The following is a 57,671-nucleotide window of genomic DNA, read 5'->3' on the forward strand; positions in this document are numbered from 1 at the left end:
CGCTCCAGCGTGGCGGGGTTCACGCCGCCCACGGCCTTGTTGACGGAGGCGTCGATGCTCAGCGTGGGATAGCGCTGCGCCCGCGCGATGTCCAGCTGCGCCGACGCGGCGCGCCGCTCGGCCTCGGCCACCAGCACCTCGGGCAGCAGGCTGCTGTCGGGCAGCGCATCGACGCGCAGCGTGTTCGCCAGCCCGTCGGGCAGCTGCGCCATCAGCGGCGGCACCGAGCGGCCCAGCAGCGTGCCCAGGCGCTCGCGCCATTGCGCGAGCTGCGACTTCACCTGCAGCAGGTTGGCGCGCGCGCTGTCCACGCGCGACTCGGCCTGGATCGGGTCGGCCCTGGTGCTGATGCCCGCGTTGGCGCGCAGCCGCGCGGTCTCCAGCACCGCCTCCACCGCCTGCACCTGGTCCTGCGCGATGGCGTAGAGCGACTGGTAGCGGTGCGCCATGACCACCGCCTCGGCCGCCTGCTGCGCCACCGCGTCGATCTGCTTCAGGATGCCCGCCTGCTGGCGCCGCACCAATGCCTCCGACTGCGCCACCGCGCCGTCGACCTTGCCGAAGTCGTACAGCATCTGCGACACGGAGGCCGAGGCCACGGTGCCGGTGCGCCCGCCCTGCGAGGCCGGCGCGCTGCTGGTGCCGCCGCCCACGCCCACGCGCACCTGCGGGTAGTAGCCGGCGCGCGCCACGTCCACGCCGCCGGCCTGCTGCGCGAGCGTGGCGATGGCATCGGAGATCGACGGATGGCGCGCCACCGCCTGGCGCACCGCCTCGTTCAGCACCAGCGGCTGCGTGCTGGCCGGCGCCTCGGGCAGCGGCGCGCCGGGGCGCACCTGGAGTTCCTGCGCGAGCGAGCTCGGCGCGAGGCGGCGCGCGACCTTGAGGCCGCCGTCGTCCGCCCGCGCGGCGCCCGTCAGGCCCGGCAGGCCCGAAAGGGCCAGCGACGCGCACACGGCAAGGGCGATGCGGTGCTTCACCACCCTGCTCAGACCACCACCAGCTGGTGGTTGGCGAGCAGCGTCGCCAGGTCGGTGTTCACGCCGTTGAGCGCCAGCAGCGGCGTCATGGCCTGCGCGCTGCCCGCGCCGTCGCGGTCGATGCTCAGCACGGTGTTGCCGTCCGTGTGCGTCACCTGCAGGTAGTTGGCGAGCGGGTCGCCGGTGTGGGCCGCGTAGCCGGTCAGCAGCGACGAGAGGTCGATGCGGTCGGCGCCGGGCGTGCTCTCGAAAGCGCCGACCTGGAAGTGGTTCAGTTCGCTGAAGGCGTTGCCGCCGGTGTCGCTGGCCGCGACCAGCAGCTTGAACATCAGCGTCTCGTGGCCGTTGCCGGCCGCGGGCTCGGCCGTGGTCGCCGCCGGTTCGCTCGAGGCTGCGGGGTCCGCCACCGTGGTGTCGACCGCGGCCAGCGACGCCTTCTGCGCCACGGCGTCGTCCGCCGCGGGCGCCTCGATGCTCGCGAGCGACTGGATGCCGGTGCTGCTCGTGCCACCCACCAGCAATTGCCCGTTCGCCAGCAGCGTCTCCAGCGACACCGTCACGCCGGTCAGCGTGATCATCGGCGCGCCGAAGCTGCCGGTGCCGCCCGTGTCGATGGCAATGAAGGTGTTGCCGCCCGCGTTGGTCACGTGGATGTAGTTCAGCAGCGCGGCCGACGAGGCGTCCAGCACGTAGCTGCCGCTGGCCGCGTCGCGGTACACGTGCGCGGTGCCGGTGTAGCCCGCGAGCACGCCGCCCAGGTCGATCAGGTCGGCGTCGGTGCTGGCCGCGTTGGCGAAGCTGCCCAGCGTGAAGCCGTTGACCACGTCGCTGCCGTTGCCGCCGGTGGCCTTGTCGGCCGCGTTCACCAGGTTGTAGACCAGCCGGTCGTTGCCGCCGCCCACGCCCAGGAAGTAGGTGTCGTTGCCGCCGCGGCCCTCGAACAGGTTGTCGCCCAGGCTGCCGACGAAGGTGTCGCCCAGCGCGCTGCCGCGCACGCCCTCGACGTTGTTCACCGTGCCCAGGATGCCCCAGCCCGTCACCAGGTTGGTGGTGAGGTCCACGCCCACGCCGCTGCTGGCGTTGCGGAAGTCCACGATGTCCATGCCGCCGGTGGCCGACCAAGTCCGGGTCTCGCCCGGCAGCAGCGGCACGCTCCAGCCGCCGCCGCCGTTGTAGACCACGCTGCCGCCCACCACGCTGGTGACCACGTAGGTGTCGTCGTAGCCGGTGCCGGTCATCACGTTGGGCAGCGCGGTGGTCAGGTCGGAGGTGGTCAGCAGCTGCGCGCTGGTGGCGTCGCCCGGCGTCACGCTCCACTGGTAGGTGGTGGGCGTGCCGTTGTTGTTGGCCAGCAGCTTCACGGTGTAGGTCTGCGTGGGGTCCAGGCCGAACACGTTGACGATGCCCGAGCTGTCGTTGCCCCAGTTGCCCGACTGCGGGTTGAGGATCTGCGTCGACACCAGCGTGCCGGCCGCGTTGTACACCTGCACCGTGTTGCCGTAGTAGACATTGAAGCCCTCGGCGTTGAGGATGCGCAGGTGCAACGAGGTGCCGTCCTTCACCTGGTTGGTGTTGGCGATGATTTGCGTGGCGGTGTTGCCGTTCATGCCCACCAGCAGGTCGACGTCGCCGTCCCAGTCGTAGTCGGCCGCGGCGATGCTGTTGGCCGCGTTGTCGGCCAGGTCGGCGAGCTGGCGCGTGGCCCAGCCGCCGGCGGCCACGTTGCCGCTGTTGGTGTAGAGGTTGGCCACGCCGGTGGCATGGTCGAGCTCGATCGCGTCCATGCGGCCGTCGCCGTTCCAGTCGAGCGCCACCGAGGCGTCGCCGGCCAGCGTGTCGCCGGCCACCGCCACGCCGGTGGTCGACAGCGTGCCCGCGTTGTTCACGTAGACCTTGCTGGCCGCGCCCGCGCGGCTGCTGTTGACGAACAGGTCGAGGTAGCCGTCGCCGTTGAAGTCGGCCCAGGTGAGCGAGACCGCGTCGGTGCTGTTGCCGGTGGCGGCGTTGGTGGCGAACACGTCGTTGATGGCCTGCGCCTCGGTCCAGTTCGCGCCGTTGAGGCTGCTCTTGCCGTTGTTGGTCAGCAAGGTCAGCGTGAAGTCGTTGTTGTTGCCCAGCGTGGTGGTGGTGGTGCTGTGCAGCGCGATGTCCACGCGCCCGTCGTTGTTCAGGTCCACGCCCGAGACCTCGCGCCCGGTCTGCAGGTTCGCGATGCCCGCCGCCGTGAGGCCGATGCCGGTGCTGTTGCCGTAGGGCGTGAACACGCCCAGGCCGTCGTTCTTCAGGAACGAGGCGGAGTCGCCCGCGCCGTCGCCGACGATCGCGTCCAGGAAGCCGTCGCCGTCCATGTCGAGCACCGCCACGCCGCCGTTGGACACGCCGGTCAGCCCGGTGGCCGCCGCGCCGGGCACGTAGCCGAGCGCCGAGCCCGCCCACAGCGGCGTGCTGTTGACGCCGCCGGCGTTGTTGTCGGTGCCGATCACGTCGAGCAGGCCGTCCAGGTTGTAGTCGAAGAACGAATACGCGGTCGACGTGCCGCCCGAGAGCAGCTGCAGCGCGAGGTCGGTGGTGGTGTAGGCGCTTTGCGAGGTGCCGTTGTAGACCGCCTGGTCGCCCACGAAGCTCCAGTTGCCCAGCAGGTTGATCGCCATGGCGCCGCCGATGCCGGTGGTGTTGCTGGTGCCGTGCGCGCCGTTGGCGGCGGCGAGATGGTCGAGCGTGGCCACCACGTCGACCTCGCTGGTGGCGCTCAGGCCGGTGCGGTTGCCCGCGGCGTCCCACACCACGTAGCCCAGGTGGTACGGGCTGGCCGACGCGGCCAGCGCGGCCGATATCGTCCATGCGCCGCCCGCCCCGGCCACGGCCGTGCCCAGCACCACGTCCACGCCCTCGGTGTAGATGCCGTCGTGGTTCACGTCGTTGATCAGCGCCACCGTGGCGCCCGCCTCGACCGTGCCGTCCACCGTGCTGCCGAACACGGCCGTGCCCGCGGCGATGGTCTTGTCGCCGTCGGAGTCGATGGCCGCGGCGTTCACGAAGTCGGGCGCGCTGAGCGACGGCACCGGCGCGGAAAGGTCGACCGTGAAGCTGGTCGTGACCGCGTTGCCGTGCGTGCCGTTGGCGGCGTTCTCGATGCGCACCTGCGCGGCGATGGTGGCGCCGGCGGCGAAGGCCGGCGGCGCGTAGCTCCAGGCGGTGGTGCCGTCGGTGTCCTGCACCGTGATCCAGGTCAGGCCGCCGTCCAGGCTGACGGTGACCACCTCGTCGGCCTGCAGCGGCCGGCCGATGGTGCCGCTCAGCAGCGGCGTGGCGTCGCGCGTGACCAGGTCGGTGTTGAGCGTGTCGCTGCTGTTCGAGAAACCGCCCGCGACCGAGAAGCCGGTGTCGGTGGCCAGCGCGGTGAGCGTGGCCAGCGCGTCCACCGTGAGCGTGAACGGCGTGCCCGCCGTGCTCTCGTTGCCGGCCGCGTCCACGAGGGTGGTGGTGTAGCTGTGCAGGCCGAAGCCCAGCACCGGCGGTGCGTAGGTCCAGCTGGTCTGGCCGGCGGCGAGCACGATGGAACGCACCAGCACGCCGTCCTGGTAGATGCGCAGCGTGTCGCCCGCGGCCACGCCGGCGCTGAGGGTGCCGTTGAGCACCGGCGTGGTGTCGTCGGTGATGGCGCCGCTCAGGAAGTTGCCGACCGCCGCACCCAGGTTGTCGGTGAAGCTGGCAATGGCCGCCACCTGCGTGGGCGCCGTGACGTCGACCACCACCACCTGCGAGTCGACCGGCCCGAGGTTGCCGGCCGCGTCGATCACCCGCACGCGGTAGGTGTAGCTGCCGCCCGCGAGCACGCGCGCATCCGTGAACGACCAGGCCCCGCCGACCACGGCAAGGTCGACCCAGGTGGTGCCGTCGATGCTGATCTGCGCCCGCTCGCCCGCGCCCAGCGTGCCCACCGTGCCGTTGACGGTGAGCGAGGTGTCGCGCGTGAGGAAGTCGGTGAGGCTGCTGCCGGTGTCGTCGCTGATCGAGGCGATGTCGATGGCGGCTGTCGGCGCGGTGACGTCCACCGTGAGCGTGAACGACGCCGAGGCCGCGCTCTCGTTGCCGGCCGCGTCGGCCACCACGGCGGTGTACACGTGGGTGCTGCCGCCGGCCAGCGCGACGGGCGCGAAGCTCCATGCGGTGCCCGCGACGGTGGCGGTGCCGATGAGCGTGGCGCCGTCGTAGATGCGCACCACCTCGCCCGCGCCGAGCGCCGCGCTCAGCGTGCCGTTGAGCACCGGCGTGGTGTCGTCGGTGGGAACGCCGCTGCCGAAGGGGCCGAGGTTGAGGCCCACGTCGTCGGTGTAGCTGACGATGAGCGCGGTCTGCGCCGGCGGCGTGGTGTCCACCGCGAGCGTGAACGGCGCGGAAGGCGCCGATTCGTTGCCCGCCGGGTCGGCCACCACCGCGGTGTAGCTGTGGCTGCTGCCGTTGGCGAGCGCCGGCGGCGCGAAGGTCCACGCGGTGCCGGCGACGGTGGCGGTGCCCACCAGCGTGGCGCCGTCGTAGATGCGCACCACGTCGCCCGCGGACAGGGCCGCGCTCAGCGTGCCGTTGAGCACGGGCGTGGTGTCGTCGGTGCTGGTGCCGCTGCCGAAGGGGCCCTGGTTGGTGCCGGCGTTGTCGGTGTAGGTGGCGATGGCGGCCGTCTGGGCGGGCGCCGTGGTGTCGATGGTGAGCGTGAAGCCGCCCGAGGCCGCGCCCTGGTTGCCGGCCGCGTCGGCCACCACGGCGGTGTAGGTGTGCGTGCTGCCATTGGCCAGCGCGGTGGGCGCGAAGGTCCACGTGCTGCCGGTGACGGTGGCCGTGCCCAGCAGCGTAGCGCCTACGTAGATGCGCACCACGTCGCCCGCGCCCAGCGTTGCGCTCAAGGTGCCGCTGAGCACCGGCGTGGTGTCGTCGGTGACCGTGCCGCTGCCGAACGGGCCCTGGTTGCTGCCCGCGTTGTCGGCGTAGTTGACGATGGCCGGGGTCTGCGCGGGCGGCGTGGTGTCCACCGTGAGCGTGAAGCCGGCCGAGGCCGTGCCTTCGTTGCCGGCCGCGTCGGCCACCACGGCCGTGTAGGTGTGGCTGCTGCCGTTGGCCAGCGTGGGCGTGGCGAAGGTCCACGCGGTGCCCGCGACGGTGGCGGTGCCGACCAGCGTGGCGCCGTCGTAGATGCGCACCACCTCGCCCGCGCCCAGCGCGGCGCCCAGCGTGCCGTTGAGCACCGGCGTGGTGTCGTCGGTGGCGCTGCCGCTGCCGAAGGGGCCCTGGTTGGTGCCCGCGTTGTCGGTGTAGCTGGCGATGGCCGCCGCCTGCACGGGCGGCGTGGTGTCGACCGCGAGCGTGAAGCCCGCCGAGGGCGTGCCTTGGTTGCCCGCGGCGTCGGCCACCACGGCCGTGTAGGTGTGGGTGCTGCCGTCGGCCAGCGTGGGCAACGCGAAGCTCCAGCTGGTGCCGGTGACGGTGGCCGTGCCCAGCAGCGTCGCGCCTTCGTAGATGCGCACCACGTCGGACGCGCCGATGGGCGCGCCGAGCGTGCCGTTGAGCACGGGCGTGGTGTCGTCGGTGCTGGTGCCGCTGCCGAAGGGGCCCTGGTTGGTGCCGGTGTTGTCGGTGTAGCTGGCGATGGCCGCGGCCTGCGCCGGCGGCGTGGTGTCGACGATCAGCGTGAAGCCCGACGATGCCGTGCCCTGGTTGCCCGCGGCATCGGCCACCACCGCCGTGTAGGTGTGGATGCTGCCGTTGGCCAGCGCGGGCGCGGCGAAGCTCCAGGTGGAGCCGGTCACCGTGGCGGTGCCCAGGAAGGTCGCGCCGTCGTAGATGCGCACCACGTCCGTCGCGCCGAGCGCGGCGCTCAGCGTGCCGTTGAGCACCGGCGTGGTGTCGTCGGTGGTGCTGCCGCTGCCGTAGTCGGCCTGGTTGGTGCCGGCGTTGTCGGTGTAGCTCGCGATGGCCGCGGTCTGCATGGGCGGCGTGGTGTCGACCGTGAGCGTGAAGCCCGCCGACGGCGCGCCCTCGTTGCCCGCCGCGTCGGCCACCACCGCGGTGTAGGTGTGCGTGCTGCCGTCGGCGAGCACGGGCGCGGCGAAGGTCCACGTGGTGCCGGCAACGGTCGCGGTGCCCACCAGCGTGGCGCCCTCGTAGATGCGAACCACATCGCCCGCGCCCAGCGCCACGCTCAGCGTGCCGTTGAGCACCGGCGTGGTGTCGTCGGTGGGGGTGCCGCTGCCGTAGTCGGCCTGGTTGGTGCCGGCGTTGTCGGTGTAGCTGGCGATGCCGGCCGTCTGCGCCGGTGCCGTGGCGTCGATGGTGAGCGTGAGGCCCGCCGACGGCGTGCCCTCGTTGCCCGCGGCGTCGGCCACCACGGCCGTGTAGGTGTGGGTGCTGCCGTCGGCCAGCGTAGGCGTCGCGAAGCTCCACGCGGTGCCGTTCACCGTGGCCGTGCCGACCAGCGTGGCGCCTTCGTAGATGCGCACCACGTCGCCCGCGCCCAGCGCCGCGCTCAGCGTGCCGTTGAGCACCGGCGTGGTGTCGTCGGTCGGCGTGCCCGATGGGAACGGTCCCTGCTGCGTGCCGGTGTCGTCGGTGTAGCCCGTGAGCGCGGCGGCCTGCGTGGGTGCGGTGGTGTCCACGCTCAGCGTGAAAGGCGGCGACGCGGTGCCCTGGTTGCCCGCGGCATCGGCCACCACGGCCGTGTAGCTGTGCGTGCTGCCGTTGGCGAGCGCGGAAGGCGCGAAGGTCCACGCGGTGCCGTTGACCGTGGCGGTGCCCACCAGCGTCGCGCCGTCGTAGATGCGCAGCACCTCGCCGGCACCGAGCGCGGCGCTCAGCGTGCCGTTGAGCACCGGCGTGGTGTCGTCGGTCGGCGTGCCCGAAGGGAAGGGGCCCGCGTTGGTGCCGGCGTCGTCGGTGTAGCTGGTGAAGCTCGCGGTCTGCACCGGCGCGGCGGTGTCGATGGTGAGCGTGAACGGCGCGGAGGCCGTGCCTTCGTTGCCTGCCGCATCGGCCACCACGGCGGTGTAGCTGTGCGTGCTGCCGTCGGCGAGCACGGGCGGCGTGAAGGTCCACGCGGTGCCGGCAACGGTGGCGGTGCCTACGAGCGTGGCGCCGTCGTAGATGCGCACCACGTCGCCCGCGCCCAGCGCCGCGCTCAGCGTGCCGTTGAGCACCGGCGTGGTGTCGTCGGTGGGGGTGCCGCTGCCGTAGTCGGCCTGGTCGGTGCCGGCGTTGTCGGTGTAGCTGGCGATGCCGGCCGTCTGCGCCGGGGCCGTGGTGTCGATGGTGAGCGTGAGCCCCGCCGACGGCGTGCCCTCGTTGCCCGCCGCATCGGCCACCACCGCCGTGTAGGTGTGGCTGCTGCCGCCGGCCAGCGGCGGGGTCGCGAAGCTCCAGCTGGTGCCGCTCACGGTGGCGGTGCCCAGCAGCGTGGCGCCTTCGTAGATGCGCACCACGTCGCCCGCGGCGAGCGGCCCGCTCAGCGTGCCGTTGAGCACCGGCGTGGTGTCGTCGGTCGGCGTGCCCGCGGGGAAGGGGCCCACGTTGGTGCCGGCGTCGTCGGTGTAGCCGGTGAGGCTCGCGGTGAGCGCCGGCGCGCTGGTGTCGGCGGTGAGCGTGAAGGCCGGCGACGGTGTGCCCTCGTTGCCGGCCGCGTCGGTCAGCACGGCCGTGTAGCTGTGGCTGCTGCCGTCGGCCAGCGCGGGCAGCGCGAAGCTCCAGCCGGTGCCGCTGACCGTGGCGGTGCCGAGCAGCACGGCGCCGTCGTAGATGCGCAGCACGTCGCCCGCGCCGGGCGGCGCGCTCAGCGTGCCGTTGAGCACGGGCGCGGTGTCGTCGGTGCTGGTGCCGCTGCCGAACGGGCCCTGGTTGGTGCCGGTGTCGTCGGTGTAGCTCTGGATGGTCGCGGTCTGCACCGGCGCGGTGGTGCTCACCGACAGCGTGAAGTCCGCCGAGGCCGGGCCCTCGTTGCCCGCGGCGTCGGCCACCACGGCTGTGTAGGTGTGCGTGCTGCCGTTGACGAGCCCCGGCGCGGCAAAGCTCCACGCGGTGCCCGAGACGGTGGCGGTGCCCAGCAGCGTGCCGTTCTCGTAGATGCGCACCACGTCGCCCGCGGCCAGCGCCGCGCTCAGCGTGCCGTTGAGCACCGGCGAGGTGTCGTCGGTGGTGGTGCCGCTGGCGAAATCGCCGCGGTCGGTGCCGGCGTTGTCGGTGTAGGTGGCGATGGCCGCCGTCTGCGCGGGCGGCGTGGTGTCGATGGTGAGCACAAGGGCGGCCGAAGGCGCGCTCTGGTTGCCGGCCGCGTCGGCCACCACGGCCGTGTAGCTGTGCGTGCTGCCGTTGGCCAGCGCGGTGGGCGCGAAGGTCCAGGTGCTGCCGGTGACCGTGGCCGTGCCCAGCAGCGTGGCGCCGTCGTAGATGCGCACCACGTCCGTCGCGCCGAGCGGCGCGCTCAGCGTGCCGCCGAGCACCGGCGTGGTGTCGTCTGTGCTGCCGCTGCCGAAGGGGCCCTGGTTGCTGCCCACGTCGTCGGTGTAGGTCGAGATGGCGGCGGTCTGCGTGGGCGGCGTGGTGTCGACCGTGAGCGTGAAGCCCGCGGAGCGCGTGCCCTCGTTGCCCGCGGCGTCGGCCACCACGGCCGTGTAGGTGTGGGTGCTGCCGTCGGCCAGCGCGGGTGGCGCGAAGCTCCAGGCGGTGCCGTTGACCGTGGCCGTGCCCACCAGCGTCGTGCCTTCATAGATGCGCACCACGTCGCCCGTGCCGAGCGTTGCGCTCAGCGTGCCGTTGAGCACGGGCGTGGTGTCGTCGGTCGGCGTGCCCGCGGGGAAGGGACCCACGTCGGTGCCGGCGTCGTCGGTGTAGCCCGTGAGCGCGGCGGTCTGCGCCGGTGCGCTGGTGTCGACCGTGAGCGTGAAGACCGCGGAGGGCGCGCCCTCGTTGCCGGCCGCATCGGCGACGACCGCCGTATAGGTGTGGGTGGTGCCGTCGGCGAGCGCGGGTGGCGCGAAGGTCCAGGCCGTGCCGTTGACCGTGGCGGTGCCGACCAGCGTGGCGCCGTCGTAGATGCGCACCACGTCGCCCGCGCCCAGCGCCGCGCTCAGCGTGCCGTTGAGCACCGGCGTGGTGTCGTCCGTCGGCGTGCCCGCGGGGAAAGGGCCCTGCTGCGTGCCGATATCGTCGGTGTAGCCCGTGAGCGTGGCGGTCTGCGTGGGCGCGGTGGTGTCCACGGCGAGCGTGAACGGCGGCGACGCCGTGCCTTCGTTGCCCGCGGCATCGGCCACCACGGCCGTGTAGCTGTGCGTGCTGCCGTCGGCCAGCGCGGGCGGCGTGAAGGTCCAGGCGGTGCCCGTGACCGTGGCGGTGCCCACCAGCGTGGCGCCGTCGTAGATGCGCACCACCTCGCCCGTGCCGAGCGTTGCGCTCAGCGCGCCGTTGAGCGCGGGCGTGGTGTCGTCGGTCGGCGTGCCCGCGGGGAAGGGGCCCACGTTGGTGCCGGCGTCGTCGGTGTAGCCGGTGAACGCCGCGGTCTGCACCGGCGCGGTGGTGTCCACCGTGAGCGTGCAGCCCGCCGACGGCGTGCCCTCGTTGCCCGCCGCATCGGCCACCACCGCCGTGTAGGTGTGGCTGCTGCCGCCGGCCAGCGCGGGCGGCGCGAAGGTCCAGGCGGTGCCGGTCACCGTGGCGGTGCCCACCAGCGTGGCGCCGTCGTAGATGCGCACCACCTCGCCGGCGCCGAGCGCCGCGCTCAGGCTGCCGTTGAGCACCGGCGTGGTGTCGTCGGTCGGCGTGCCCGCGGGGAAGTTGCCGTTCTGCTGCGTGCCCACGTCGTCGGCGAAGCCCAGCAGCGCCGCCGTCTGCGTGGGCGCGGCGTTGTCGAGCGTCACGGTGCGGGTGTCGACCGCGGTGTTGAGCGCCGTGTCCTGCACCTCCACGCGGACGGTGACGGGGCCGTTGACCAGGCCGCTGATGTCGGCCGCGGTGGCCGTCCAGGCGTTGCCCGCCACCACCGCGGTGGCGGTGACGCTGTGGGTGCCGTCGCTGAAGGTGACGGTGACGACCTGCCCGTTCTCGATGTTCGCCGTGGTGCCGCCGACCACCAGCGCGCCGTCTTCCGCCGCGTTGACCAGGCCGTCGCCCGCGATGGGCGAGCCGATGGTGACCACCGGCGTGGCCACGCTCACGCCGTAGGCCTGGCTGGCCGTGCCGCTGGCGGTGTTGCCGGCCGCGTCGGTGGCGGCCACGCTGGCGGCCACGGCGTGGTCCGCGTCGGCCACCAGGTCGCTGCCGGCCACGTCGATGTGCCAGTTGCCACCGGCGTCGACCGTGGCGCTGTAGCTCACGCCGTTGACCACCAGCGTGACCACGTTGCCGGCCTGCGTGCCGGTGCTGCCGCCCGTGACGGCCACGGTGCCGCCGGCCTCGGCCGCATTGACGATGTTGTCGGAGGTGATGCTGGCGACCGTGAGGCCCGGCGTGGCCAGCACGGTGTCGACCACCGCGCTGGCGCCGACGGGCGGCGCCGAGACGTTGCCGGCCGCGTCGCGGCTGGTCGCGCTCACGGTGAGCGTGGCGCCTTCGGGCGGGTTGGCGAAGCTGAAGTCGACGAAGCCGTTGGCCAGGTCGGCCGCGCCGAGCGTCACGCTCGAGGTGGTGGTGCCGTCGGTGGCCTCGACCGTGTCGCCCACCGCCGCGCCGGACACCAGCGAGACCCGCACGGTCACGCCGGCGCTCAGCTCCGCGGCGTTGATGAAGCCGTCGCCGTTGGCGTCGCTGACGATGCTCACGCCGATGGCCGGCGCCGCGCTGTCGACAGTGGCGGTGGCCTCGGGGCTGGTGTTGCCGGCCGCGTCGGTGGCCGTGACGTGCAGCACCGTGCCGTTGGCCGGCGTGCTCGCGGGCGTGAGGCTGTAGGTGCCGTTGCCCAGCGCCGTGACGCTGCCGATGACCGTGCCAGCGCCGTCGGTGATGGTGACCAGCGAACCCGCTTCGGCGCTGCCGGTGATCGGGCTGCCGTCGGTCGGCGCGATGGTGGGCGCGGCGGGCGGCGCGCTGTCGACCGCGCCGGTGACCTCGGCGCTGGTGTTGCCGGCCGCGTCGGCGGCGGTGGCGTGCAGCACGGTGCCGTTGGGCGGCGTGGTGGCGGGCGTGATGCTGTAGGTGCCGTCGCCCAGCGCGGTGGCGCTGCCGATGACCGTGCCCGCGCCGTCCTTCACGATGACCACCGAACCCGGCTCGGCCATGCCGGTGATCGGGCTGCCGTCGGTCGCGTTCAGCGTCGGCACGTTGGGCGGCACGCTGTCGACCGTGGTGGTCGCCTCGGGCCCGGTGTTGCCGGCCGCGTCGGTGGCCGTGACGTGCAGCACGGTGCCGTTGGGCGGCGTGCCGGCGGGCGTGATGCTGTAGGTGCCGTCGCCCAGTGCGGTGGCGCTGCCGATGACCGTGCCCGCGCCGTCCTTCACCACCACCAGCGCGCCCGCCTCGGCCGTGCCGGTGATCGGGCTGCCGTCGGTCGCATTCACCGTGGGTGCAATGGGTGGCGCGCTGTCGACCGTGGCGGTGGCCTGCCCGCTGGTGTTGCCGGCCGCATCGGTTGCGGTGGCGTGCAGCACGGTGCCGTTCGGCGGCGTCGTGGCGGGCACGATGCTGTAGCTGCCGTCGCCCAGCACGGTGGCGCTGCCGATGACGGTGCCCGCGCCGTCTTTCACGATGACCACCGAACCCGCTTCGGCCGTGCCGGTGATCGGGCTGCCGTCCGTCGCGGCGATGGTGGGCGTGGGCGGCGCCACGCTGTCGACCGTGCCGGTGGCTTCGGCGCTGGTGTTGCCGGCCGCGTCGGCCGCGGTGACGTGCAGCACGGTGCCGTTGGGCGGCGTGGTGGCCGGCGTGATGCTGTACGTGCCGTCGCCCAGCGCCGTGGCGCTGCCGATGACGGTGCCCGCGCCGTCCTTCACGACCACCAGCGAACCCGCTTCGGCGGTGCCGGTGATGGGGCTGCCGTCGGTCGGCAGCACGGTCGGCGCATTGGGCGGCACGCTGTCGACCGCGCCGGTGGCCTCGGCGCTGGTGTTGCCGGCCGCGTCGGTCGCGGTGGCGCGCAGCACCGTGCCGTTCGGCGGCGTGGTGGCCGGCGTGATGCTGTAGGTGCCGTCGCCCAGCGCGGTGGCGCTGCCGATGACTGTGCCCGCGCCGTCCTTCACGACTACCAGCGCGCCCGCCTCGGCCGTGCCGGTGATCGGGCTGCCATCGGTCGCATTGAGCGTGGGTGCGGGAGGCGGCGCGCTGTCGACCGTGGCGGTGGCCTGCGCGCTGGTGTTGCCGGCGGCGTCGGTCGCGGTGGCGTGCAGCACGGTGCCGTTCGGCGGTGTCGTGGCGGGCGTGATGCTGTAGGTGCCGTCGCCCAGCACGGTGGCACTGCCGATGACGGTGCCGCCGGCGTCCCTGATGGTGACGACGGCGCCCGCTTCGGCCGTGCCGGTGATCGGGCTGCCGTCGGTCGCGGCGATGGTGGGCGTGGGCGGCGCCGCGCTGTCGACCGTGCCGGTGGCTTCGGCGCTGGTGTTGCCGGCCGCGTCGCTGGCCGTGACGTGCAGCACCGTGCCGTTCGGCGGCGTGGTGGCGGGCGTGATGCTGTAGGTGCCGTTGCCCAGCGCGGCGGCGCTGCCGATGACCGTGCCCGCGCCGTCCTTCACGACCACCAGCGAACCCGCTTCGGCGGTGCCCGTGATCGGGCTGCCGTCGGTCGGCAGCACGGTCGGCGCGTTGGGCGGCACGCTGTCCACGGTCACGGTGGCGGGCGGGCTCTGCTGGCCGCCCGCGTCGGTCGCGACCACGCTGAGCACCGTGCCGTTGGGCGGCGTGCTGGCGGGCGTGACGCTGTAGCTGCCGTCGGACGCCACCGTGGCGCTGCCGATCACGTGGCCGGCGCCGTCGGTCACCGTGACCACCGCGCCGGGCTCGGCCGTGCCGGTGATGGGGCTGCCGTCGGTCGCGTCGACCGTGGGCGTGGGCGACGTGGCCTCGATGGTGGCCGAGGCCTGCGCGCTGGTGTTGCCGGCCGCGTCGCGCGCCACCGCGCGGATGGACGTGCCCGCCGCCAGCGGCGTGGCGGGCGTGAAGCTGAAGCTGCCGTCCGCCCCCGCCGTGACGCTGCCGATGACCTCGCCCGCCGCCGTGCTCAGCGTGACCACCGAGCCCGCCTCCGCGAGGCCCGTGATCGGGCTGCCGTCGGTCGGATTGAGCACGGGCGCGGCCGGCGCGGCGCTGTCGACCGTCACCGTGGCCGGCGGGCTCGCGTTGCCGGCCGGGTCGGTGGCCACCACCTGGAGCACCGCGCCGTTGGGCGGCGTCGTGGAAAGGGTGACGGTGTAGCTGCCGTCGGGCGCGGCCGTCGTGCTGCCGAGCACATGGCCGGCGGCGTCGACGACGCTGACCAGCGCACCGGGCTCGGCGGTGCCGGTGACGGCGGTGCCGTTGCTCGGGCGGCTGGTGGGCCGCTCGGGCGGGGTGGTGTCGCCGGGCATGCCGGGTGCGGGTGGAGGTGCGGGTGGTGGTGCGGGCGGCGGTGCGGCAGGCGGAAACGGCGCGATGCCGGGGTCGTCGCCCCCGCCGCCGCCGTTCGCAACGGCCGCACCGGCCAGCAGGCCGCCGCCGATCACCCAGGGCAGCGCGCCGCCCCATCCCGCGCCGGCCGAGGCATGCAGCATCAGCGGCTCGACCGAATCGATGCCCGTGTAGCCGACCGCGAGTTCGCCCTGCCCTTCGCTCAGGCCGGCCAGCCACTGGCCGCCGCCGCCGTCGGAGAGCACCAGGTCGCTGTGCACCTCGCCGGGCCAGGCGAAGAAGTCGTGCACCGTGACGGTCTCGCCCGCGGTGGTCGTGATGACCAGGTCGTTGCCCACCCTGCGCATGCCCCTGACCGACGCACGCGGCAGGTCGATACGGACAACCGACGCCTCTGTAAGAAAAACCTCGCTCGATGCCGCCAGTTTATTGACCGCACCGCCGCTTTTTCCGATGACTTCCAATGAGACCATTCCGCCTCCGCTGTCAGTTCAATTCGTTATTCAGAGGCTCCCGGAGGCGCCGTTGAAAACATAATTTAACAACGTTGACAGAATTTGCAATGCAACGCTAAGTCTTCGATTTCATGGAAGAAATTGAAACGAGATTCAAAAAGTAATGCTTTTTAAATAGGATTTATCGCAAATACAGACCCTTTTGATTCACATATAGAAACAAAGAATACATGTGGCCGGCCCAACTCAATTAGCGAAATAACCATGGGCAAATACCCTGACCCCCCTGAATTGCCGGAATTCATCTGGCAATTGCCTTGCGCTCAATTCGGGGCGCCGGATGCTCGCCAAGCCGCCACAGCCCCGCTGTAGGCAACTGGCGCCACCCGGTGTCAGACTTCGCCTCATGACAGACATCGCCAGGCCCGCCGAGGCCACGGACAGCGCCTCCAAGCGCATCGCCCTCACGGTGGCCGCGGCCTTCTTCATGGAGACGCTGGACGCCACCGTCATCGTCACGGCGCTGCCGGCCATCGGCGCGGGCTTCGGCATCGGCGCGCTCGACGCCAGCTTGGCCGTCACCGTCTACCTGATCGCGATGGCGGCGCTGGTGCCCGCGGCGGGCTGGTGCGCCGGGCGCTTCGGCGCGCGGCGCGTGTTCGCGCTGGCGGTCGGCACCTTCACGCTGGCCTCGCTGCTGTGCGGGCTGGCGCCCACCTTCGAGGTGCTGGTGGCGGCGCGCGTGCTGCAGGGCGCGGCGGCGGCGTTCATGTCGCCGGTCGGGCGGCTGGTGGTGCTGCGCGAAACGCCCAAGCACCGGCTGATCGAGGCCATCGGCACCATCACCTGGCCCGGCCTCATTGCGCCGGTGCTCGGCCCGCCGCTGGGCGGGCTGATTGCCACGCACGCGTCGTGGCACTGGATCTTCCTGCTCAACGTGCCGCTGGGCCTGGCGGGGCTGTGGCTGATCCTGCGGCTCTTTCCGCGCCGCACCGACGCGGCGCCCACGCGCTTCGACGCCACCGGCTTCGTGCTGACCGCCGTGGCGCTGGCCGCGCTGGTCGAGGGCCTCACGCGGCTGGGCGGCGCGCAGCCGGGCTCGCCCCTCACGCTCGGCCTGCTGGCGGGCGGCGCGCTGGCCGGGGCCGCCGCGGTGCGCCATGCGCGGCGCGCGGCGGCGCCCATGCTCGACCTGCGCGCGCTGGCCGTGCCCACCTATGCGCTGGCCACCGCCACGGCCGGCTTCGTCTCGCGCGTGGCGATCAACGCCTCGCCCTTCCTGCTGCCGCTGATGTTCCAGATCGGCTTCGGCATGACGGCGTTCCAGGCCGGCTCGATGCTGCTGGTGTACATGGGCGGCAACCTCGTGATGAAGAGCGCCACCACCGCGGTGCTGCGGCGCTTCGGCTTTCGCAACGTGCTGGCGGTGAACGGCGCCATCTGCGCCGCCACGCTGTTCGCCTGCGGGCTGCTCGCGCCCGGCGACCCGCTGCCGTGGGTCTGCGTGCTGCTGTTCGTGGCGGGCATGGCGCGCTCGATGAACTACACGGCGATCAACACGCTGGCCTTTGCCGACGTGCCCGACAGCGCGCGCGCCGGCGCGAGCACGCTCGGCACGATGCTCCAGCAGGTGTCGCTCGCGCTCGGCGTGGCACTGGGCGCGATGGTGCTCGGCGCGTCGAAGGCGCTGCGCGGCGCGCCGGCGGTGCAGCTGGTGGACTTTCATCATGCGTGGTACGTGGTGGGCGCGCTCATGACGGCGGCCACGCTGATGTCGCTGCGGCTGGACCGGCATGCGGGCGCGGCGGTGTCGGCCGGGCAGCGCGGCGCGCGTTGAAAATCCACGCCATGGACGCCTCCATCTTTTCCACCCCCAAGACCGACTGCCACTGCCACCTGTTCGACCCCGCGTCGTTCCCGTATGCGCCGGGCGTCTTCTACGAACCCGCGGGCGGCGAGATCGCCACGGCCGCCTGTTTCACCGAGGTGATGGACGCCTACGGCGTGCCGCACGCGCTGCTGGTCGGCCCCAACTCGGGCTACGGCACCGACAACCGCTGCATGCTCGACGCGATCCGCCGCGGCCAGGGCCGCTTCAAGGGCATCGCGGTGGTCGAGAACGACGCATCGCGCGCGCAGCTCGAAGACCTGCGCGCGCAGGGCGTGGTGGGCATCGCCTTCAACATGGCGCTGCTCGGCCTCGCTCACTATGCCGACGCCGACGCGCTGTGGGAGCGCCTGGCCGCGCTCGGCATGTGCGTGCAGGTGCAGGTCGAGGGCAACCAGATGGCGCAGCTCGCGCCGCGCCTGCTCGGCTGCGGCGCGCAGCTGCTGGTCGACCACCACGGCCGGCCCGACGTGTCGCAAGGCCTGGCGAGCCCCGGCTTCCAGGCCTTGCTGGCCATGGCACCGGGCGGGCGCTGCGCGGTCAAGCTGTCGGGCTACGACAAGTTCTCGCGCGAGGCCTTGCCGTACGCCGACGCACAGCCCTTCACCGCCGCGCTGCTGGCCGCGTTCGGCCCCGCCAACTGCCTGTGGGGTTCCGACTGGCCGCATGTGCGCGCGACGCGCCGGCTCGACTACGGCACGCTGCTCAAGGTGTTCGAGCGCAGCGTGCCGCTGGAGGCCGACCGCCGCGGGATCCTCATGGACACGCCGGCGCGGCTGTTCGGTTTCGGCAAGCAGGACTGACACGGCGGCAGCGGGTGCAACCGGCGCAATGCGCCGGCCGCTATGGATGCCGCGCGATCCACTCGTCGATGTACAGGCGCGAGCGCGCGTCGAGCTGCACGATGGTCTCCACCGGGTCCGACATCACGCTGGCCGACACGAGGCGGCAGCGGTGCGCGCCGTTCTCGTGCAGGTCGGCATGGCCGGCCACGCATTCGCCCGCGCGCACCACCGTCAGCCGGACGACGATCGTCCAGCCGCGGTGCGCGAACACGTGCTCCTCGCTTTGGATGGCCATGGGGTCAGGCGCCGGGTACGGCCCCAAGGCCTGCGGCAGCCGCCTGTTCAGTCGGATAGAAAATTAATCAAACGCAGGCAAATCTATCCATAACGCCTGCTTTCCACAACCCTCAGCCCCTGCGCGCGCCACTACCGGAAGCGCTTGGAGAACTCCCGCACCACGCCGATGATCGCGGCCTTGCCCAGCGGCCGAATGGGGTAGCGGGTGTTCAGCGGCTTCAGGTAGAGCTCGCCGCCGTCCTTCACGAGCTGCTTGAACGTGGTCTCGTTGTTCGCGTTCAGCGCAATCACGTAGTCGCCCGGCACGGCCTCCATCTCGGGTTCGACGATGACGATGGCGCCTTCGGGAAACGAGTCGCCGGTCTCGCTCACCATGCTGTCGCCGCTCACGCGCAGGGCGTAGGTGTGGCGCTTCACGGGCACCGTGACGGGCACGGTCTCGAACTGGTTCTTCGGCTTGTAGTTGTCGATGACGGTGTAGTTGCCGGCCACCACTTCGGAGACCAGCGGCACTTCGGCGCGCGCGCCCACGCCCGGGCCGATGTTCGATCCCCCGGACAGCAGCTCGGCCACGGAGATGCCGAGCAGGCGGGCCACATGCGGCTGGTTGGTGCGCTTGGGGGCGGTGCCGCCGGGCTTCTCCCACTGCTGCACCGCACCCCGACTGACCCCGACGGCATCGGCGAACTGCTGCTCGCTCATGCCCAGACGCTGGCGCCCTTCTCGAATCAGTCTATGAATGCTCATAGTTGGCGAGGCTAGGACTTCACGAAGATAGAAAATAAATCTTCGATAGGCATTCTTGCAAGCCTTGCAGGGGTCGCGTTCGTGGTTTTTGTGCCCTCGTGCACCCCGGCGCCTCGGCACAGGTCTATGCTGGCCGTCTTGGTCCACAGGATCCCCCTCGAGAGGCCCGACATGGACACAGACCTCGGCCCGGAATGCAACCCCCTGCTGCCGGCCGGATGGACCTTCGAACTGCGCATGAGCCGCGACGCCGCGGGCGAGTTCAGCGGCGCCGGGCTGCTGCGCCGCCGCGGTCAGAACATGTGCCACCTGACCTTGCCCGGCCTGCGCAAGGACCGCGCTGGGGCACTGAAGGCGGTGAAGCTGCGCGTCGAGTCTTGGCTCGCCGAGTGGCAGTCCCGCTAGCCGGGGCCACCGTGCTGCATGTCCAGCACGCGCTAAGCGTGCTCGATCACGATGACCGCCGTGGTCTCCGGCTCCAGCGCCTCGAACAGGTGGGGCACGTCGCCCGCATAGCTGATGAAGTCGCCGGGGAACAGCTCCACCGGCGCATCGACCGGCCCCACCCTCGCGCGGCCCGTGGCCAGCACCAGGTGCTCGGTGGTGCCCGGCATGTGCGGCTTGGAGACGCGCGGCTTGCCGGGCTGCACGCGCAGGCGGTAGATGTCGCGCCGCGCATGCGCCGGTGAGGCGGCCAGCAGCGTGGCCACGTAGTTGCCGCGCTCGGCGCGCGTGCTCGGGCCCTCGCCCGCACGGATCACGCCCACGCGCGCACGCGGCGCCTCGATCAGCCGGCTCACCGGCACGTCGAGCGCCGCCGCCAGTGCCCACAGCGTTTCCACGCTCGGGTTGCCGACACCGGCCTCGAGCTGCGACAGCGTCGACTTGGCCACGCCCGCCGACTTGGCGAGTTCCGACAGCGACAGCCCCGCGCGCTCGCGTTCACGCTTGATCGACGCCGCCATGGCGCCGAGCGGATCGGCCGCGGGTCTGCTTTCGAAGGTGGTGGACAGGTCCATGGGGTGTTCGCTTTGATGCGCGTTCGTTCGGCTTGACGAACGATTCTAGGGCGTTCACCATACCGGTCGATCGTTCGTTTTGCCGTTCGTTCTTCCGTTTCCACTTTTCCCAGGAGTCCTGTCATGTCACTGCACATCGGCGTGGTCGGTTGCTCGGCCGAGGGCGCCGCGCTCTGCTACCGCACGCTTTGCGTGGAAGGCGCCGCGCACATGGGCGCGCCGCACGCGCACCCCGAGGTCTCGATGCACACGCACTCGCTCGCCACCTACGTCGAGCTGCTCGACCGCGGCGACATGCAAGGCGTGGCGCAGCTGATGCTGTCGTCGGCCGGCAAGCTGGCCGCGGCGGGCGCGGACTTCCTGGTGTGCCCCGACAACACGATCCACCAGGCCATGCACCTGGTGCGGCCGCACTCGCCGCTGCCGTGGCTGCACATCGCGGAGGTGGTGGCGGCCGAGGCGGCCGCGCGCGGTTTCAGTCGCGTGGGCGTGCTGGGCACGCACTGGCTGGTGGGCAGCGAGGTCTATCCGCAGGCGCTGGCCGCGGCGGGCCTGGCCGCCGTGAAGCCCGAGGCGCCCGAGCGCGCCGAGCTCGGCCGCATCATCATGGACGAGCTGGTGCGCGGCGTGTTCCGCGCGGCGTCGACCGCGGTGCTCCAGCAGATGATCGAAGGCCTGAAGGCGCGCGGCTGCGACGCCGTGGTGCTGGGCTGCACCGAACTGCCGCTGGTGCTGGACGACGGCAACTCGGCCCTGCCCACGCTCGACTCGACGCGCCTGCTGGCGCGCGCCGCCTTGCGCCGCGCAACCGCCCCGGGTTTGTCCTGAGGCTGGCGGCGGGCCGGGCGCGTCGCTTTCTGTTGCAGCCGCGCCCGTGGCGCGCGTATGCTGCTTCGACCGAACCAGGGACTGTGAGATCGGGACGCTGATGCAAGGAAACCTGGATGACCTACGAAGCGATACGCGACCAGTTCAACGTGCCCGCCCGTCGCGGCGCGCGGGTGCTGGTCAACGGGCAACCGGGCGCGGTGACCTCGGTGCGGGGCTTCGTGCTTCGCGTGAAGCTCGACGGCGGCACCTACTCCCGGCCGTTCCACCCCAGCGAACTGCAGTGGGTGCTTGACGCCGCCGAGGAGCGGCAGGAGCCCGACATCGAAACCGCCTCGCCCCGCCTGCCGCACCAGGGCGACTTCCACGAGGGCGCGCCGTCGCCGCTGCCCTCGCCCTGGCACCGCCCGCGCAGCAGGCCGCCGGCCTGCCGCTGAAGACTCAGCGCACGCCGGCGATCAGCCGCGCCTCGCTGCACAGCCGCGCGCCGAAGTCTTCGCTGCGCGCCTCGAAGCCATAGGCCGCCGCGCGGCGCAGCGCGAACGCCGTCACGTCGCGCAGGTAGGTGCGCCCCGGCTTGCGGCCGGCCGCGGCGCGGGCCTCGAAGTCGGCCTGGAAATCGCGCGCCCACTCCTCGTAGAGCTGGTAGCGGCCCTGGTGGTCGACCGGGCAGCCCGCCGCGGCCAGCGCCTGCGCGATGTCGACCAGCGGAACCGTGATGGGAATGTCGCGTAGGTCGCGCATGGCGGGGCCTCGTCAGAACTTGCCGAGCACGTTCAGGAACCACCCCTTGCTGCGGTAGCTCATGTCGGTGAGGTTGTCGGAGTAGTCGGTGAAGTTGTAGCCCACGCCAACCTTCAGGTTCTCGTTGACGTGGTAATACGCGGCGGTGACCCAGCCGTTCTTGCGGTCCTGCAGCTCCCTGGCGCGCAGCGAACGCCACTCGACCATCCAGTCCCAGTTGCGCACCAGCTTCCAGTCGACGCGCAGCACCGCGAGCTCCGCCGAGCTCTTGAACCACGGCGACGAGTTGTCGCGGCTCGCGCGCAGTTCGCCGCGGCGCCAGGCGTACTTGCCGCCCAGCGTCCAGCGCTCGTTCAGGTCCCAGGTGGCGTCGATGGCGAACACATGGCTGCGCTGCTGGTAGTCGATGCCGGTGGTGGACACGGTGCCCAGCGTGGAGTCGACGCCGCCCGACACCACCTGGCCCGGCGACGACAGGTCGTACAGGTAGGTGTACTTGAACAGCAGGTTCAGCCGGTCGTCCAGCGCGGGGCGCAGCGCGTAGCCGATCATGGCCTCGGTGTACTTGGCCGCGACCAGCGTGCCGGTGGTGCTGTCGCTGTCGGCCCAGTTGAACTTGCCGACCCAGCGCGCGTCGTTGTCCACCTTCCAGCTGAAGGAGTTCTTCACGAGCCAGCTGGTGCGCGTCTCGCTCGCGGTGGCGTCCTTGCGGTACTCCAGGCCGCCGCTGTACTTCAGGCGCTCGCTCGAATAGCCGGTGGTGAAGGCCACGGCCTGGCGGCGCGTGGCGCCCAGCGTCTCGGCGCCGATCCAGCCGTTCTCGAAGTTCACGCCGAAGGTCCAGCGCGTGTCGGGCGCGTACTGCACGCCGTAGGCATGCGTGAGGCCGGGCTGCGTGCCGGTGGCCTGGCGGTGCTCGGTGAACAGCGTGAGGCCGTCGCCCACGCGCGAGCGCACGCCCGTCACCAGCGTGCCGCCGCGGCCGATGAGGTTCTCGTCGGTGCGGCCGGTGTCAGCCACGTAGGTCATGTAGACGCTGGAGCGGTCGTCGTACTGGTAGTCGACGCCGGCCTTGCCGGCAAAACCGCCGTCGCCGGTGGACACCTCGCCGCGCAGCGCGAGCTTGTCGTTGACGCGGTAGCGCCCGCCGATGCCGAGGCGGTCGTTCTCCAGCCGCGTGCCGGTGCGCCGCAGCGTCTTCTGCGCGAAGCCGTAGGCGCTCCAGGTGTCGCTGCCGGTGTACTCCAGCTGCACGGCCGCGTCGGCGCGCTCGCCCGACACGGCCTGCGTCGTGGGCAGCGACGGGCTGGTGATGAGCGCGTCGCCGGTCTTGTCGTCGTAGCGCATGCCCAGGCCGAGCTTCCAGTCCGGCGACAGCGCCACGGCGTACTGCGCGTCGAGCACACTGCTGTTGTAGCCGTTGCGCTCGTCGCGGCGGTCGGCCTTCAGGCGCAGCTCGCCACCCTCGCCCTTCTCGCCGAAAGGCACCGTGGCCTGCACGCCCACCTGGCGCGTGGCGTTGCTCGCGTACTGGCCGGGCGCGGAGAAGCCCGCGTCGCGCGACTGCGCATAGGCGCTCACGCGCCCGCCGCCGCGGATCTCGTAGTCGCCCAGGTCGGCCTGGCCTTCGAGGCGCCACGCGTTGGCGTTGCCCGTGGGGCCATTGCCGAGCGAGTTGCCGAGCGACCCGTTGCGTCCCGTGAAGCTGAAGCCCCCGTCCAGCGAATCCAGCTGGCTCGTGCCCGGGCCCTTGCTGCGCGCGAACTCGCCCTTGACATAGGTGTTCTCGGTCTTGCGCAGCGTGATGTCGGCGCCGGCCAGGCGCTGGTCGCCGCCGATCTGGTCCTGGCGCGATGCGGTCACGCCCACGCCCACGTGGTCGTTGGCCCACCACGACACGCGCCCGCCCACCGCGAGCGTGTCCAGCGTGGTGGCCAGTGGCGTGTATTCGTAGTCCACCACCAGGTAGGTCGGCATGCCGGTGAAGCCGCCGGCGCGCACCAGCGAACCGTCGTCCGACAGGCTGGGCAGCGGCGCGGACAGCAGCACGCGGCCCTGCAGGTAGTCGATCTCGTAGTCGGAGCTGGGCACGAGCTGCGTGCGCTTGAGCACGAAGCCCGAGTCGCGGTCGCGGATCTCCAGCGTCACGCGCTCGGCGCCGCGCGTGATGTCCTGGTTGCGCAGGTAGTACAGCGAGCCGCCGGTGCCGCGGAACTCCTCGCGCGCGGCCAGCGTGCCGGGCTCGGCCGCGAAGGCGTCGATCTTCAGGCGCGCCTCGCCGAAGGCGGTCGACTCCTCGCCCAGGTAGCGGCCGTGAAAGCCGTAGAGGCCGCGGCTCACGCGGGTGAGCTCGGTGTCGCCGAAGTTGAGCTTGAAGTTGCCCCACATGGCCTGCGAGCGGCCGTCGTCCACGCGCAGGTAGAAGCGGCCCTGCGTGGGCGCGTCCTCGACGGTGGTGGAGTCGTCGCCGAAGGTGCTCCACGAGTCCTCGGGGTCGAAGCGGCGGAACAGCGAGGTCGGGTCCTTGCGGTCGAGGTTGCGAAACAGCTCCTTCAGCGGCCGCTCTTCGGTGTCGACGCTGGCGGTGAGCGTCCAGCGGTCGTTGAGCTGGCCCTTGGCGTAGCCGGCGATGCGGCCTTCGCTCCAGCCGCCACCGCCGTAGCGGTTCTTGTCGTTGGTCATGATCGCGGCCGGGCCGCTCACGCTGTTGCTGCCCACCGTGAGGTCGGCCTGGCCCACGAAGAACCAGTCGCTGGCGGGCAGCTCGAAGTCGCGGCGGTAGGCGCGCGTGGCGCCCTGCGCGTCGGTGACGGCGATCTCGCCGGTCTGCACGCGGCGCGGCACCAGCTGCTGGAACACGAAGCGGCCGTTCTCGTCCACCGGCACCGCGAAGCCGAGCGCGCGCACGCTTTCGCCGGGGCGGATGGCCGCGCCGCTGGCGGTGACGGTGCCGGCGCTCAACGGGATGTTGGCAATGGCGATGTTGTTGTTGCCGTAGCCGCGCAGCAGTTCGCGCGCGGGGTCGATCGGCGTGCCGGTCTCGGGCTTGTGGCGCTTGGCCAGCGTGAGCGAGAGGTCGTCGGTTTCGTCGAAGCGGCCCTGGCGGTCGTACACGCGCACGCGGTAGTACAGCTTGCCCGTGGCCGCCTCGGCGAGGCGCTCCGTCAGCCCCTCGGGCACCTGCCACTCGCCGCGCAGGCCGGCGTCCAGCGGCACGGTGGCCAGCAGGCGGCGCTGCATCACGTCGTTGGCGGTGTACACGCGCAGCTCGGCCTTCGAGGTGAACAGCAGGTAGTTGCTGTAGCCGGCGAAGCGCACGGTGTCGCCGGCCACCACCGTGGTGGGCCAGGCGCTGGCGCTCAGGCGGCGCGGCTGCGAGAGGTTGTCGTACTGCAGGCGAAGCTGGTTGCGCTCGAGTTGCACGTCGACACAGCGCTGGCGGTCGGCGCTGGCGGTGCCGGCTGTGCTGGCGGTGCTGGTGCCGGTCAGCAGCTCGCCGTCCACGCTCAGGCGCAGCGGCGCATCGTCGGTGCCGAAGGCGGTGAAGGTGCGGCAGATGCCGGGGTCGGCCGGCGCCGTGGCGGCGGCGGCCATGGCAGCGGGTGCATCGCGCCAGTACACGCGCACTTCCACGCGCCGGTTGGCGGCCCAGTTGGCGGGGTCGGCGGCGGGCACGGCCACGGGCGCGTCGGGGCCGCGCGAGGTGAAGGAGGCGGCCGCTTCGTCCAGGCCCAGGCGCTGCGTGAGGTAGCGCGCGGCCTGCTGCGCGCGGGCCAGGCCCAGCGCGTGGTTGTCGGCGAAGCGCTCGCGCGACTTCGCGCCCAGCGGCTGCGCGTCGGTGTGGCCGACGATCTCGAAGCGCAGGCCGTCGCGGCCCTTCACCTGCGCGGCGATGCGCTCGAGCTGCACGCGGTCGGCGGGCGCGAGGCTGTCGGCGCCGGAATCGAAATGCGGCGTGCCGGTGTCGCTGCGCTCGGCGGACGGCGCAGCGGCGGCGACCGGTGCGGCGGCTGTAGCGGGTGCGGCAGCCGGTGGTGCGGGTACGTCGCCGAGCACGAAGGTCGCCTTGGGCAGCTCGCGCTCGCTGCCGCGCGGCAGGTGGCGCGCGCCGTCGATCTCCACCGCGCGCGGGTCGGCGGCGGCGCGGTCGAGCATGCGCCCGCGCACGGCGCTTGCCTGTGCGCCATCGGTTGCAAGGTCCTGCGCGGCGGCCAGGCTCATGCCCAGGCAGGCGGCGGTGACGGCACCCGCCAGGGTCATGCGCTGGGGCAGCTTTCTTCTTCTCATGTCGGCTCGCTGGATCGGGTTCGGTGTGGAGGGGCGGGTCATGGCGGTGGTGCTGTGTCCTCGCGTCATGGCTTCACCTCCTCCGAAGCGGCCTGGGCGGGCACGAGTTCGACCTCGATGTCCAGGTTGAACAGCGGCGGCTCGTTGCGTCCGGCGCGCTGTTCGCCCAGCTGCTTCCAGCGCGCGAGCACCGCGGCCTTCACCGCGTCGGTGCGCTGGCGGCCCAGCGACCCGGCCTCGCCTGCCGCGGCCTTGTAGGCCAGGCGCAGCACCGAGGTCTTCGCGGCCAGCACGGCGACCGTGCGGTCGAGCTCGCCCACGAAGCCGGCGCGCAGCGTGGCGGCGCCTTCGTCGAAGGCCGCGCCCTGCAGCGCGAGGCGCACCACGCGGTGCACGGTGGCGCCGAAGTTGATCTTCAGCACCTTGCCGCGCGTGGCGCGCTCGGCCGCCGGGTTCTCGCTGGTGGTGCGGTAGCCCGAGGGCAGCGTGCGCTCGTCGAGCTTGAGCACCAGGTTGCTGCCGGTGCCTTCCTTCGGAATGGCGGCGCAGGCGATGTGGTAGCGGCCTTCGGCGTCGGTGGTCGCCAGCACGCCGTTGACGGTGGCGATGCGCACGTTGGCCAGGCCCGGCTCGCCCTCGTCCTGGTAGCCGTTGGCGTTCCTGTCGTCGTAGGCCTTGCCGATCACGTCGGTGCAGTCGAACAGCGCGTCGGGCACCACGCGCACGGTGGCGGTGGCCAGGTTCGACAGCGTGCGGCCGCCCACGCCCTGCAGCGCGACGACCTGGTTGACGAACTCGCCCTCGCCCACGCCGACCCCCACGCCCGCGACCATCAGGTACTCCCTGGTCTCGTTGGGCGCGAAGTTCTGCCCGGGCACCACGAGCTGGCGCCCGCTGACCTGCGGCACCACCGGCAGCGCCGCGCCGCCGGGCAGCGTGCGCACGGTGAGCGAGCCCTGGATGTAGCGAAAGCCCGGCGGCAGCGTGTCGACCACGGCCACGCCCGGCACGGCGTTGCCGCGCGTGTTGCGCGCCGTGATGCGGTACGGCAGCAGCTCGCCCTTCTTCACGGTCAGCTTGGAGGTGGTCTTGCGCAGCTCGATGAGCGTGGCGTCCGACGGGTCGAGCGGAATGTTGTTGGCCACCACGTGCTGGCCGCCGCCGCCCGGCATCTGGAACACCAGGTAGTAGCCCGCGCCCGGCACCAGGGCCGCGCCGGGGCTCACCACGCAGGGGTTGACCTGCGCGGGCGCCGGGCCGTTGGCGGGCGCCGCGCACGACTGCGTGCCCAGCGCGCCGGCCGCGGCCGGGTACATCGACGAAGGCAGGTAGGCGCCCGGCGGCGTGACGACCAGGCGGTACTCGCCGGCCGGTGCGCCCGGCAGCACGAAGAAGTCGTAATAGCCGCCGGGGCCGGTGGTGTAGCTGTCGCGCTTGTCCAGCAGGTGCTGCGCGGGGTCGAAGCCGCTCGGGCCGACCAGGCGCACCACGGCGCCGGGCACGGGCGTGCCGCTCACGCTGTCGTACACCACGCCGCCCGGGTCGTACGGCAGGTCCTGCTTCTGCACGTTGGCGCCCGCGTTCACGCGCACCTTGATGCTGAAGCGCGGGTCGCTCGCGGCCGGGGTCGGGTACGGGCCGCCGGCGCCGTTCTGCGCGGCGTCGGTCGGCCACACGCCGCCCACGGTGCGGCCGTCGGGCGAGCGGAAGCGCACGCGGTACTCGCCGGGCACGAGGTCGCCGAAGCGGTAGCTGCCGTCGGCGCCGGTGGTCACGGTGTAGAGCACGGTGGCCGCGGTTTCCGAGCAGGCGTTGCCGCCGTCGGCGCAGCGCAGCAGCTCCACGGTCCAGCCCTCGCCCTGGCCTTCGCCCGATTCGCGCGTGCGGTTGTGGTTCTGGTCGAACCACACGGTGCCGGTGAGCGAGGCGGGCTGGTTGCTGTGCTCGTTGAAGTCGTAGCCGGTGCCGTGCGCGTCCAGGCCGGTGAAGCTCACGCGGATCTGGTTCGGGCCGGCCGCCGTGCCGCCCAGCGTGCCGGGCACGGCGATGCCTTCGTCGTAGCCGGCGGGCTGCGTCTCGGTGAGCGTGTAGCCGCCGCTGCCGGGCAGGGGCAGGCCGGGCAGCTCGTAGCGGCCGTTGGCGTCGGTGACGGCGGTGCGCGTCACCGGCTGGCCCGCGGCGTCGGTGCCGGTGAGCGTGACGGTCACGCCCGCGATCGGCAGGTCCTGCGGCTCGCGCGTGCCGTTGCGGTTGGCGTCGTTGTAGACGGTGCCCGCCAGCGATGCGCCGCGTTCGCCGAAGTTGTAGTTGTCGCCGTTGCCGCCGCGGTAGGCGATGGCGCTGATGACGTCGTTGCCCAGCGTGCCGCTGGGCGCGCCGTCGAGCGTGCCCACGGCGTCGAGGCCGTCGGCGTAGGTGGCCGGTTGCGTCTCGCGCAGCGTGTAGCCCGCGGCGTCGGCCGGCAGCAGGCCGGTGAAGACGTAGCGGCCGCTGGCGTCGGTGACGGCGGTGGCGTTCACCACGAGGCCGCTGGCCGAGCGGCCGGTGAGCGTGACGCTCACGCCCGCGATACCGGCCTCGGTGGCCTGGCGCACGCCGTCGTTGTTGGCGTCCACGTACACCCAGCCCGCGATCTGGCCGCCGCGCTCGCCGAAGTTGTAGTCGATGCCCGCTTCTTCCGACACCAGCGCGAGGCCGCCGAAGCGGTCGTTGGTGCCGCCGGGGTTGGCGCTGCCGCGCGGCGCGCCGCCCACGGTGCCCAGCGACTCGGGGCCGTCGGCCATGCCGGCGGGTTGCGTCTCGTCGATCTGGTAGGTGCCGGGGGTCAGCGTGTCGACCAGGTAGCGGCCGTCGGCGGCGGTCTGCACCGTGCGCGTGACGGCGTTGCCCAGGAAGTCGGTGCCGCTGACGCGCACGGTGGTGCCGCCGATGCCGGGCTCGCCGCTGTCGCGCGTGCCGTTGGACGGTGCCACGTCGGCGTACACGTAGCCCGAGAGGCTGGCCGGCTTCACGGCCGAGAAGTTGTTGCCGGTCGAGCCCGCGTCGGCCACGCCGGCGCCGAGCACGATGTCCCGGATCACGTTGGCGGTCGAGCCGTTGGGGCCGCTGCTCACGCCGGCGCCGGTGGTGGGCACGGTGCCGCGCACGCTGCCCGTGCCGGCGACGAGACCGGCGTGCGTGAGGCCGGGCTCGTAGCCCGCGGGCCGCGTCTCGGTCACGGTGTAGGTGCCCGCGCCGAGGTCCGCGAAGCTGTAGTTGCCGCTGGCGTCGGTGACGGTGGTGCGCGACACCGGCTGGTTGTTGATGTCGATGCCGGTGACGGTGATGGTCACGCCCGCGATGCCGGGCTCGGTGGCCGGTGCGCCCTGCGCGCCGTTGCCGTCGCGGTCGTAGTACACGCGCCCCGAGATGCCGGCGGGCAGCAGCTCGCCGAAGTAGTACTCGCCCTGCGTGAGCGGCACGCTGGTGGCCGAGACGGTCACGCCCGTGATGACGTTGCCGCCGCCCTGCGGCGTGCCCGGGTTGCCGTTGTTGTTGGCCTTGCCCGGCGCGTAGTTGGCCGGCTGGGTCTCGGTGATGGTGTAGCCGCCCGCGCCCGACGGGGGCACGTTGCGGAACTCGTAGCCGCCGGCCGCGCCGGTGGGCACCGCGACGATGTTCACAGCGTTGCCCGCGGCGTCGGTCCCCGTGAGGCGCAGCTCGACGTTGGGAATGCCGGTCTCGCCGGCCTGCGGAATGCCGTCGTTGTTGGGGTCGACGAACACGCGCACCGGAATGCGCGTGAGCAGCTCGCCGAAGTCGTAGCCGGTGGCGGCGACGTTGGACCGCAGCGCGATGGCGCTCACCACGTCGTTGGCCACGGTGCCGCCGGCGGTGCCGGCCGCGTCCGCGCCGTCGGCGAAGGCCGCGGGCTGTGTCTCGGTCAGCGTGTAGCTGCCGGGCACGAGGTTGCCGAAGGCGTAGTTGCCGGTGGCCGCGGCGGTGGTGGTGGTCAGCGACACCGGGTTGCCGAACATGTCGGTGCCGGTGAGCTTCACGGTCACGCCGGCGATGCCGGGGTCGCCCGCGCTGGCGGTGCCGTTGTAGTCGGCGTCCTGGTAGACGCGGCCGGCCAGGCTCGCGGCGCGCACTTCGCCGAAGTTGTTCGCCGGGGAGGTGCCGCCCGTGCCGAGCACGATGGCGTCGATGCGGTTGGCGTTGGAGCCGTTGGGCCCGTTCGACGTGCCGGGCGGCACGGCGCCGGGCGTGCTGCCCGCGCCGGTGACGGTGCCGGCGCGCGTGATGCCGGGCTGGTACGCGGCGGGCTGGTCTTCCACCACGCTGTAGGTGCCCGCGGGCACGGTGAAGCCCCAGTTGCCGTTGGCGTCGGTGGTGGTGACCATCGAGACCGCGTTGCCGACCGCATCGGTGCCGCTCAGGCGCAGGGTGACGCCGGCAATGCCGGGCTCACCGGCCTCGATGGTGCCGTTGCCGTTCAGGTCTTCGTACACGCGCCCCGAGAGCGCGCTGTTCTGCACCACGACCTGGCCGTCGTTGAAGTTGTTGCCGCCGTCAGGGTCGGTGCCGCCGTTGGTGTCGGCCGAGCCGGTGGTGACGATGTGCGCGCGGTTGCTGAGCACGGTGCCGTTGGCCGGCGCGGCGCCGCTGAAGCGCACCGGGATGCGCACGGTGGCCGTGCCGTTGGCGGGCATCGAGGTGATGGCGCAGCTCACGGCCGTGCCGCCGGCCGCGCCGGTGCAGGTGGGCGCGGCGGGCGTGAACACGCCGCCGGTCACGGTGAACACCGGCGGGCCGGCCAGCACCAGCGGCGAGGGCAGCGTGTCGGTGAAGGTGGTGGTCTCGGCGGGGTCGGGGCCGTTGTTGCGCAGCTGCACGAGCCAGTCGAAGGTCTGGGTCGTCGACACCGCGGCCAGCGGCGTGATGGTTCCGCTCGACATGGCAGCCTTGCTGACCACCTGCACGTCGGCCTTGTAGCGGAACGTGGTGTTCTCGGCCACGGCGTTGTTGCCCTTGTTGACGTCGTAGTTGTCGCGCCCGTCGTCGAAGAAGTCGACCTTGGCGTTGTTCTGGAAGGTGCCGCGCGACACGCCCTTGAGCACCACGCGGAACTGCAGCGAGTTGAGGTCGCCGGTGGCCGTGGGGCCGGTGCCGCCCAGCGTCGGGATGGTGAACACGATCTGTCCGCCGGCCGAGCCGACGGCCGCGCCGCCGGCCAGCACGTAGGAGGTGCCCGCGGGCGCGGTCACCGACACCAGCGTGGGCGGGGCCTCGCCGCCGGCGAGCGCCAGCGGCAGCAGCTCGGTCATGCGCACGTCTTCCGCGGTCGACGCGCTGTTGTTCGACACCGTGACGGTGTAGCCGACGTCGTCGCCCACGTTCACCGGGTCGGTGTCGTCGTGCTTGGTGACGACCAGGTCGTACACGGGCGCGGTGACGGTCACCGGCGCGCTGGCGTCGTTGTTGGTCGTGTCGAGCTCGGGCGTGGCGGTGGCGACGTGCACGCCGTTGGTCACGCTGGCGCCGTTGAGCGCGTACAGCGGCCGCACGCGCACCGTGACGGTCTGCTGCACGTTGCGGTCGAGCGCGCCCCAGGTGCACGCGAGCTGGTTGTTGGTGATGCCGGTGCCGGTGGGCTGCGTGGTGCTGGGCGTGGTGGCGCAGACGCCGCCGTTGGAGGCCGTGGCCGAGATGAACATCAGGTTGGCCGGCAGCGTGTCGGTCACGCTCACGCCGTAGGCACGGCTCAGGCTCTGCGGCACGTTGCGGTTGATGGCCGTCAGCGTGTAGGTGAGCATCTGGCCGACCGGCACCGAGGCCGGGCTGGCCGTCTTGGTGACCGTCATGTCGGTGCGCGCCACCAGGTAGGCGGTGGTGCTGCCGTCGTTGTTGGCCAGGTTCGGGTCGGCCGGCGTGGCGGCCACGGCGCGCGCCGTGTTGCCGATCTGGAAGCCGTGGTCGGCGGCCGAGGCGCCGTCGCCGTAATGCCGGGCAACGACCTGGATCACCGGGCACAGCGGCAGCGCGCTGGCGGGGTCGGTGCTGGCGCGGCAGACCGGCAGGGTCGAGAGCGTGCAGCCCGAGAGCGACGCCGCGCCGAAGCCGCCGCCGTTGGCCGGCAGCGCGCAGGTGCCGGAGAAGGTGCCGCCGTTGGGGGTCTGGGTGACGATGCCGGCGCCGATGACCTGGGCGAAGGCGTCCGTGACGGCCACGCTCTGCGCTTCGGACGGGCCGGTGTTGACGACCTCGATTTCCCAGGTGATGTTCTGGCCCGCGACCTGGCGGTTGCCGGTGGCGTCGCCGATGCCCACCACGCGCTTGAGCACCTTCACGTCGGCGGCGGTGGCGCCGTCGTTCGCGCCGGTGGCCAGGCTCACGCAGTCGTTGCCGGTGTTGGCGTCGGGGTCGGCGCCCAGGGTGGGCGCGCTCGCGGGCAGCGCCGCGTTCACGCACATGCTGTTGACGATCTGCCCGCCCGGCGGCGCGGCCGGAATGGTGGCGTTCACGACGATGTAGCCGCCGTTGCGCGCGGCGCTGCCGTTGGAGGTGTCCACGCCGATGTCGGCGGTGAGCGTGCGCGTGCAGGTCACGGTGGCGGGGCCGGGCACCGGCACGGCCACGCTCGGCACGACGGGTGCGCCGCCCTTGGTCACGACGCAGGTGTAGCCGTCGCGCTCGGTGACGCTGTTGATCTGCACGCCGGCCGGCAGGTCGTCGACCAGCTGCAGGGTGCTGCCGGCCAAGAGCCGCGTGCTGCCGAGGTTGGTGCTGCCGACCTGGTAGTCGAAGGCCTGGCCCAGCGGCACGTTGTTCTGCGGCCAGCTGCGGCGCTTGTCGGCGCGGAAGTCGGCGGCGGACACCGCCACGTCGGCCGGCACGCTGCCGGTGGCTGAACTGGCGATGGGGCCGGTGGCGCTCACCGTGGCCTGGTTGACGATGCCGGTGCCGGCGGTCATGGCGATCACCGGGATGCTGATGTCGCCGAGCGCCACGCTGGCGCCGCCGTTGCCGCCGATGTCGGCGCGCGTGCAGCTGACGATCTGGCCGCTGACCGAGCAGTTCCAGCCGCCGACCGGGGGAATCGGCGCCTGGATCGAGAAGTTGGCGGGGAGCGTGTCGCTCAGCGTGACGCCCGTGGGCGCGCTGCCGCTGAAGCTCGGGCTCAGCCGGAAGTTGAAGCGCTGGCCCACCAGCAGCTGGCCGCCGTCATGGCTCTTGGCGAGCGCGAGCACGTAGCCCGCGGTGACGCTGGTGTTGGCGGTGGCGCTGTTGTTGGCGGAGACGCCGTCGCCGATGGAGCCCGCGGACGCCACGGCCGGCTGGTGCGTGATGGTGGAGCCCGCGCCCGCGGTGACCACGCCGTTCACGCTGAGCGTGCGGGTGCCGTTGACGGCGATGCTGGCCACGTCGCAGGTCAGCAGGCTGGCGCTGACCGAGCAGCCCGACGGCAGGCCCGTGCCCGCGACCGACAGGCCGGTGGGAATGGGATAGGTCAGCGTCGAGCCCGAGCTGGCGTCGGGGCCGTTGTTGGTGAGCGTGAAGACGATCGGCACGGTGGTGCCGCTTGGCGCGCTGGCCGGCGCGCTGATGGCCACGCCGATGTCGGCGCCCTGGTTCACGGTGATGGTCTTGGTCTCGCTGGAGCCGCCGCCGCTGGGCGTGGCCTTGACGCTCAGCGTGCCCTGCGCGGTGGTGCGCAGCAGCACCTCGAAGTCGCGCAGCTGGTTGGCGGCGAGCGTGATGCCCGAGCAGGTGAGCATGCCCGGGCCGGCGCTGCCCGCGGTCACGGTGGACGAACAGCTGCCCACCGGCACCGCGCCGGTGCCCATGTAGATCGTGTTGACGGGGATCTCATAGGTGAAGGAGGCCCCCGGCGCGCCGATCGCCAGGCTGTCGGTCTCGGCGATGGTGACGGTGCTGGTCACCGTGCCGCCGGCGGGAAGGATGTCGGGGGCGTGCACCAGGCTGGACACCTGCGGCACCGCCTGCGCGGCGGCGGCGAACAGCAGGCCCGCCAGCGGCAGCGCCAGGCGGGACAGGCGCTGGCGCCAGCGATGAAGCGGCAACGACAGCGGCGCAGGGTTGGAAAGCAGGTCGCGTCGCGACGACGCGCCCGACAGATTCGATGGGGTCCTGGACATCCCGTCCCTCGTGATGGCTCTGATGGACCGGGCACCGTTTGTTCTGTCGCCACTGGCTGCGGCGGGGTGCTCCGGAAAGAGCGGGATTCTTGGACCTGCCTCGCATGCCGACTTTTGCCATTCCGGACAAAAGGTTTGCTTTAGATGACAATTGTTTACGAATGCAACGGAATGTGAACTTAATCACACTGTGTTTCGGCCATGCTCCCCTACGCTCGACCCCCATGTCCTACTGGTCGACCACGCCGCCCCGGCGCGCGCACATCCTCGTCATCGACGACAACATCGAAGAGCTGCAGTTGCTGCTCGGCGCGCTGCGCGACGCCGGTCACCGCATCAGCCTGGCGTTCGAAGCGCTGCAGGGCTACCGCCGGGCGACGGCGCTGCTGCCCGACCTGGTGCTGCTGGACGTGCGCATGGGCGCCACCGACGGCTACGCGACCTGCCGGCTGCTGAAGGCCGACCCGGCGACGGCGCACATCCCGGTGATCTTCGTGACCTCGTCGAGTTCGGTGGAAGAGCGGCTCACCGGGCTGCGCGAAGGCGCGGTCGACTACATCCTGAAGCCCTTCGAGCCGGCGGAAGTGCTGGCGCGCGTGGCGGTGCACCTGGCGCTGGCGGGCAGCCGGCAGCAGGCCCGGGCCTGCATCGCGCAGGCGCAGACCGCGCTGGAGAACGCCAAGGGGGTAGGCGCAACGGATGCCGGCGCCGCGATCGTGAGCCACGCCGATCGCGTGCTCGCCCAGGCGGTCGAGCGCCAGGTGCGCGCCGACCTCGCGAACGTGCCCACCCTGCCCGCGCTGGCGGCGCGCGTGGGCACGCACGAGAAGCGGATGTCGCGCGTGTTCCGCGAACAGACCGGCCGCTCGGTGTTCGAGTTCGTGCGCGAGACGCGCCTGGCCGAAGCGCAGCGGCTGCTCGCGGGCTCGGCGCTGAGCGTGGAGGAAGTGGCGCTGGCGGTGGGCTTCTCCAGCGCGGCCAACTTCTCGACCGCCTTCCGCGAACGCTTCGGCCGCACGCCGACGGCGTACCGGCAAGCGCCGCATGCACCACGCGAGCCGCACTCTCGTTGTCCGCCACCGCCGATGGCACCGGCCTGACGCGGCGGTGACCGCCGCGGCCCTGCGCAGTTTCTGCGCCTTCATGCTGTGCGCTGCCTTCTGGCTGGCGGGTTCGCCCGCCGCGCGGGCCGCCACGCTGCATGTGAACGACGACACGCGCTGGCCGGTGGTGCTCGACACGCACGTGGAGGTGCTCGAGGACACCAGCGCGCAGCTGTCGCTCGAGGAGGTCGATGCCCTGGGCAGCGATGCGCCCGACAGCTTCCAGCCCGGCAACGCGGCCCGCATGCGCCCGGGCTCCTCGAAGTCGGTCTTCTGGCTGCGGCTTTCGCTGTCGAACGACACCGGCGCGGTCCAGCCGCTGCGGCTGGTGCTCGACGCCACCTGGCTGCAGCACGTGGACTTTCACGTGCGCAAAGAAGTGGACGGCCACGCCGCGTGGACCCTCGAGCGGGCCGGCGTGTCGGTGCCGCTGCGCGCCGTGCGTGATCGCGTACCGACCCTGTCGCTCGACCTGCTGCCCGGCGAACAGGCGCGCGTGCTGGTGCGCGTGCAGACACGCAACAGCGTCAAGCTCGCGCCGGAACTGCACACGGCCGACAGCTGGCGCGAGAGCGAGAGCAGCCATGCGCTGCTCGACGGCCTGCTGGTGGGCTGCCTGCTGGTGTTCGCGGTGTACTCGCTGGCGCTGTGGTTCATCACCCGCACCGTGCCGATGGCGCTGCAGAGCCTGGGCTTCGCGTTCGTGGCGCTCTACGAGAGCGTCTACCGCGGCCATGCGCGGCTGCTGCTGTGGCCCGACAGCGTCGAGTGGAGCTACCGTGCGGTCGGCGTCACCGCGGGCTGCTGCGTGCTCGCGCTGATGGCCCGCATGTACGCGGCGTCGCGGCGCGGCCCGGTGCGCGCGCCCGGCCTGCCCGTGCTCGTGCTGCTGGCCGCGCTGCACGGCGTCGCGGTGCTGGGCATGCTGTGGGGCCCGTACACGCCCTTCGCCAGGATCGGGGCGTGGAACGCGCCGCTGGCCATGATCGCGCTGACGATCAGCAGCTTCGTCTACATGCGGCGCGCGGGGCCGGGCGGCCGGCTGGCCTTCGGCGCGATGGGCATCGTCACCGTCGGCGTGTGCCTGCGGCTGGTCGAGGTCGCGATGCCGGCGCTCATGGTGCCCGGCTTCGACGCCTATGCGCTCGGCTTCCCGGGCATGCTGGTGGGCCTGGTGGCGCTGTCCGCGTGGATGCACCACCTGTCGCGGCAGCGGCGCGCCGCGCAGCGCACGCTGGTGCACTGGCAGGCCGAGGAACAGCAGCGCCTGGAGGAGGAAGTGGCGCGCAAGACGCACGCGCTGAACGCCGCGCTCGAGCAGGCCGAACACCAGGCGCGCGAGCAGACGCGGCTCATGGCCTACATCAGCCATGACCTGCGCGCGCCGCTGTCGACCATCATCGGCAACGTGCGCCTGCTGCGCGACGACAACGCGCCGCCGCCCGAGCGGCTGCAGGCCATCGAGCGCAGCGTGGCCTACCAGCTCGCGCTGATCGACGACCTGCTGGACTACGCCAGGAGCGAGCTGCTGCCCTTCGCGGTGGAGCCCGTTCCGGTGCACCTGCGCGCGCTGATCGACGACATCGCCCAGTACGCAGAAACGCTCGCGCAGCGCCAGCACAACCGGTTCGAGCTCGACGTGCAGGACGCGCTGCCGGTCGGCGTGTACCTGGACAGCAAGCGCTTCCAGCAGGTGCTGCTGAACCTGCTGTCGAACGCCGCCAAGTTCACGCGCGACGGCAAGATCGGCCTGCGCGTGCAGGCGCGTCCGCGCGCGGATTCGTGGCGGCTGAAGTTCGAGGTGTGGGACAGCGGTGTCGGCATCGACGAGGAAGACCAGGCGCGCATCCTGCAGGCCTTCGCGCAGGGCGCGCCCAGTGCGCAGGGCAATGGGCTCGGGCTGGTGATTGCGCGCAGCATCGTGCAGCACATGGGCGGGCGGCTGCTGCTGGAGAGCCACCGCAACCTGGGCACGCGCGTGCGCTTCTCGGTGATCGTGAAAGACGCGCCGAAGGAGCTGTTGCCCGTTGCCGCAAGCCCGCCGCGCCCCAAGTCACCGATGACGCCGGTGGCGGCGCCCCGCACGCGCCGCGCGCCGCCGCCCGCGATTGCGCCGCTGCCCGCCGAGGTGCGCGACGAACTCGAGATGCTCGCGCGCGACGGCCGCTGGAGCGACCTGCACGAATGGGCCGACCGCCTGGCGGCCGACACGCGGCATGCGGCGCTGGTCGACGCGGTGCGCCAGGCGCTGGAGCTGCTGGACTTCGAGCACATCCGGCTGCTGGCGCGTGCGACGCCGAACGCGCGTCAGTGATGCGCTGGTGCTTTCTGCGGCCATGACGCGGCGGTGCCTTCGGCGTCAATGACGCCGCGGTGCTTTGCCTGCGCGCAGGGCTCTGTTTAGTATCGAAGCCCCGACCACGAGGAGACACCCATGCACGACATCGCCGCGCTCCAGACGCTGCTCGATACGCTGTTCCCCGGACTGATGGGCGTGAAGCTCGCCGAGCTCGCGCCCGACCGCGTGGTTGCGCGGATGGAGGTGCGCGCCGACCTGTGCACGGCCGGCGGCATCCTGCACGGCGGGGCGTACATGGCCTTCGCCGACACGCTCGGCGCCGTCGGCACCATCGTCAACCTCGGCGAAGGCCAGCGCACGACGACCACCGACTCGAGCACCAAGTTCATCGCGGGCGCGAAGCTCGGCAGCACGGTGACGGGCACCTGCGTGGCGCTGCACCGCGGCCGCACCACGCACGTGTGGCAGACCTCGGTCACCAATGCCGAGGGCAAGCTGTGCGCGGTGGTCACGCAGACGCAGCTGGTGCTTCAGGCGGCCTGACGCCCTCATCCTTTTTCTCGTCCTCTTTTTCGCTCTCGCCGGGGTGGCTCGACGCATAGCGTTCGAGAAACAGATACAGCACCACCCCGCCGGCCAGCGGCAACAGGTAGTACAGCGCGCGGTACGCGAGCACCGCGCCCATCAGCGCGCCCTGCTTCACCGTGCCCGACAGCAGCGCGAGGTACACCGCCTCGAGCACGCCCAGGCCGGCCGGGATCGGCGTGATCACGCCGACGATGGAAGCGGCGAGCAGCACGCTCAGCGTGGTGGCGTACGGCACCTTCTGGCCCAGCAGCAGGTACATGGCCGTGCCCATCAACGCCCAGTTGGCGGTGGACAGCGCGAGCTGCGTCACGGCGATGCGCGCGTTGGGCAAACGGAGCCGCTTGCCCTTGAACGCCCATTCGCGCTTGCGCGAGACCGCGCACGCCGCCACATAGCCCAGCGCCAGCAGGATCATCGCCACGCCGAGCGCGCGCAACGCGCCCTGCCCGATGTGCGCCTGGCGCGGCGGCTCGATCACGCCGGCCGCGAACAGGCCGCCGGCCAGCAGGCCGTAGCCCAGCCAGTTGGTGAGCAGGCTGAGGCCGACCACCTGTGCGACCGTGGCGTCGTCGAGGCCGGCGCGCGCGTACAGGCGCGCACGCATCGCGATGCCGCCCACGAGCGAACCGAGGTTGAGGTTGAACGCGTAGCTGGTGACGGCGATGGCCCACGTGCGCCACCATGGCAGGCGGTGGCGCAGGTGGCGCCGGCCGATCAGGTCGAAGCAGCCGTACAGCGCGTGGCTCGCGGTGGCGAGGCCCAGCACCGCGAGCAGCAGCCACGGCGAGTAGCGCTGCAGCGCCTGCCAAGCGCCGGCCCAGTCGACCTTGTGCGCGTGCGACAGCAGCAGGCCCAGCACGGCGACGCCGAGCAGGGGAAGCACCCATCGGCGGCAGCGCTGCCAGAGCGATGCGTGCGCGCCGGCGTTGTCGGCCGGCATCGAAACGGGGGGCGCCGCCTGGGCGGCCTGGAGGCTCATGACGGCGGCTTCAGGCCGGGTCCTGCTTGCCGCCTTGTTTTTCGGGTTGCCTGTCGGATTTCTCGGAATTCCCGGATTTGCCGGACTTCTCGGGCGTCTTGTGCTCGGCCTCACCCTCGTCGTGGAGCTTGCGATTGGCCACGTCCTTCATCAGGCGCTCGCCCTCGGTGTCCCGGCCGTCGCTGGGCACGGACTCTTCCTGCGTGACTTCGGGTTCTTCGTGCGTGGATTGCTTGGCGGGGGTCGGCTGGGACATGGGCGGCTCCTCGGGCTCTGTGCGGGTGTCATCTATGCGAATGCACGGAGTCTTCGGTGCGCGGCGCTGCCGCACCGCCATCCGCCGGCGACGACGGGTGCAGGACATTTGCCATAGCGGCAGTCGCCGGTGGGGCCGCGGCGGAACCGGGCAGGCCGGCTTACGCGCCCGGCGCCGGGTCGGCGTCGAGGTAGATCAGTTCCGTCGGATGGATCGGCACACCGTAGCGCGAGCCCTCGAACTTGACCCGCACGCAGTCGCCGCTGGAACGCGTGATGACGCCGATCTTTCCCTGGTACGACACACGTGCGCGAAACTTGGCGGGCACGCCGTGCTCCACGCTGAGGTATTCGAGGGCGGGTCGGAACAAGGGGGCCGGCATGGCGGGGTGGCGTCGATCTCGGTGAAAGACCGGCTCCAATGCCGGGCAGCCTGCGATGCTAGCCAGCGCCTGCTGCGGGCGTAAGTGACGAAAGTCATGGGTCGCGCGCGGGGGGCGCGGTTGGCTGAAGCGGCGCCACAAGCGAAAAGCCCCTGACTCTTTTCAGAATCAGGGGCTTTGATTTGGTGGCCTGGGGCGGAATCGAACCACCGACACGCGGATTTTCAATCCGCTGCTCTACCAACTGAGCTACCGGGCCATTGCAATTGTGTGCAGCCTCGAATTATACAGCGCTTCTGCGTCCTCGGGAAAGATCCACACCAAGTTGTTTGAGTTTTCTGTAGAGATGGGTCCGCTCGAGGCCGGTTTTTTCGGCCACGCGCGTCATCGAGCCGTTCTCCATCGCCAGGTGGAACTCGAAGTAAGCCTTCTCGAAACCGTCGCGCGCATCGCGCAGCGGGCGGTCGAGGTCGAAGCTCTGGGTCGATTGCGGGCCGGTCTCGGCCACGGGCACGGACGCCAGCGATGCCATCAGCAGGCTGTCGCCCGTGGTGGTGATCGCCGCGGCCTGCGTGCCGGTGACGGGCGCGGGCACCACGCCGGCGGCGGCGCGGCGTGCGCTCTCGCGTGCCAGGCCCTGCTCCACCGCCTTGAGCAGCTTCTGCATGGTGATCGGCTTTTCGAGGAAGGCGAAGGCGCCGATGCGCGTCGCGTCGACCGCGGTGTCGATGGTGGCGTGGCCGCTCATCATGATCACCGGCATGCTCAGCAGGCCCGAGGTGGACCACTCCTTGAGCAGCGTGACGCCGTCGGTGTCCGGCATCCAGATGTCGAGCAGCACGAGGTCGGGCCGTGCACGCTGGCGCGCAGCGCGTGCTTCGGCGGCGTTTTCCGCGAGCTCCACGTTGTGGCCTTCGTCATTGAGAATTTCGAAGAGCAGGTCCCGGATGCCCAGCTCGTCATCGACCACGAGAATGTTTGCCATGAGTGCTGCTTATTGTGTGCGCTGGTGTCTGCAAGATGTGTTGAGGTCCGCCGGCCGATCCGTCGCCTGTGCGACGGAATCGCGTGTGCTCAGGCGGCAGAAGACTTCGAATCTTCGGTGTGAGCGACCGCTGCCCGCGGCTCGCTTGCCAGCGCGAATGATAGCGAGACTTGCGCCCCTGCTACAGCCCCGTCCACCACGCGGTTCGAAAGCTCGATGCGCGCACCGTGTTCATCGGCAATTTTCTTGACCACCGCAAGGCCCAAACCGGTACCTTTTGTTTTCGTGGTGACGTACGGCTCGAACGCGCGCTTCAGGATGTTGTCGGCAAAGCCGGGGCCGCTGTCCTGCACCGTCAGGCGCACGCGCTGGCCCGAATCGCCGAGCCGCGTGCGAATGACCACCTCGCCCATCTTGCCGGTGACGACGGCGGCCGCCTCTGCGGCGTCCTGGGCGTTTTGCAACAGGTTGTGTATGACCTGGCGGATCTGCTGCGCGTCGCCGCGAACCGGCGGGCAGCGCTCGTCGAGTTCGGAGCGCAGCGTGATCGGCAGGTTCTCCACGTGATAGAGCTGGAGCACGTCGGTCAGCAATGCGTTCAGGTCGACCGGCTTCAGGTCGGCCGCGGGCAGCCGCGCGTAGTCGCGGAATTCGTTCACCAGCCGCTTCATCGCATCGACCTGGTCGACGATGGTCTTCACCGACTTCACCAGGATGGCCTGCTCCGGCGGCGGCACCTTGCCCGAGAGCTTCATCTCGAGCCGCTCGGCCGACAGCTGGATGGGCGTGAGCGGGTTCTTGATCTCGTGCGCCAGGCGGCGCGCCACCTCGCCCCAGGCCTGTGCGCGCTGGGCCGAGACGATTTCCGAGATGTCGTCGAACACCAGCAGCCGCGCGGCACCGGGCAGCTCGGCGCCGCGCGCCACGATGTTGATGGCGCTGTCCTGCTGCGGCAGGTCGTTGCCCGAGGCGTGAAGCTCGAAGGCGTGCTGCCAGTGGTCCAGGCCGTGCTGCATGCGCTCGACGAGGAAGTCGTCGAACTGCTGCTGCACCCTGGCGCCGAAGTCGGCCAGGCCCGGCACGTCGGCCAGCGCCTGCCCTTCGTAGGCGGCCATCGGCGCGCGCAGCACGCGCGTGGCGCCGGGGTTGGTCGACAGCACGATGCCCTTGGCGTCGAGCACGATCACGCCCGACGTGAGGTTGTCCAGGATGGTCTGCAGGTTGGCGCGCGCGGCGTCGAGCTGGCCCATGGTCTTCTCGACCGCGCCGCGAGCGTCGGCCAGCTGCTGCGTCATGACGGCGAACGAGCGCGTGAGGCCGCCCAGCTCATCCTTGCCCTGCAATACGGCGGTGGGCCGCAGGTCGCCGGCGGCCACCTGGCGCACGCCGTCGGCCAGCACGAGCAGCGGCCGCGCCAGCTGGTTGCCGAACAGCACGGCCAGCAGCACCGCGCCGAACACGGCGAGGAACAGGCTCAGCGTGAGCGTGCCGATGTACATGCGGCGCAGGCCCTCGCGCGCCAGCGCCCGCTCCTGGTACTCGCGGTTGGCCTCCTGCACGGCGAGCGCGTTGGCCACCACGGCCGGCGGCAACGCCCGCGTGACCTGCAGGTAGCGCGGCGCGGTGTCGAAGTCGAAGCCGGGGCGCTGCACCATGGCCAGCGCGCGCACGCTCGCCACCGGCGGGGTCGCGCCCGGCGCGACGGTTTCGTCCAGCCCCTCGACGTGCGCCACGGCACGCTCGGGGCGAACCTGGCGGAACTGCTGCGCGGTCGGCCGGTCGGGGTTGAGCTGGAAGCGCGAGGCGCCGGCGCTGGCCACCAGTTGCCCGCTGCCGGTCCAGAGCACCACGTCGCTGGCCTCGAGCTGGTCGCGGATGCGCTCGAGCATCAGGCCCGCGCTGGCATCGGACACCTGCGCGAGCTGCGAACTGGCGCTGCGCGTCTTCACCGCGAGGTCGTCGGTCAGCGAATCGAGCGTGGCGCGCCCGAGGTTCAGGCCGGCGTCGAGCGCGCCTTCGACCTTGACGTCGAACCAGCTCTCGATCGAGCGCGCCACGAACTGGTAGGACACCACGTAGACCAGCGCCCCGGGCACCACGCCCACCAGCGCGAAGATGGCCGCCAGCTTGATCAGCAGGCGGCTGCCGAACTTGCCCTGCCGCAGGCGCCGCAGCAGGCGGAAGGCGACCCAGCCGATCACCAGCACCAGCAGCACCGCCACCACCACGTTGATGCCGAACAGGCGCACGTAGTAGCGCTCGTACAGCGCGCGGTTATTGGTGGCCTGCGCCAGCAGGAACATCAGCACCAGGCCGATGGCCGTGACCAGTGCCGCGCCGACGCCGACGGCCCAGCGCGTGGCCCGCGCGCGGCGTGCGGCCGGCGTGGCCGCTGCGCCGCTGCGCCCGGAAGTGCTCACTTCTGCTTCTCCACGGTGAGCTTGGCCGAGCGCTCGGCGGCAATGTTCCAGTCGTTCTGCCCGACCACGCCGATCTGGAAGGGACGCGGCAGCTGCGAGGTGTCGAGCCGGAAACGGAAGGTGACCTGCTGCTGCGGGTCGTCGCCGATCTCGGCCGCGTCGCCGAGCCGCAGGCGGCCGACGCGCTTGATGGCGTCGAGCGCGTCGCTCAGGGTGTCGAAATTCTGGTTCAGCGAAATGCCCAGGCCGGCCGCGCCGGTCATGGGCGCCGCCGACACGTTGAGCCGCCAGCGCCGCGTGAGCGGCTGGTAGGCCAGGCGCATGTGGCGCGTGACCTGGGCGACCTTGCGGTCGGTCCAGTACCAGCGCTCCTGGAACACCTCGGCCTCGGCCACGAAATAGATGGCGATGCCCTTGTCGAGCACCTCCTCGACCAGCGAGGGCAGATCGAACTGCACGGCGGCGCTGAAATAGACGCCGTCGTCGGCCTGCTCCAGGCGCATCTGGGTGATCGACGCGCCACTGCGGCCCTGCGCCACCGCCGGTGCCGGCAGCCAGGCCATCCACATCACCCATACCCACAGCAGCACGGCCAGCAGGGCCGGCCGGCGGCGATCAGTGCGGGCGCTTTTCGAGCAGGGCGTAGAAGAAACCGTCGTGGTCACCAGAGGGATTGTCCGGGACGCTGCGGCCATTCGACCCGCTTTGGGGCAGCAAATGGCCTGGCGACGGCAGCAAACGTGCGTCGGTGTTGTGTACAAGAAACGCATCAATTTGTTGCGAACCCTCTTCGCGAAACACGGAGCAGGTGCAGTAGAGAAGGCGTCCGCCCGGCCGCACCAGCGGCCACAAGGCGGCCAGCAATGCGGCCTGCTGGGCGGCCAGTTGCGCGGTGTCGCTCTCGCGGCGCAGCCAGCGGACGTCGGGATGGCGGCGCACGATGCCCGATGCGGTGCACGGTGCGTCGAGCAGGATGGCGTCGAACGGCGTGCCGTCCCACCACTGGGCGGGGCGCGAGGCGTCGGCCACCACCACCTTGGCCGGCAGGCCGATGCGCGCCAGCGTGTCGTCGATGCGGCGGGCGCGCACGGCGTCGACCTCCAGCGCGATCACATCGACAGCCTCGGGCCCGGCCAGCTCGAGCAGGTGCGCGGTCTTGCCGCCGGGCGCGGCGCAGGCGTCGAGCACGCGCAGCGGCGCGGCGCCGGGCGCGAGCGGCAGCAGGCCGTCGAGCAGCAGCGGCGCGGCCATTTGCGCGGCGGCGTCCTGCACCGAACTGGCGCCTTCGGCAAAACCGGGCAGTTGCTGCACCGGCCGGGCGCGCGCCAGCTGCAGGCCCACGGGGCCGACGCGGGTGGCCGCGAAGCCGGCAGCCTCCAGCTCCAGCAGATAAGAAGCCGCGGTCGACTTGCGGGCGTTGACCCGCAGTGTCATCGGCGCCTGCGCGTTGTCGGCGCCCAGCACCCGCTGCCACTCGCGCGGATGGTCGCGCTTGAGGCGCTCGATCCACCAGCGCGGGTGGTTCCACTGCGCAACAGGTTCGGTGTCGGTGGCGGCCACCAGCTCGTCGCGCTCGCGCAGGAAACGCCGCAGGCAGGCGTTGATGAAGCTGGCCTGCGCCCGCGTGGCGGGGTTGCGCTTGGCGGCCTCGACCGCCTGGTCGACCAGCGTGAAGGGCTCGTAGGGGGCGCGCTCGCCGTCCCACGCCAGCGCCAGCGCGGTGCACAGCAAGGCGTCGGGCAGCGGCGGCGGCGTGCGCTTGGCCAGGTGGCGGCGCAGCGCCTCTGCGCGGCCGAGCCAGCGCAGCACCTGGAAGCCGAGCGCCTGCACGCCGGGGCGCATCGCAGGCTCGACCGCCTCGAACGCCACCGAGCCGGAGGTACCGGCGCGGATCGACGCCAGCGCCACCGCGGTCAGTTGCAGTTGGCGCCAGAGCGGAGGTTGCTGCGCCGGGGCGCCGCTGCTGCTCGAAGAATCGGAATGTAGTTCTGACAAGTTGGGGCGATGGTAACGGGCGCCCCAAAAGCCGGACGCCTCGCAATGGAAAGAAAAGACCGGGCCGGGTGCCCTGTTCAGAGCAGCGGCGCGGCCGGACGCAGACGCACGGCCCATGCCACCAGCAGCGCCGGGAACTGTGCGATCGCGGCGTTGTAGTGCCCTACCGCCTGGTTGAACTGGTTGCGCGCGATTTCCGCGGCCGCCGAGGGCTCGGGCCACGCGATCGGTTCGATCGCGGCCGGCACGCCGCTCATACCGTTCATACCGCTCGCGCCAGCCGGCATCAGCTGCGCGGGCCGCGACAGCGTGCCGTCGGCGTCGAACACCGTCACGTCGTCGGGGTGCTGGCGCCGCCATGCATTGATCCACACCTGCAGCGCGGTGGCCAGCGCCGCCATCACGCCGGCGTCCAACGGGCGCGTGCGCGTGGCGCCCAGCAAGGTCGACAGCTGCGTGGTCGCGGCCTGCAGCGGCGCGATGGTCGACAGCGACTCGCCCGTCGGCGCGACCTCCGGCGGCGGGCCGGTGGTGATGCTGGTCTGCACGAAATCCAATTGCCTGGCCAGGGCCGCATCGAGCGCGCCGTAGGCCTGCAGGACGGCGGCGCGCAAACGCACCAGCCGGTTGTAGGCGCCGACAAACCAGAACAGCAGCACCGCGATCACGATCCAGCTGGCCAGCGATTCGGGCAACAGACTCATCGACAACAAGGCCTCATGGAAAACACAAAGAAAAACGCCCCCCAACCGGGAGCGGTCGGGGGGCGTGTGTACCGGTCATGGCCGGTGATGCTAACCAGTTATTCGGTCGCGGCGCCTTCGCTGGCGTCCACCGTGGCTGCTGCATCGCTGCTGTCGCTGGAGGCTGCCATTTCGGCGGCTTCCGACTCGGCAATGGCGCGGCGCTCGGCTTCGTCCATGGCGTCCTTGACCTTGCGTGCCTGGTGGTACGCCATGCCGGTGCCTGCGGGAATCAGGCGGCCGACGATCACGTTTTCCTTCAGACCGCGCAGCTCGTCGCGCTTGCCCATGATCGCGGCTTCGGTCAGCACGCGCGTCGTTTCCTGGAACGAAGCAGCCGAGATGAACGAGTCGGTCGACAGCGACGCCTTCGTGATACCCAGCAGCAGGTTGGTGAACGTCGCGGGGATCTTGCCTTCGGCGCGCAGGGCGTCGTTGGTGTTGAGCATTTCGCTGCGTTCGACCTGTTCGCCGGAGATGTAGTTCGTCTCGCCGATGTTGTCGACCACGACGCGGCGCAGCATCTGGCGAACGATCACCTCGATGTGCTTGTCGTTGATCTTCACACCCTGCAAGCGGTACACGTCCTGCACTTCGTCCACGATGTAGCGCGCGAGTTCTTCCGAACCCAGCAGGCGCAGGATGTCCTGCGGGTCCGCCGGACCGTCGACCACGCTTTCGCCCTTGTTCACCACCTGGCCTTCGTGCACCAGGATGTTCTTTTCCTTCGGCACGAGGTCTTCGTAGACGCCGCCTTCGGGATCGGTGATCTGCAGGCGGATCTTGCCCTTGGTCTCCTTACCGAACGACACGGTACCGGTCATTTCGGCCAGCATGCCCTTGTCCTTCGGCGAACGGGCTTCGAACAGCTCGGCCACACGCGGCAGACCGCCGGTAATGTCGCGGGTCTTCTGGCCTTCGACCGGAATACGCGCCAGCACTTCGCCGGGGCCCACGTCCTGGCCGTCGCGGATCTGCACCAGCGAGCCAATGGGGAAGCCGATCGTCACCGAGTGGTCGGTGCCGGGGATCTTCACTTCCTGGCCTTGCGCGTCGATCAGCTTGACCTGCGGGCGAACGACCTTGGCAGCGCCGCGGCGCTTCGGGTCGATCACCACCAGGGTCGACAGACCGGTCACTTCGTCCACCTGCTTCGCAACCGTGAGGCCTTCCTCGACGTTTTCGAACTGCGTCTTGCCGGCGAACTCGGTAATGATCGGGCGGGTCAGCGGATCCCAGTTGGCAAGCACGTGGCCGGCCTTGATCTGCTGGTCGGCCTTGACGGCCAGGATCGCGCCGTACGGCACCTTGTGACGTTCGCGCTCACGGCCGTGCTCGTCATGAATGACGATCTCGCCCGAACGCGAAATCACGACCAGCTCGCCCTTGCTGTTGGTCACGTAGCGCATCGTGGCGTTGAAGCCGATCGAACCGTTCGACTTGGCTTCCACGCTCGAGGCGATGGCAGCGCGCGAAGCGGCACCACCGATGTGGAACGTACGCATCGTCAGCTGCGTGCCGGGTTCGCCGATGGACTGGGCGGCGATCACACCGACGGCTTCGCCGATGTTGATCAGGCCGCCGCGGCCCAGGTCGCGACCGTAGCAGGTGGCGCAGATGCCGAAACGGGTTTCGCAGGTCAGCGCGGTGCGGACCTTGACCTCGTCGACGCCTTGCGCTTCCAGCACTTCGATGTTGTCTTCGTCGAACATCGAGCCGGCCTTCAGCAGCACCGAGCGGTTTTCCGGGTGCAGCACATCGTCCGCAGCCGAGCGGCCGAGGATACGGTCGCGCAGCGACTCGATCACTTCACCGCCTTCGACGATCGCGCGCATCAGGTAGCCGCCGTGCGTGCCGCAGTCCTGCTCGGTCACCACCAGGTCTTGCGTCACGTCGACCAGACGACGGGTCAGGTAGCCCGAGTTCGCCGTCTTCAGTGCCGTGTCGGCCAGACCCTTACGGGCACCGTGGGTGGAGATGAAGTACTCCAGCACGTTCAGGCCTTCGCGGAAGTTCGCGGTAATGGGCGTCTCGATGATCGAGCCGTCCGGCTTGGCCATCAGGCCCCGCATACCGGCCACCTGGCGAATCTGGGCCGCGGAACCGCGGGCGCCGGAGTCGGCCATCATGTAGATCGAGTTGAAGGACTCCTGCTCGACTTCCTTGCCGTGACGGTCGATGACCTTCTGCTTGGAGAGCTTGGCCATCATCACCTTCGACACTTCGTCGCCGGCCTTGCCCCAGATGTCCACCACCTTGTTGTAGCGTTCGCCGGAGGTCACCAGACCGGACACGTACTGCTGCTCGATCTCCTTCACTTCCTTGGCGGAGCGCTCGATGATGCCGTGCTTCTCTGCGGGCACCAGCATGTCGTCGATGGCGATCGAGATACCGGCCTTGGTCGCCAGACGGAAGCCGTTTTGCAGCAGCTTGTCGGCGAACACGACGGTCTCTTTCAGGCCGCACTTGCGGAACGAGACGTTGATGAGCTTGGAGATTTCCTTCTTCTTCAGCGCCTTGTTGATGTTCGAGAACGGCAGGCCCTTCGGCAGGATCTCGGACAGCAGGGCACGGCCCACGGTGGTGTCCACGAGCGAGGTCGACGGCGTGAACACGCCGGTTTCCTTGTCCTTGGTGTACTCCGTGATACGCACTGCCACCTTGGCGGTGAGCTCGACTTCGTTGGCGTCCAGCGCGCGCTGCACTTCACCGATGTCGGAGAAGATCAGGCCCTCGCCCTTGCCGTTGATGCGGTCGCGGGTCGTGTAGTACAGACCCAGCACCACGTCCTGCGAAGGAACGATCGACGGTTCGCCCGACGCCGGGAACAGCACGTTGTTGGAGGCCAGCATCAGCGTGCGGGCTTCCATTTGCGCTTCCACCGACAACGGCACGTGAACGGCCATCTGGTCGCCGTCGAAGTCGGCGTTGAATGCCGCGCAGACGAGCGGGTGCAGCTGGATGGCCTTGCCTTCGATCAGGATCGGTTCGAAGGCCTGGATGCCCAGACGGTGCAGCGTCGGAGCGCGGTTCAGCATGACCGGGTGCTCCTTGATGACCTCTTCCAGGATGTCCCAGACCACCGGCGTGCCCGATTCGACTTCCTTCTTGGCAGCCTTGATCGTCGTCGCGATGCCCATGGCTTCGAGGCGCGAGAAGATGAAGGGCTTGAACAGCTCGAGCGCCATCAGCTTCGGCAGGCCGCACTGGTGCAGCTTGAGCGTCGGGCCCACCACGATGACCGAACGGCCCGAGTAGTCGACGCGCTTGCCCAGCAGATTCTGGCGGAAGCGGCCGCTCTTGCCCTTGATCATGTCGGCCAGCGACTTCAGCGCGCGCTTGTTGGCGCCCGTCATGGCCTTGCCACGGCGGCCGTTGTCCAGCAGCGAGTCGACCGCTTCCTGCAGCATCCGCTTTTCGTTGCGCGCGATGATTTCCGGAGCCTTCAGCTCCAGCAGGCGGCGCAGACGCGAATTGCGGTTGATGACGCGGCGGTACAGGTCGTTCAGGTCGGAGGTCGCGAAGCGGCCGCCGTCCAGCGGCACCAGCGGACGCAGGTCCGGCGGCAGCACGGGCAGCACGTCCAGCACCATCCAGCCGGGCTTGATGCCCGACTTGCGGAAGGCTTCCAGCACCTTCAGGCGCTTGGAGTTCTTCTTGACCTTGACTTCGGAGCCGGTCAGGTCGCCGCGCAGGCGTTCGATCTCGCTGTCGAGCTCGATGCCTTCCAGCAGGTCCTTGATGCCTTCGGCGCCCATCTTGGCGACGAACTCGTCACCGTATTCCTTGCGCTTCGCGTCGTAGTCGTCCTCGGACATGATGCCGAACTTCTTCAGCGGGGTCATGCCGGGGTCGGTGATCACGTAGGCTTCGAAGTACAGCACGCGTTCGATGTCGCGCAGCGTCATGTCGAGCACGAGGCCCAGGCGCGACGGCAGCGACTTCAGGAACCAGATGTGGGCGCAGGGCGCGGCCAGGTCGATGTGACCCATGCGCTCGCGACGCACCTTGGTCTGCGTGACTTCAACGCCGCACTTCTCGCAGATCACGCCGCGGTGCTTCAGGCGCTTGTACTTGCCGCACAGGCACTCGTAGTCCTTGATGGGGCCGAAGATCTTGGCGCAGAACAGGCCGTCGCGCTCGGGCTTGAACGTGCGGTAGTTGATCGTCTCCGGCTTCTTCACTTCGCCGAAAGACCACGAGCGGATCTTCTCGGGCGACGCCATGCCGATCTTGATGGCATCGAAATGCTCATCGGGCGTGAATTGCTTGAACAGGTCGAGTAATGACTTCATGTGACTCTTTCCTTGTCGCTTAAGAACGTTCGAGTTCGATGTCCAGGCCCAGGGAACGGATTTCCTTGACCAGCACATTGAACGATTCCGGCATGCCGGCTTCGATGGAGTGTTCGCCCTTGACGATGCTCTCGTACACCTTGGTACGGCCTTGCACGTCGTCGGACTTCACCGTCAGCATTTCCTGCAGGACGTAGGCGGCGCCGTAAGCTTCCAGCGCCCACACTTCCATTTCCCCGAAACGCTGGCCGCCGAACTGCGCCTTGCCGCCCAGCGGTTGCTGCGTGACCAGCGAGTACGGACCGGTCGAGCGTGCGTGCATCTTGTCGTCGACCAAGTGGTGCAGCTTCAAGAAGTGCATGTAGCCGACGGTGACGGGACGATCGAACTGGTCGCCGGTGCGGCCGTCGTACAGATACGCCTGGGTGCGCGTGTCGGTCAGGCCCTTGAGCTTGGCGATGTCGTCCGGGTAGGCGAGCTTGAGCATGCCGCGGATTTCTTCTTCCGATGCGCCGTCGAACACAGGCGTCGCGAAGGTCGCGCCGTTCTGCAGGTTCGCCGCCATCTCGAGCAGTTCGGTGTCGCTCAGCGAGCCGATGTCTTCCTTGCGGCCCGAGCCGTTGTACAGCTGCTCCATGAACTTGCGCAGCTCGGCCACCTTGGCCTCTTGCTGCAGCATGTCGCCGATGCGCTGGCCGATGCCCTTGCCGGCCCAGCCCAGGTGCACTTCGAGCACCTGGCCCACGTTCATCCGCGAAGGCACGCCCAGCGGGTTCAGGCAGATGTCGCACGGCGTGCCGTCGGCCATGTGGGGCATGTCTTCGACCGGAACGATCTTGGACACCACACCCTTGTTGCCGTGACGGCCGGCCATCTTGTCGCCGGGTTGCAGGCGGCGCTTGACGGCCAGGTAGACCTTGACCATCTTGAGCACGCCCGCGGGCAGCTCGTCGCCCTGCGTGAGCTTCTTGCGCTTTTCTTCGAACGCGAGGTCGAAGCTGTGACGCGTCTGCTCCAGCGAGTTCTTGATCGACTCGAGCTGCGTGGCCACTTCGTCTTCCGCCGGGCGGATGTCGAACCAGTGGAACTTCTCGACCGACGACAGGTAGGCCTTGTCGAGCTTGGTGCCCTTGGCCAGCTTGTTCGGGCCGCCGTTGGCGACCTTGCCGGTCAGCAGCTTCTCGATACGGTCGAACGCGTCGGCTTCGACGATGCGCAGCTGGTCGTTCAGGTCGAGGCGGAAGCGCTTGAGTTCGTCGTCGATGATCTGCTGGGCGCGCTTGTCGCGCGTGATGCCTTCACGGGTGAAGACCTGCACGTCGATCACGGTGCCCTGCGAACCCTGGTCCACACGCAGCGAGGTGTCCTTCACGTCGGAAGCCTTCTCGCCGAAGATGGCGCGAAGCAGCTTCTCTTCCGGCGTCAGCGTGGTCTCGCCCTTCGGCGTGACCTTGCCCACCAGCGTGTCGCCCGGCTGCACTTCGGCGCCGACATAGATGATGCCGGATTCGTCGAGGCGGTTGAGCTGCTGCTCGGCCAGGTTCGGGATGTCGCGCGTGATTTCTTCGGCGCCCAGCTTGGTGTCGCGGGCCATCACCACCAGTTCCTCGATGTGGATCGAGGTGTAGCGGTCTTCGGCGACGACGCGTTCGGAGATCAGGATCGAGTCTTCGAAGTTGTAGCCGTTCCAGGGCATGAACGCGATCAGCATGTTCTGGCCGAGGGCCAGTTCGCCGAGGTCGGTCGATGCGCCGTCGGCCACCACGTCGCCCTTGGCGATCTTGTCGCCGCGCTTGACGATGGGGCGCTGGTGGATGTTGGTGTTCTGGTTCGAACGCTGATACTTGATCAGGTTGTAGATGTCCACGCCGACTTCACCGGCAGCCGCTTCGGCGTCGTTCACGCGCACCACGACACGGGTCGCGTCGACGTAGTCGACGATACCGCCGCGGGTGGCCGTGACCACGGTGCCCGAGTCGACCGCGGAAACGCGCTCGATACCGGTACCGACCATCGGCTTCTCGGGGCGCAGCACAGGCACGGCCTGACGCTGCATGTTGGCGCCCATCAACGCGCGGTTCGCGTCATCGTGCTCCAGGAACGGCACGAGCGAAGCGGCCACCGACACGATCTGCGCGGGCGACACGTCCATGTACTGGATGCGCTCGGCACCGACCAGGATCGATTCGCCGGCTTCACGCGCGGAAACCAGGTCGCCGGTCAGCACGCCGTCCTTGTCCAGGGCCGCGTTGGCCTGGGCGATGACGTACTTGCCTTCCTCGATGGCCGACAGGTAGTCGATGTCCATCGTGACCTTGCTGTCCACCACGCGACGGTACGGCGTCTCGATGAAGCCGTATTCGTTCAGGCGGGCGTACAGGGCCAGCGAGTTGATCAGACCGATGTTCGGGCCTTCAGGCGTTTCGATCGGGCACACGCGGCCGTAATGGGTCACGTGCACGTCGCGCACTTCGAAGCCTGCACGTTCGCGCGTCAGACCGCCCGGGCCAAGGGCCGACACGCGGCGCTTGTGGGTGATTTCGGACAGCGGGTTCGTCTGGTCCATGAACTGCGACAGCTGCGAGGCACCGAAGAATTCCTTCAGCGCGGCCGAGATCGGCTTGCTGTTGATCAGGTCGTGCGGCATCAGCGGCTCTTGCTCCGCTTGACCCAGACGTTCCTTCACGGCCTTCTCGATACGTGCCAGGCCGGTGCGGTACTGGTTTTCGGCCAGTTCGCCGACGCAACGCACGCGACGGTTGCCCAGGTGATCGATGTCGTCGACTTCGCCGTTGCCGTTGCGCAGGTCCACGAGGATCTTGACCACGGCCAGGATGTCTTCGTTGGTCAGCACCATCGGGCCGGTCGATTCGTCGCGGCCGACCTTGGCGTTGAACTTCATGCGGCCCACGCGCGACAGGTCGTACGTGTCCGGGTTGTAGAACAGGCGCTGGAACAGGGCCTGCACCGCGTCTTCCGTTGGCGGCTCGCCGGGGCGCATCATGCGGTAGATGGCCACGCGCGCGGCGAATTCGTCCACCGTTTCGTCGATGCGCAGGGTCTGCGAGATGTACGCACCCTGGTCGAGTTCGTTGGTGTAGATCACCTGAACGTCTTGCACGCCGGCCGTGCGCAGCTTCTTCAGCAGCGCTTCGGTCAGCTCGTCGTTGGCCTTGGACAGGATTTCGCCGGAGTCGGCGTCGACGATGTTGCGGGCGATCACGCGGCCGACCAGGAAGTCTTCCGGCACGCTGATGTGCGTGGTGCCGCCCTGCTCGAGTTCACGCGTGTGGCGCGCGGTGACGCGCTTGTCCTTGGCGACCACGACCTTGCCCGACTTGTCGGTGATGTCGAAGCGCGCGACTTCGCCGCGCAGGCGCTCGGGAACGAATTCCATCTGCGCGCCGCTGTCCATCAGGCGGAAGTTGTCGTTCACGAAGAAGTTCGCGAGGATCGATTCCGGGTTCAGGCCGATGGCCTTCAGCAGGATCGTGACCGGCATCTTGCGGCGACGGTCCACGCGGAAGTACAGCATGTCCTTCGGGTCGAATTCGAAGTCGAGCCACGAACCGCGGTAAGGGATCACGCGGGCCGAGAACAGCAGCTTGCCCGAGCTGTGCGTCTTGCCCTTGTCGTGTTCGAAGAACACGCCCGGCGAACGGTGCAGCTGGGACACGATCACGCGTTCCGTGCCGTTGATGATGAACGAGCCCTTTTCGGTCATGAGCGGCACTTCGCCCATGTAGACCTCTTGCTCTTTCACTTCCTTGACCACCTTCGACTGCGACGTCGACGACTCGCGGTCATAGATGATGAGCTGAACCTTGGCGCGCACGGCCGAGGCGAAGGTCAGACCACGGGTCTGGCACTCACGCACGTCGAACGCCGGCTTCGCCAGGTTGTACTCGAGGAACTTCATCTCGACGAAACCGTTGTGCGAGACGATCGGGAAGGCAGCGTCGAACGCGGCCTGCAGGCCTTCGACGGTGCGTTGTTTGGGGGCGATGCCGGCTTGCAGGAACGCGGTGTACGCGTCTTTCTGCATCTGCAGCAGGTAGGGGATTTCAACGACGCTGTCGCGGTTACCGAAACTTTTTCGGATGCGCTTGCGTTCGGTGTAACTGTACGCGGACGATTGGGCCATGAGAGCTCCGGAGCTTGAGATCTTCAGCGACTTGTTCAGGTGCCTTGGCACCACTGCTCCTTGGCGGCTGGCCACTACCAGCCGTTGGCGGACGGCGATGCGTTGCACATCGCCCGAACCAAGGGGTCTTCTGCAGTCGGGGTCAGAAGACACTCAAAAGAAGCTGAAAGCCGGCCTCTTTTGGGTGCGCTCTGAAAGCGGCAAAGGCTGGAGGGCCTTTTCAGGCACCTCCAGCCCTCTAGGGGGTCTGAATTACTTCAGTTCCACCTTGGCGCCGGCTTCTTCCAGCTTCTTCTTTGCAGCTTCAGCGTCAGCCTTGGACAGGGCTTCCTTGACAGCCTTGGGAGCGGCTTCCACCAGGTCCTTGGCTTCCTTGAGGCCCAGGCCGGTGATTTCGCGCACGGCCTTGATGACCGACACCTTGTTCGCGCCGACATCGGTCAGCACGACGTTGAATTCGGTCTGTTCTTCCACTGCAGCAGCAGCGGCGCCACCACCAGCGCCGGCCGGAGCGGCCATTGCTGCGGCGCTCACGCCGAACTTCTCTTCGATGGCCTTGACCAGGTCGTTGAGTTCCAGGACCGTCATGCTGTCGAGCGCGGTCAGAAATGCGTCTTTATCGAATGCCATTTTTGTTTCCTAACAATTGGGTTGAATATTTCAAACGCAAGCTCAAGCGGCTTGCGCTTCTGCCGGTGCATCGGCGACGGGTGCAGCTTCGCCTTCGCCACGCTTCGCAGCCAGCGCCGCGAGAACGCGTGCCGTACGGGAAACGGGGGATTGCATCAAGCCCAGCAATTGGGACAACAGCACTTCCTTCGAAGGGATGTTGGCCAGTTGCTTCACGCCATTGACGTCCAGGGCCTTGCCGCCAAACGCGCCACCGCGAATCACCAACTTGTCGTTGGTCTTCGCGAAGTCGGCCACCACCTTGGCGGCGGCCACTGCGTCTTCGGAAAAGCCGTAGATCAGCGGACCGGTCATCTGGTCACCGACGACTTCAAATGCGCTACCAGCCACAGCACGGCGTGCCAGCGTGTTCTTCAACACGCTGAGGGTCACGCCCTTGCTGCGAGCTTCGCTGCGCAGTTTGGTCATATCGGCTACCGAGATGCCACGGTATTCCGCCATCACGAGCGTTTGAGCTTTTGCGGCGAGGCTGGTCACATCACTGATGACCGCTTCTTTCTCACTGCGATTCAGACTCAAGGTCTACTCCTTTTAATGCGATCTTCGGCCGGGGCCTTGGATCGCGCTTCATGCAGCGACCAACTGTTTCGGAACAAAAACTGATTCCTTGCAGCGGGATCGCCATCTGCGCTGGATACCGGAAGGATCGATCCGGCGATTAAGTGCAGCGCCCTGCACACCAGCGGTCTTGGATGGCTCGCGGCAACCGAAGCTGCCGCGACCCACCACATTCGCCCCACCCTTTCGGGCAGAGCCAATCTCTTTAGCTCGCCGAGATGGTTTGCGTGTCCACGCGGACACCCAGACCCATGGTCGACGACACAGCGACCTTGCGCAGGAACACGCCCTTGCTGGTCGCCGGCTTGGCCTTGACCAGTGCATCGATCAGCGCAACGAGGTTGCCTTGCAGCTTGTCGTTGTCGAACGAACGACGGCCGATCGTGCCGTGGATGATGCCGGCCTTGTCGACGCGGAACTGGACCTGGCCAGCCTTGGCGTTCTTCACAGCCGTGGCGACGTCCGGGGTCACCGTGCCAACCTTGGGGTTGGGCATCAGGCCGCGCGGGCCGAGGATCTGACCCAGCGTACCGACGACGCGCATGGCGTCCGGTGCGGCGATCACGACGTCGAAAGGCATGTCGCCAGCCTTGACCATGGCAGCCAGGTCGTCCATGCCGACGATGTCGGCGCCGGCGGCCTTGGCTTCTTCAGCCTTGGCGCCTTGGGCGAACACGGCGACGCGCTTGGTCTTGCCGGTGCCGTTGGGCAGCACGACGGCGCCACGCACGACCTGGTCGGACTTCTTCGCGTCGATGCCGAGCTGCACGGCCACGTCGATCGATTCGTCGAACTTGGCGGTGGCCGCGTCCTTGACGATGACGATCGCGTCAACCAGCGGGTACAGCTTGTTGCTGTCGACCTTGCCTTGCAGCGACTTTTGCTTCTTGGTGATCTTGGACATTTACACGCCCTCCACATTCACGCCCATCGAGCGGGCCGAGCCGGCGATGGTACGAACTGCTGCGTCGAGGTCGGCGGCAGTCAGGTCCTTCATCTTGGCCTTGGCGATTTCTTCGAGCTGGGCGCGCGTGATCTTGCCGACCTTGTCGGTGTGCGGGCGGGCCGAGCCCTTGTCCAGCTTGATGGCCTTCTTGATCAAGGTGATCGCCGGGGGCGTCTTGATGATGAAGGTGAAGCTCTTGTCAGCGAACGCGGTGATGACCACCGGCAGCGGCAGACCCGGCTCGACGCCTTGGGTTTGCGCGTTGAACGCCTTGCAGAACTCCATGATGTTCAGACCGCGCTGACCGAGTGCGGGACCGATCGGGGGGGACGGGTTGGCCTTACCAGCTGGGACTTGCAGCTTGATGAAGCCGACGATTTTTTTCGCCATGCTTTGCTCCTTGCGGGTGATATCGCCTTGGCCTGTGGCCGAGGCTCCCCGGGGTTTAACGACTCTTCGAGATCAAGGCCGCGCGCCGAGTCGGACAACGCGCAGCCGAAAATGGTGCGGGCCTTGCGGCCCGGGGCTCAGGTCTTCTCGACCTGGCTGAATTCGAGTTCCACAGGTGTCGCGCGGCCGAAAATCATGACCGACACGCTGACCTTGCTCTTCTCGTAATTGACTTCTTCGACGGTGCCGTTGAAGTCGGTGAACGGGCCTTCCTTGACGCGCACGAATTCACCCACGGTGAACTCGACCTTGTGGCGCGGCTTCTCGGTGCCCTGCTGCATCTGGCTGACGATGTCCTCGACCTCTTTCTGCGAGATCGGGGCCGGACGGTTCTTGGCGCCGCCCACGAAACCCGTCACCTTGTTGGTGTGCTTCACCAGGTGCCAGCTCTCGTCGTCCATGATCATTTCGACCAGCACGTAGCCCGGGAAGAAGCGGCGCTCGGTGGTGCGCTTCTGGCCGTTCTTGATTTCGACCACTTCTTCGGTCGGAACCAGGATGCGGCCGAACTTGTCCTGCATGCCGGCGCGGTTGATGCGCTCGGTGATGTTGCGCTCGACAGCCTTTTCCATGCCCGAATAGGCATGGACCACGTACCAACGCAGATCAGGGTTGGCGGCGGGAGCCAGCACGGAGGTGTTTTCTTCCTCCGGCGTGCTCGGCGTGGTTTCAACTGCGTCGTCGGTCATTTATTTTCTCCAGCCCAGAATGAGGTCGAAAAACACCCATTCGAGCGTCTTGTCGGTGAGCCAGAGGAAGACGGACATGATCGCCACGAAGGCGAACACGTAGGCCGTCATTTGCATCGCTTCCTTGCGGGTCGGCCACACGACCTTCTTGACCTCGCGCCACGAGTCGCGGCCAAAGGCCCACAACTGGCGGCCATTCTCCGAACTGCCGAAAGCAGCCACTGCGGCGGCCAGGCCGACCAGCAGTGCAGCCCATTGCACCAGCGAGCCTTGGCGCGACAGCAGATAGAACGCCACGATGGCGCCCACTGCCAGCACAACGGCCGCGGCCAGTTTGGCCTTGTCGGCGCCGGTGCTCACGGTTTCGATTTGAGAAGTGGCCATGTTCGGCTGATTTCCTGTGACCCTGAGG

Annotated in this window: 32 protein-coding genes and 1 tRNA gene (1 of these 33 running past the window's edge); 8 read left to right on the forward strand and 25 right to left on the reverse strand. The window is 69.9% G+C overall.

The window, feature by feature from the left end; all coding sequences use genetic code 11:
* Window positions 1-980 carry the 5' portion of a TolC family outer membrane protein gene (locus BM013_RS11445; protein ID WP_256219727.1) on the reverse strand. Its footprint begins 448 nt before the window's first position, so the window shows 980 of its 1,428 coding nt (coding positions 1-980); it begins with the start codon at window positions 978-980; the stop codon falls past the left edge of the window.
* 8 nt (window positions 981-988) lie between these two features.
* Entirely contained in the window at window positions 989-15,022 is a 14,034-nt protein-coding gene (locus tag BM013_RS11450) for an Ig-like domain-containing protein (protein ID WP_218153650.1), read from the reverse strand.
* Between the two features lie 388 nt (window positions 15,023-15,410).
* Between BM013_RS11450 and BM013_RS11460 the strand changes: the two genes are divergently transcribed.
* Together BM013_RS11460 and BM013_RS11465 are read left to right on the forward strand one after the other, a co-directional pair.
* Entirely contained in the window at window positions 15,411-16,841 is a 1,431-nt protein-coding gene (locus BM013_RS11460) for an MFS transporter (RefSeq protein WP_093126671.1), read from the forward strand.
* Between the two features lie 11 nt (window positions 16,842-16,852).
* Window positions 16,853-17,695 carry an amidohydrolase family protein gene (locus tag BM013_RS11465; RefSeq protein WP_093126674.1) on the forward strand — a complete coding sequence of 281 codons (843 nt, stop codon included), beginning with the start codon at window positions 16,853-16,855 and terminating at the stop codon, window positions 17,693-17,695.
* A gap of 40 nt (window positions 17,696-17,735) precedes the next feature.
* On the opposite strand, the gene BM013_RS11470 is transcribed toward BM013_RS11465, so the two are convergent.
* Together BM013_RS11470 and BM013_RS11475 are read right to left on the reverse strand one after the other, a co-directional pair.
* Window positions 17,736-17,972: a hypothetical protein gene (locus BM013_RS11470; protein WP_093126676.1), complete on the reverse strand. Its 237-nt coding sequence runs from the start codon at window positions 17,970-17,972 to the stop codon at window positions 17,736-17,738.
* Between the two features lie 131 nt (window positions 17,973-18,103).
* On the reverse strand, window positions 18,104-18,721 hold the full coding sequence (locus tag BM013_RS11475; RefSeq protein ID WP_143072385.1) for a LexA family protein: 618 nt from the start codon (window positions 18,719-18,721) through the stop codon (window positions 18,104-18,106).
* Between the two features lie 171 nt (window positions 18,722-18,892).
* Between BM013_RS11475 and BM013_RS11480 the strand changes: the two genes are divergently transcribed.
* A complete protein-coding gene (locus tag BM013_RS11480; RefSeq protein WP_093126680.1) occupies window positions 18,893-19,126 on the forward strand; it encodes a hypothetical protein in 234 nt (77 codons plus the stop codon).
* Window positions 19,127-19,158: 32 nt separating this feature from the next.
* Here BM013_RS11480 and BM013_RS11485 read toward each other — a convergent pair whose 3' ends face one another.
* On the reverse strand, window positions 19,159-19,740 hold the full coding sequence (locus tag BM013_RS11485) for a helix-turn-helix domain-containing protein (RefSeq protein WP_093126681.1): 582 nt from the start codon (window positions 19,738-19,740) through the stop codon (window positions 19,159-19,161).
* A gap of 123 nt (window positions 19,741-19,863) precedes the next feature.
* Between BM013_RS11485 and BM013_RS11490 the strand changes: the two genes are divergently transcribed.
* Both BM013_RS11490 and BM013_RS41190 read left to right on the forward strand, forming a co-directional pair.
* Entirely contained in the window at window positions 19,864-20,568 is a 705-nt protein-coding gene (locus BM013_RS11490) for an aspartate/glutamate racemase family protein (RefSeq protein ID WP_093126684.1), read from the forward strand.
* A 116-nt stretch (window positions 20,569-20,684) separates the two neighbouring features.
* Window positions 20,685-21,005, forward strand: a complete 321-nt coding sequence (locus tag BM013_RS41190) for a polysaccharide deacetylase (protein WP_177206281.1) — start codon at window positions 20,685-20,687, stop codon at window positions 21,003-21,005.
* A 4-nt stretch (window positions 21,006-21,009) separates the two neighbouring features.
* Here the strand turns inward: BM013_RS41190 and BM013_RS11500 are convergent, their stop codons facing one another.
* From BM013_RS11500 to BM013_RS11510, 3 genes are read right to left on the reverse strand one after another with little or no spacing between them, the layout of a single operon-like run.
* Entirely contained in the window at window positions 21,010-21,312 is a 303-nt protein-coding gene (locus tag BM013_RS11500) for a hypothetical protein (protein ID WP_093126686.1), read from the reverse strand.
* A 12-nt stretch (window positions 21,313-21,324) separates the two neighbouring features.
* A complete protein-coding gene (locus BM013_RS11505; protein ID WP_093126688.1) occupies window positions 21,325-25,668 on the reverse strand; it encodes an OmpA family protein in 4,344 nt (1,447 codons plus the stop codon).
* On the reverse strand, window positions 25,665-33,737 hold the full coding sequence (locus BM013_RS11510) for an SdrD B-like domain-containing protein (RefSeq protein WP_143098266.1): 8,073 nt from the start codon (window positions 33,735-33,737) through the stop codon (window positions 25,665-25,667). Before BM013_RS11510 ends, BM013_RS11505 begins: the two co-directional genes overlap by 4 nt.
* Before the next feature lie 224 nt (window positions 33,738-33,961).
* On the opposite strand from BM013_RS11510, the gene BM013_RS11515 reads away from it, so the two are divergent.
* The 3 genes from BM013_RS11515 to BM013_RS11525 all read left to right on the forward strand — a co-directional run bounded on the left by BM013_RS11515 (window position 33,962) and on the right by BM013_RS11525 (window position 37,682).
* Window positions 33,962-34,837, forward strand: a complete 876-nt coding sequence (locus BM013_RS11515; protein ID WP_093126693.1) for a helix-turn-helix domain-containing protein — start codon at window positions 33,962-33,964, stop codon at window positions 34,835-34,837.
* A gap of 7 nt (window positions 34,838-34,844) precedes the next feature.
* The gene (locus BM013_RS11520) at window positions 34,845-37,154 is read left to right on the forward strand and encodes a sensor histidine kinase (protein ID WP_177225459.1); all 2,310 of its coding nucleotides are present in this window, start codon (window positions 34,845-34,847) and stop codon (window positions 37,152-37,154) included.
* A gap of 120 nt (window positions 37,155-37,274) precedes the next feature.
* Window positions 37,275-37,682, forward strand: a complete 408-nt coding sequence (locus BM013_RS11525) for a PaaI family thioesterase (protein WP_093126696.1) — start codon at window positions 37,275-37,277, stop codon at window positions 37,680-37,682.
* Here the strand turns inward: BM013_RS11525 and BM013_RS11530 are convergent.
* The 17 genes from BM013_RS11530 to secE form a co-directional block, all read right to left on the reverse strand.
* Window positions 37,648-38,706, reverse strand: coding sequence for a lysylphosphatidylglycerol synthase domain-containing protein (locus tag BM013_RS11530; protein ID WP_177225460.1), 1,059 nt, complete (start codon window positions 38,704-38,706; stop codon window positions 37,648-37,650). The two genes, BM013_RS11525 and BM013_RS11530, sit on opposite strands and share 35 nt — an antisense overlap.
* A gap of 10 nt (window positions 38,707-38,716) precedes the next feature.
* Window positions 38,717-38,962, reverse strand: a complete 246-nt coding sequence (locus BM013_RS11535) for a hypothetical protein (RefSeq protein WP_093126700.1) — start codon at window positions 38,960-38,962, stop codon at window positions 38,717-38,719.
* Window positions 38,963-39,122: 160 nt separating this feature from the next.
* On the reverse strand, window positions 39,123-39,344 hold the full coding sequence (locus tag BM013_RS11540) for a hypothetical protein (protein ID WP_093210497.1): 222 nt from the start codon (window positions 39,342-39,344) through the stop codon (window positions 39,123-39,125).
* 183 nt (window positions 39,345-39,527) lie between these two features.
* Window positions 39,528-39,603: transfer RNA gene (locus BM013_RS11545), tRNA-Phe, on the reverse strand.
* A gap of 24 nt (window positions 39,604-39,627) precedes the next feature.
* On the reverse strand, window positions 39,628-40,329 hold the full coding sequence (locus tag BM013_RS11550) for a response regulator (protein ID WP_093126705.1): 702 nt from the start codon (window positions 40,327-40,329) through the stop codon (window positions 39,628-39,630).
* Window positions 40,330-40,418: 89 nt separating this feature from the next.
* Window positions 40,419-42,749, reverse strand: coding sequence for a sensor histidine kinase (locus BM013_RS11555; RefSeq protein ID WP_093126708.1), 2,331 nt, complete (start codon window positions 42,747-42,749; stop codon window positions 40,419-40,421).
* Window positions 42,746-43,312 carry a DUF4390 domain-containing protein gene (locus tag BM013_RS11560; protein ID WP_177206375.1) on the reverse strand — a complete coding sequence of 189 codons (567 nt, stop codon included), beginning with the start codon at window positions 43,310-43,312 and terminating at the stop codon, window positions 42,746-42,748. The genes BM013_RS11555 and BM013_RS11560 overlap by 4 nt, the downstream gene beginning before the upstream one ends.
* A gap of 52 nt (window positions 43,313-43,364) precedes the next feature.
* The gene (gene rsmB, locus BM013_RS11565) at window positions 43,365-44,744 is read right to left on the reverse strand and encodes a 16S rRNA (cytosine(967)-C(5))-methyltransferase RsmB (RefSeq protein ID WP_093126714.1); all 1,380 of its coding nucleotides are present in this window, start codon (window positions 44,742-44,744) and stop codon (window positions 43,365-43,367) included.
* 77 nt (window positions 44,745-44,821) lie between these two features.
* A complete protein-coding gene (locus BM013_RS11570; protein WP_093126716.1) occupies window positions 44,822-45,448 on the reverse strand; it encodes a LemA family protein in 627 nt (208 codons plus the stop codon).
* Window positions 45,449-45,546: 98 nt separating this feature from the next.
* Entirely contained in the window at window positions 45,547-49,782 is a 4,236-nt protein-coding gene (rpoC, locus tag BM013_RS11575; protein WP_093126719.1) for a DNA-directed RNA polymerase subunit beta', read from the reverse strand.
* Window positions 49,783-49,801: 19 nt separating this feature from the next.
* Window positions 49,802-53,926, reverse strand: coding sequence for a DNA-directed RNA polymerase subunit beta (rpoB, locus tag BM013_RS11580; RefSeq protein ID WP_093126721.1), 4,125 nt, complete (start codon window positions 53,924-53,926; stop codon window positions 49,802-49,804).
* A 252-nt stretch (window positions 53,927-54,178) separates the two neighbouring features.
* Window positions 54,179-54,556, reverse strand: a complete 378-nt coding sequence (gene rplL, locus BM013_RS11585; protein ID WP_093126724.1) for a 50S ribosomal protein L7/L12 — start codon at window positions 54,554-54,556, stop codon at window positions 54,179-54,181.
* Between the two features lie 42 nt (window positions 54,557-54,598).
* Entirely contained in the window at window positions 54,599-55,135 is a 537-nt protein-coding gene (gene rplJ / locus BM013_RS11590) for a 50S ribosomal protein L10 (protein ID WP_056512894.1), read from the reverse strand.
* 244 nt (window positions 55,136-55,379) lie between these two features.
* The gene (gene rplA / locus BM013_RS11595; RefSeq protein WP_093126727.1) at window positions 55,380-56,078 is read right to left on the reverse strand and encodes a 50S ribosomal protein L1; all 699 of its coding nucleotides are present in this window, start codon (window positions 56,076-56,078) and stop codon (window positions 55,380-55,382) included.
* Entirely contained in the window at window positions 56,079-56,510 is a 432-nt protein-coding gene (gene rplK, locus BM013_RS11600; RefSeq protein ID WP_056584627.1) for a 50S ribosomal protein L11, read from the reverse strand. It lies immediately after the preceding gene.
* Window positions 56,511-56,647: 137 nt separating this feature from the next.
* Window positions 56,648-57,259 (reverse strand): transcription termination/antitermination protein NusG, encoded by a 612-nt coding sequence (nusG, locus tag BM013_RS11605; RefSeq protein ID WP_081269556.1) that lies wholly within the window; start codon window positions 57,257-57,259, stop codon window positions 56,648-56,650.
* Window positions 57,260-57,643 (reverse strand): preprotein translocase subunit SecE, encoded by a 384-nt coding sequence (gene secE, locus BM013_RS11610; RefSeq protein WP_093126729.1) that lies wholly within the window; start codon window positions 57,641-57,643, stop codon window positions 57,260-57,262.
* Window positions 57,644-57,671 lie beyond the last annotated feature (28 nt).

This window comes from Variovorax sp. OK605, assembly GCF_900115445.1.
GTDB lineage: Bacteria > Pseudomonadota > Gammaproteobacteria > Burkholderiales > Burkholderiaceae_C > Variovorax.

Coding starts and splice junctions, on each gene's coding strand:
- BM013_RS11510 (WP_143098266.1), bottom strand. CDS start 33,737: ATGTCCAGGACCCCATCGAATCTGTCGGGCGCGTCGTCGCGACGCGAC.
- rpoB (WP_093126721.1), bottom strand. CDS start 53,926: ATGGCCCAATCGTCCGCGTACAGTTACACCGAACGCAAGCGCATCCGA.
- BM013_RS11500 (WP_093126686.1), bottom strand. CDS start 21,312: ATGCGCGACCTACGCGACATTCCCATCACGGTTCCGCTGGTCGACATC.
- BM013_RS11530 (WP_177225460.1), bottom strand. CDS start 38,706: ATGAGCCTCCAGGCCGCCCAGGCGGCGCCCCCCGTTTCGATGCCGGCC.
- BM013_RS11550 (WP_093126705.1), bottom strand. CDS start 40,329: ATGGCAAACATTCTCGTGGTCGATGACGAGCTGGGCATCCGGGACCTG.
- BM013_RS11525 (WP_093126696.1), top strand. CDS start 37,275: ATGCACGACATCGCCGCGCTCCAGACGCTGCTCGATACGCTGTTCCCC.
- rplA (WP_093126727.1), bottom strand. CDS start 56,078: ATGTCCAAGATCACCAAGAAGCAAAAGTCGCTGCAAGGCAAGGTCGAC.
- BM013_RS11480 (WP_093126680.1), top strand. CDS start 18,893: ATGGACACAGACCTCGGCCCGGAATGCAACCCCCTGCTGCCGGCCGGA.
- BM013_RS11570 (WP_093126716.1), bottom strand. CDS start 45,448: ATGAGTCTGTTGCCCGAATCGCTGGCCAGCTGGATCGTGATCGCGGTG.
- BM013_RS11465 (WP_093126674.1), top strand. CDS start 16,853: ATGGACGCCTCCATCTTTTCCACCCCCAAGACCGACTGCCACTGCCAC.
- BM013_RS11540 (WP_093210497.1), bottom strand. CDS start 39,344: ATGCCGGCCCCCTTGTTCCGACCCGCCCTCGAATACCTCAGCGTGGAG.
- rplL (WP_093126724.1), bottom strand. CDS start 54,556: ATGGCATTCGATAAAGACGCATTTCTGACCGCGCTCGACAGCATGACG.
- BM013_RS11475 (WP_143072385.1), bottom strand. CDS start 18,721: ATGAGCATTCATAGACTGATTCGAGAAGGGCGCCAGCGTCTGGGCATG.
- BM013_RS11535 (WP_093126700.1), bottom strand. CDS start 38,962: ATGTCCCAGCCGACCCCCGCCAAGCAATCCACGCACGAAGAACCCGAA.
- BM013_RS11470 (WP_093126676.1), bottom strand. CDS start 17,972: ATGGCCATCCAAAGCGAGGAGCACGTGTTCGCGCACCGCGGCTGGACG.
- BM013_RS11490 (WP_093126684.1), top strand. CDS start 19,864: ATGTCACTGCACATCGGCGTGGTCGGTTGCTCGGCCGAGGGCGCCGCG.
- BM013_RS11560 (WP_177206375.1), bottom strand. CDS start 43,312: ATGGCCTGGCTGCCGGCACCGGCGGTGGCGCAGGGCCGCAGTGGCGCG.
- BM013_RS41190 (WP_177206281.1), top strand. CDS start 20,685: ATGACCTACGAAGCGATACGCGACCAGTTCAACGTGCCCGCCCGTCGC.
- BM013_RS11515 (WP_093126693.1), top strand. CDS start 33,962: ATGTCCTACTGGTCGACCACGCCGCCCCGGCGCGCGCACATCCTCGTC.
- nusG (WP_081269556.1), bottom strand. CDS start 57,259: ATGACCGACGACGCAGTTGAAACCACGCCGAGCACGCCGGAGGAAGAA.
- BM013_RS11485 (WP_093126681.1), bottom strand. CDS start 19,740: ATGGACCTGTCCACCACCTTCGAAAGCAGACCCGCGGCCGATCCGCTC.
- rplK (WP_056584627.1), bottom strand. CDS start 56,510: ATGGCGAAAAAAATCGTCGGCTTCATCAAGCTGCAAGTCCCAGCTGGT.
- BM013_RS11505 (WP_093126688.1), bottom strand. CDS start 25,668: ATGACGCGAGGACACAGCACCACCGCCATGACCCGCCCCTCCACACCG.
- secE (WP_093126729.1), bottom strand. CDS start 57,643: ATGGCCACTTCTCAAATCGAAACCGTGAGCACCGGCGCCGACAAGGCC.
- BM013_RS11460 (WP_093126671.1), top strand. CDS start 15,411: ATGACAGACATCGCCAGGCCCGCCGAGGCCACGGACAGCGCCTCCAAG.
- BM013_RS11450 (WP_218153650.1), bottom strand. CDS start 15,022: ATGGTCTCATTGGAAGTCATCGGAAAAAGCGGCGGTGCGGTCAATAAA.
- rpoC (WP_093126719.1), bottom strand. CDS start 49,782: ATGAAGTCATTACTCGACCTGTTCAAGCAATTCACGCCCGATGAGCAT.